The 56894-nt window shown below is 48.9% G+C and carries 57 protein-coding genes, 1 pseudogene and 2 riboswitches (2 of these 60 running past the window's edge); of the genes and pseudogenes, 10 read left to right on the forward strand and 48 right to left on the reverse strand.

The genetic code is table 11. The features are described from left to right. The 7 genes from HDCHBGLK_RS02230 to HDCHBGLK_RS02260 form a co-directional block, all read right to left on the reverse strand. Positions 1–902, reverse strand: partial view of a ribonuclease Z gene (locus HDCHBGLK_RS02230; RefSeq protein WP_004607212.1) — the 5' portion only. It extends 7 nt beyond the left edge of the window; 902 of the gene's 909 nt are visible here — the first part of the coding sequence; the start codon lies at positions 900–902; its stop codon lies off the left edge, out of view. Positions 903–910: 8 nt separating this feature from the next. Continuing rightward, positions 911–1144 (reverse strand): hypothetical protein, encoded by a 234-nt coding sequence (locus tag HDCHBGLK_RS02235; RefSeq protein WP_004607213.1) that lies wholly within the window; start codon positions 1142–1144, stop codon positions 911–913. Positions 1145–1250: 106 nt separating this feature from the next. Next, complete coding sequence (gene rimI, locus HDCHBGLK_RS02240) at positions 1251–1694, reverse strand: ribosomal protein S18-alanine N-acetyltransferase (protein WP_004607214.1); 444 nt, start codon at positions 1692–1694, stop codon at positions 1251–1253. Position 1695: 1 nt separating this feature from the next. Next, positions 1696–2730, reverse strand: a complete 1035-nt coding sequence (locus tag HDCHBGLK_RS02245) for a threonine aldolase family protein (protein WP_004607215.1) — start codon at positions 2728–2730, stop codon at positions 1696–1698. After that, a complete protein-coding gene (tsaB, locus tag HDCHBGLK_RS02250) occupies positions 2723–3448 on the reverse strand; it encodes a tRNA (adenosine(37)-N6)-threonylcarbamoyltransferase complex dimerization subunit type 1 TsaB (protein ID WP_004607216.1) in 726 nt (241 codons plus the stop codon). The genes HDCHBGLK_RS02245 and tsaB overlap by 8 nt, the downstream gene beginning before the upstream one ends. After that, positions 3436–3861, reverse strand: coding sequence for a tRNA (adenosine(37)-N6)-threonylcarbamoyltransferase complex ATPase subunit type 1 TsaE (gene tsaE / locus HDCHBGLK_RS02255; protein WP_004607217.1), 426 nt, complete (start codon positions 3859–3861; stop codon positions 3436–3438). The genes tsaB and tsaE overlap by 13 nt, the downstream gene beginning before the upstream one ends. A gap of 15 nt (positions 3862–3876) precedes the next feature. Further along, positions 3877–4392: a YcxB family protein gene (locus tag HDCHBGLK_RS02260; RefSeq protein WP_004607218.1), complete on the reverse strand. Its 516-nt coding sequence runs from the start codon at positions 4390–4392 to the stop codon at positions 3877–3879. Between the two features lie 146 nt (positions 4393–4538). Here HDCHBGLK_RS02260 and HDCHBGLK_RS02265 point away from each other — a divergent pair, with 146 nt between their 5' ends. Beyond that, on the forward strand, positions 4539–4907 hold the full coding sequence (locus HDCHBGLK_RS02265; protein ID WP_039909740.1) for a VOC family protein: 369 nt from the start codon (positions 4539–4541) through the stop codon (positions 4905–4907). A gap of 73 nt (positions 4908–4980) precedes the next feature. Here HDCHBGLK_RS02265 and HDCHBGLK_RS02270 read toward each other — a convergent pair whose 3' ends face one another. The 6 genes from HDCHBGLK_RS02270 to HDCHBGLK_RS02290 all read right to left on the reverse strand — a co-directional run bounded on the left by HDCHBGLK_RS02270 (position 4981) and on the right by HDCHBGLK_RS02290 (position 11660). Beyond that, the gene (locus HDCHBGLK_RS02270) at positions 4981–5610 is read right to left on the reverse strand and encodes an ECF transporter S component (protein WP_009248153.1); all 630 of its coding nucleotides are present in this window, start codon (positions 5608–5610) and stop codon (positions 4981–4983) included. Positions 5611–5764: 154 nt separating this feature from the next. Beyond that, positions 5765–5892, reverse strand: a riboswitch (FMN riboswitch). A 49-nt stretch (positions 5893–5941) separates the two neighbouring features. Beyond that, positions 5942–6085, reverse strand: coding sequence for a hypothetical protein (locus HDCHBGLK_RS18875; RefSeq protein ID WP_004607221.1), 144 nt, complete (start codon positions 6083–6085; stop codon positions 5942–5944). A gap of 44 nt (positions 6086–6129) precedes the next feature. Continuing rightward, positions 6130–7290: a dicarboxylate/amino acid:cation symporter gene (locus tag HDCHBGLK_RS02275; RefSeq protein WP_004607222.1), complete on the reverse strand. Its 1161-nt coding sequence runs from the start codon at positions 7288–7290 to the stop codon at positions 6130–6132. 23 nt (positions 7291–7313) lie between these two features. Further along, a complete protein-coding gene (locus tag HDCHBGLK_RS02280; protein WP_009248155.1) occupies positions 7314–8591 on the reverse strand; it encodes an L-cysteine desulfidase family protein in 1278 nt (425 codons plus the stop codon). 25 nt (positions 8592–8616) lie between these two features. Then, positions 8617–9474: a YitT family protein gene (locus HDCHBGLK_RS02285; protein WP_004607224.1), complete on the reverse strand. Its 858-nt coding sequence runs from the start codon at positions 9472–9474 to the stop codon at positions 8617–8619. Positions 9475–9506: 32 nt separating this feature from the next. After that, positions 9507–11660 (reverse strand): Tex family protein, encoded by a 2154-nt coding sequence (locus HDCHBGLK_RS02290; protein WP_004607225.1) that lies wholly within the window; start codon positions 11658–11660, stop codon positions 9507–9509. Between the two features lie 223 nt (positions 11661–11883). Between HDCHBGLK_RS02290 and HDCHBGLK_RS02295 the strand changes: the two genes are divergently transcribed. The 5 genes from HDCHBGLK_RS02295 to HDCHBGLK_RS02315 all read left to right on the forward strand — a co-directional run bounded on the left by HDCHBGLK_RS02295 (position 11884) and on the right by HDCHBGLK_RS02315 (position 15496). Continuing rightward, positions 11884–12486 carry a TetR/AcrR family transcriptional regulator gene (locus tag HDCHBGLK_RS02295; protein WP_004607226.1) on the forward strand — a complete coding sequence of 201 codons (603 nt, stop codon included), beginning with the start codon at positions 11884–11886 and terminating at the stop codon, positions 12484–12486. Positions 12487–12519: 33 nt separating this feature from the next. Then, positions 12520–13443: a diacylglycerol/lipid kinase family protein gene (locus HDCHBGLK_RS02300; RefSeq protein WP_004607227.1), complete on the forward strand. Its 924-nt coding sequence runs from the start codon at positions 12520–12522 to the stop codon at positions 13441–13443. A 20-nt stretch (positions 13444–13463) separates the two neighbouring features. After that, positions 13464–14279 carry a glycerophosphodiester phosphodiesterase gene (locus HDCHBGLK_RS02305; RefSeq protein WP_004607228.1) on the forward strand — a complete coding sequence of 272 codons (816 nt, stop codon included), beginning with the start codon at positions 13464–13466 and terminating at the stop codon, positions 14277–14279. A 98-nt stretch (positions 14280–14377) separates the two neighbouring features. Continuing rightward, the gene (locus HDCHBGLK_RS02310) at positions 14378–15046 is read left to right on the forward strand and encodes a phosphatase PAP2 family protein (protein ID WP_004607229.1); all 669 of its coding nucleotides are present in this window, start codon (positions 14378–14380) and stop codon (positions 15044–15046) included. A 27-nt stretch (positions 15047–15073) separates the two neighbouring features. Further along, the gene (locus HDCHBGLK_RS02315; protein ID WP_004607230.1) at positions 15074–15496 is read left to right on the forward strand and encodes a bacteriohemerythrin; all 423 of its coding nucleotides are present in this window, start codon (positions 15074–15076) and stop codon (positions 15494–15496) included. Positions 15497–15558: 62 nt separating this feature from the next. On the opposite strand, the gene mutY is transcribed toward HDCHBGLK_RS02315, so the two are convergent. The 3 genes from mutY to HDCHBGLK_RS02330 all read right to left on the reverse strand — a co-directional run bounded on the left by mutY (position 15559) and on the right by HDCHBGLK_RS02330 (position 19219). Next, on the reverse strand, positions 15559–17316 hold the full coding sequence (mutY, locus tag HDCHBGLK_RS02320; RefSeq protein ID WP_004607231.1) for an A/G-specific adenine glycosylase: 1758 nt from the start codon (positions 17314–17316) through the stop codon (positions 15559–15561). Continuing rightward, positions 17313–18194 carry a DUF3878 family protein gene (locus HDCHBGLK_RS02325; protein ID WP_004607232.1) on the reverse strand — a complete coding sequence of 294 codons (882 nt, stop codon included), beginning with the start codon at positions 18192–18194 and terminating at the stop codon, positions 17313–17315. The genes mutY and HDCHBGLK_RS02325 overlap by 4 nt, the downstream gene beginning before the upstream one ends. Positions 18195–18346: 152 nt before the next feature. Further along, positions 18347–19219 carry an Rpn family recombination-promoting nuclease/putative transposase gene (locus HDCHBGLK_RS02330; RefSeq protein WP_004607233.1) on the reverse strand — a complete coding sequence of 291 codons (873 nt, stop codon included), beginning with the start codon at positions 19217–19219 and terminating at the stop codon, positions 18347–18349. Positions 19220–19416: 197 nt separating this feature from the next. Between HDCHBGLK_RS02330 and HDCHBGLK_RS02335 the strand changes: the two genes are divergently transcribed. After that, entirely contained in the window at positions 19417–19629 is a 213-nt protein-coding gene (locus HDCHBGLK_RS02335) for a hypothetical protein (protein WP_082210541.1), read from the forward strand. A gap of 118 nt (positions 19630–19747) precedes the next feature. Next, the gene (locus HDCHBGLK_RS02340; protein ID WP_004607235.1) at positions 19748–21304 is read left to right on the forward strand and encodes an ABC-F family ATP-binding cassette domain-containing protein; all 1557 of its coding nucleotides are present in this window, start codon (positions 19748–19750) and stop codon (positions 21302–21304) included. A gap of 27 nt (positions 21305–21331) precedes the next feature. On the opposite strand, the gene HDCHBGLK_RS02345 is transcribed toward HDCHBGLK_RS02340, so the two are convergent. The 15 genes from HDCHBGLK_RS02345 to HDCHBGLK_RS02415 all read right to left on the reverse strand — a co-directional run bounded on the left by HDCHBGLK_RS02345 (position 21332) and on the right by HDCHBGLK_RS02415 (position 36399). Beyond that, positions 21332–22450 carry a uroporphyrinogen decarboxylase family protein gene (locus HDCHBGLK_RS02345; RefSeq protein WP_039909742.1) on the reverse strand — a complete coding sequence of 373 codons (1119 nt, stop codon included), beginning with the start codon at positions 22448–22450 and terminating at the stop codon, positions 21332–21334. Between the two features lie 54 nt (positions 22451–22504). Continuing rightward, a complete protein-coding gene (locus tag HDCHBGLK_RS02350; protein WP_004607237.1) occupies positions 22505–24106 on the reverse strand; it encodes an ASKHA domain-containing protein in 1602 nt (533 codons plus the stop codon). A gap of 1 nt (position 24107) precedes the next feature. Continuing rightward, positions 24108–25124, reverse strand: a complete 1017-nt coding sequence (locus tag HDCHBGLK_RS02355; RefSeq protein ID WP_004607238.1) for a methylcobamide:CoM methyltransferase MtbA — start codon at positions 25122–25124, stop codon at positions 24108–24110. A 16-nt stretch (positions 25125–25140) separates the two neighbouring features. After that, positions 25141–25791: a corrinoid protein gene (locus HDCHBGLK_RS02360; RefSeq protein ID WP_004607239.1), complete on the reverse strand. Its 651-nt coding sequence runs from the start codon at positions 25789–25791 to the stop codon at positions 25141–25143. 13 nt (positions 25792–25804) lie between these two features. Continuing rightward, on the reverse strand, positions 25805–26674 hold the full coding sequence (locus HDCHBGLK_RS02365; protein WP_039909744.1) for a methylcobamide--CoM methyltransferase: 870 nt from the start codon (positions 26672–26674) through the stop codon (positions 25805–25807). 13 nt (positions 26675–26687) lie between these two features. Continuing rightward, positions 26688–27713 (reverse strand): uroporphyrinogen decarboxylase family protein, encoded by a 1026-nt coding sequence (locus tag HDCHBGLK_RS02370; RefSeq protein ID WP_004607241.1) that lies wholly within the window; start codon positions 27711–27713, stop codon positions 26688–26690. 13 nt (positions 27714–27726) lie between these two features. After that, positions 27727–28374, reverse strand: a complete 648-nt coding sequence (locus HDCHBGLK_RS02375) for a corrinoid protein (protein WP_004607242.1) — start codon at positions 28372–28374, stop codon at positions 27727–27729. A gap of 18 nt (positions 28375–28392) precedes the next feature. Continuing rightward, entirely contained in the window at positions 28393–29322 is a 930-nt protein-coding gene (locus HDCHBGLK_RS02380) for a CobW family GTP-binding protein (protein WP_004607243.1), read from the reverse strand. A 69-nt stretch (positions 29323–29391) separates the two neighbouring features. Next, positions 29392–29569: riboswitch (cobalamin riboswitch) on the reverse strand. Positions 29570–29626: 57 nt separating this feature from the next. Then, complete coding sequence (locus HDCHBGLK_RS02385; protein ID WP_004607244.1) at positions 29627–30403, reverse strand: pseudouridine-5'-phosphate glycosidase; 777 nt, start codon at positions 30401–30403, stop codon at positions 29627–29629. Continuing rightward, positions 30397–31434, reverse strand: a complete 1038-nt coding sequence (locus tag HDCHBGLK_RS02390; protein ID WP_004607245.1) for an ADP-ribosylglycohydrolase family protein — start codon at positions 31432–31434, stop codon at positions 30397–30399. The genes HDCHBGLK_RS02385 and HDCHBGLK_RS02390 overlap by 7 nt, the downstream gene beginning before the upstream one ends. After that, complete coding sequence (locus tag HDCHBGLK_RS02395) at positions 31427–32476, reverse strand: ADP-ribosylglycohydrolase family protein (protein WP_004607246.1); 1050 nt, start codon at positions 32474–32476, stop codon at positions 31427–31429. Before HDCHBGLK_RS02395 ends, HDCHBGLK_RS02390 begins: the two co-directional genes overlap by 8 nt. 112 nt (positions 32477–32588) lie before the next feature. Then, the gene (locus HDCHBGLK_RS02400; RefSeq protein WP_004607248.1) at positions 32589–33692 is read right to left on the reverse strand and encodes a sugar ABC transporter substrate-binding protein; all 1104 of its coding nucleotides are present in this window, start codon (positions 33690–33692) and stop codon (positions 32589–32591) included. Positions 33693–33731: 39 nt separating this feature from the next. Beyond that, positions 33732–34676, reverse strand: coding sequence for a carbohydrate kinase family protein (locus HDCHBGLK_RS02405; RefSeq protein WP_004607249.1), 945 nt, complete (start codon positions 34674–34676; stop codon positions 33732–33734). A gap of 2 nt (positions 34677–34678) precedes the next feature. After that, positions 34679–35626: an ABC transporter permease gene (locus HDCHBGLK_RS02410; protein WP_004607250.1), complete on the reverse strand. Its 948-nt coding sequence runs from the start codon at positions 35624–35626 to the stop codon at positions 34679–34681. 17 nt (positions 35627–35643) lie between these two features. Then, on the reverse strand, positions 35644–36399 hold the full coding sequence (locus HDCHBGLK_RS02415) for an ATP-binding cassette domain-containing protein (protein WP_004607251.1): 756 nt from the start codon (positions 36397–36399) through the stop codon (positions 35644–35646). Positions 36400–36693: 294 nt separating this feature from the next. On the opposite strand from HDCHBGLK_RS02415, the pseudogene HDCHBGLK_RS02420 reads away from it, so the two are divergent. Next, positions 36694–36976: pseudogene (locus HDCHBGLK_RS02420) on the forward strand (sugar transporter); the annotation flags it as partial. Positions 36977–37306: 330 nt separating this feature from the next. Here HDCHBGLK_RS02420 and HDCHBGLK_RS02425 read toward each other — a convergent pair. The 6 genes from HDCHBGLK_RS02425 to HDCHBGLK_RS02450 form a co-directional block, all read right to left on the reverse strand. Next, positions 37307–38053: an amino acid ABC transporter ATP-binding protein gene (locus HDCHBGLK_RS02425; RefSeq protein ID WP_004607254.1), complete on the reverse strand. Its 747-nt coding sequence runs from the start codon at positions 38051–38053 to the stop codon at positions 37307–37309. Next, the gene (locus HDCHBGLK_RS02430) at positions 38043–38735 is read right to left on the reverse strand and encodes an amino acid ABC transporter permease (protein ID WP_004607255.1); all 693 of its coding nucleotides are present in this window, start codon (positions 38733–38735) and stop codon (positions 38043–38045) included. Before HDCHBGLK_RS02430 ends, HDCHBGLK_RS02425 begins: the two co-directional genes overlap by 11 nt. Positions 38736–38758: 23 nt before the next feature. Next, positions 38759–39541 carry a basic amino acid ABC transporter substrate-binding protein gene (locus HDCHBGLK_RS02435; RefSeq protein WP_004607256.1) on the reverse strand — a complete coding sequence of 261 codons (783 nt, stop codon included), beginning with the start codon at positions 39539–39541 and terminating at the stop codon, positions 38759–38761. Positions 39542–39666: 125 nt separating this feature from the next. Beyond that, on the reverse strand, positions 39667–40494 hold the full coding sequence (locus HDCHBGLK_RS02440; RefSeq protein ID WP_004607257.1) for an undecaprenyl-diphosphate phosphatase: 828 nt from the start codon (positions 40492–40494) through the stop codon (positions 39667–39669). A gap of 15 nt (positions 40495–40509) precedes the next feature. Beyond that, positions 40510–41340 (reverse strand): Cof-type HAD-IIB family hydrolase, encoded by an 831-nt coding sequence (locus HDCHBGLK_RS02445; RefSeq protein WP_004607258.1) that lies wholly within the window; start codon positions 41338–41340, stop codon positions 40510–40512. Next, entirely contained in the window at positions 41330–41911 is a 582-nt protein-coding gene (locus HDCHBGLK_RS02450; protein WP_004607259.1) for a hypothetical protein, read from the reverse strand. The genes HDCHBGLK_RS02445 and HDCHBGLK_RS02450 overlap by 11 nt, the downstream gene beginning before the upstream one ends. Positions 41912–42023: 112 nt before the next feature. On the opposite strand from HDCHBGLK_RS02450, the gene HDCHBGLK_RS02455 reads away from it, so the two are divergent. Continuing rightward, a complete protein-coding gene (locus HDCHBGLK_RS02455) occupies positions 42024–43106 on the forward strand; it encodes a cell wall hydrolase (RefSeq protein WP_004607260.1) in 1083 nt (360 codons plus the stop codon). A 73-nt stretch (positions 43107–43179) separates the two neighbouring features. Here HDCHBGLK_RS02455 and HDCHBGLK_RS02460 read toward each other — a convergent pair whose 3' ends face one another. From HDCHBGLK_RS02460 to rpsD, 11 genes are all read right to left on the reverse strand, one after another. Beyond that, positions 43180–43935, reverse strand: coding sequence for an aminoglycoside phosphotransferase family protein (locus HDCHBGLK_RS02460; RefSeq protein ID WP_039909748.1), 756 nt, complete (start codon positions 43933–43935; stop codon positions 43180–43182). Between the two features lie 312 nt (positions 43936–44247). After that, positions 44248–46863, reverse strand: coding sequence for a bifunctional acetaldehyde-CoA/alcohol dehydrogenase (gene adhE, locus HDCHBGLK_RS02465; RefSeq protein WP_009248174.1), 2616 nt, complete (start codon positions 46861–46863; stop codon positions 44248–44250). Between the two features lie 204 nt (positions 46864–47067). Then, positions 47068–48798: a [FeFe] hydrogenase, group A gene (locus HDCHBGLK_RS02470; RefSeq protein ID WP_004607263.1), complete on the reverse strand. Its 1731-nt coding sequence runs from the start codon at positions 48796–48798 to the stop codon at positions 47068–47070. Beyond that, entirely contained in the window at positions 48792–50624 is a 1833-nt protein-coding gene (locus tag HDCHBGLK_RS02475) for an NAD(P)-binding protein (protein WP_004607264.1), read from the reverse strand. The genes HDCHBGLK_RS02470 and HDCHBGLK_RS02475 overlap by 7 nt, the downstream gene beginning before the upstream one ends. Before the next feature lie 176 nt (positions 50625–50800). Then, positions 50801–51184: a hypothetical protein gene (locus HDCHBGLK_RS02480; protein WP_004607265.1), complete on the reverse strand. Its 384-nt coding sequence runs from the start codon at positions 51182–51184 to the stop codon at positions 50801–50803. 23 nt (positions 51185–51207) lie between these two features. After that, positions 51208–52443 carry an ABC transporter permease gene (locus HDCHBGLK_RS02485; RefSeq protein WP_004607266.1) on the reverse strand — a complete coding sequence of 412 codons (1236 nt, stop codon included), beginning with the start codon at positions 52441–52443 and terminating at the stop codon, positions 51208–51210. A gap of 4 nt (positions 52444–52447) precedes the next feature. Continuing rightward, a complete protein-coding gene (locus HDCHBGLK_RS02490; protein WP_004607267.1) occupies positions 52448–54112 on the reverse strand; it encodes an efflux RND transporter periplasmic adaptor subunit in 1665 nt (554 codons plus the stop codon). Further along, entirely contained in the window at positions 54105–54884 is a 780-nt protein-coding gene (locus HDCHBGLK_RS02495) for an ABC transporter ATP-binding protein (RefSeq protein WP_004607268.1), read from the reverse strand. Before HDCHBGLK_RS02495 ends, HDCHBGLK_RS02490 begins: the two co-directional genes overlap by 8 nt. Before the next feature lie 144 nt (positions 54885–55028). Next, a complete protein-coding gene (locus tag HDCHBGLK_RS02500) occupies positions 55029–55565 on the reverse strand; it encodes a bL17 family ribosomal protein (protein WP_004607269.1) in 537 nt (178 codons plus the stop codon). 111 nt (positions 55566–55676) lie between these two features. After that, on the reverse strand, positions 55677–56636 hold the full coding sequence (locus HDCHBGLK_RS02505; protein ID WP_025642246.1) for a DNA-directed RNA polymerase subunit alpha: 960 nt from the start codon (positions 56634–56636) through the stop codon (positions 55677–55679). A 30-nt stretch (positions 56637–56666) separates the two neighbouring features. Beyond that, a protein-coding gene (gene rpsD, locus HDCHBGLK_RS02510) for a 30S ribosomal protein S4 (RefSeq protein ID WP_009248179.1) crosses the window boundary here: on the reverse strand, positions 56667–56894 show its 3' end. The gene runs 366 nt beyond the window's last position; the window shows 228 of its 594 coding nt (coding positions 367–594); the start codon falls outside the window, past its right edge — the gene reads right to left on this strand; the stop codon is at positions 56667–56669.

A 56894-nucleotide genomic window follows, 5' to 3' on the forward strand; every position in this document is an offset into this window, starting at 1 on the left:
GAAAATACAAGTTCCGCGCTTCTGCGATCCTTTGCCGCAATCGCTTGGGGGAATATGGCCCTTACTTCGTCCATATATTCTTCCGGCCTGGTCAGGGAAGGACTATAATGGGTCAGCCACATCTCCTTAACGCCTGCCTCTTTCGCAACCTGGGCAGCTTCATAGAAGGTCATATGCTTGTATTCTTTTGCTTTTTTCAGTTTGTCTTTCTCGCCGTACATTCCCTCGCATATGAATAGATCCGATCCGGCCGCATTATTCTTCATGGATTCTGTGGGACGGGTATCCGTACAGTATGTCAGCTTGATGCCTTTGCGGGCAGGGCCCAGCACCATATCCGGCGTATAGACGCTGCCGCCTTCTTCCACCGTCTCTCCCTTTTGCAGTATTCCCCAGTATTTCTGAGGAATGCCTGCCGCATTTGCCCGCTCCACGTCAAACTTCCCGGCCCGGTCAATCTCCATGCTATAGCCGTAACAGGTCACATTGTGGTTCACACGAAATACTTTTAGCCGGTAGCCATTCATCTCGAATGTCTGCTCCGGCTCTGTAATCTCTATATATTTGATAGAAAACGGCAGTTCAGGCGCAATGACCCGTAATGAATTCACTACCCGCTCCAGGCCTTTCGGCCCCACTAAGGTCAACGGCTCTGTCCGGTCGGCATTCCCCATCGTAAGGAGAAGCCCCGGAAGCCCGCTGATATGATCCCCATGGTAATGGGTAAAACAGATGACATCGATCGGCTTGAAGCTCCATCCCTTTTCCTTAATCGCTATCTGCGTTCCTTCCCCGCAGTCAATCAGCACACTGCTGCCATTATACCGCACCATAAGCGCTGTAAGCCAGCGGTATGGAAGCGGCATCATGCCGCCCGTTCCTAACAAACATACATCTAACATATTTTACCTCAATTTCCTACTTTGATTTGAAAACTTTTTACCAATTCATCATAGCAGTCTTCGCAGAGGTCGAATTGATCTATCTGGTTATCTTTCCTTGAGAAATATCCCCAGCGCTTGTTTACTTCCAGCACATCCTCCTGGGGAACCCCTCCCTTGACTTCAATCTCCCTGCCGCATTTATTGCATATGATCTTCTCTATCTTCTTTGTCTCTTCTATCTCGTTTCTATACTGGCGCATACAATTCCTCCTGTGAGTATCCTATCACTTCTTCTTTCTTGCTACGCCTTCATTATATCTGAGCCCATCGGTTTTTCCTAGTGGGAACTGCTGTCAGTGCTGCCAGTTATCTTCCAAGTCTACGACTCATAAGTATAGCATCTTCTATAGGATTCGTATAGAAATTTTTGCGAACTCCATCTTCTTTAAAGCCACGGCTAAGATAGAATCTAAGTGCCGCCGCATTGCTTTTTCTTACATCCAGCATCAGTCTTGCAATGCCCTTGCCGGCTAAGACTCTTTCCATCTCATCAAGCAGAGCACCGGCAACCCCTTGCCTCCGGAACTTTTCATCCACGGCTATCCGGGCAATCTCGCTTTCATCTGCCGCAAAATAAACGATCACATATCCTGCCATCTGCCCGTCCAGCCACGCGCCTAATATCTGTGCCTGTTTCTGGTTCCAGGTATCCCTAAGAGCCGTCAGGCTCCAGGGGTCTGGAAATATCTCCTGTTCAAGCCTGGCAATCTCCTCGATCTCCTGTTCCTTCGCTATCCGAATCTCCAGCATCCTATAAAGCCTCGATATCCGCAATCAGCGCATCTACTGCTTCTTTCTTTGTCGCCCAGCTGGTACAGAAGCGAACCGCGCTGTGGGAATCATCCACAACCTCCCAGAATCCGTAAGAATATTTTTCCTTCAGTTTCCCAAGATGCTCATTCGGAAGGATCGGAAACTGCTGGTTGGTATAGGAATCATAGCGCAGGCCATACCCCTTCTCCAAAAATGCCGCCTTAAGTCGCATCGCCAATTCATCCGCGCCTTTTGCAATATCAAAATAAAGATTATCTGTGAACAGCACGTCGAACTGGATACCCAGAAGCCTGCCCTTGGCAAGCATCCCTCCATGCTGCTTGATCAGATAGCGGAAATCCTTCTTAAGCGCCGGATTCGTGATCACGACTGCCTCGCCGAACAGGGCGCCCACTTTCGTTCCTCCGATATAGAATACATCCGTAAGTTCCGCGATATCCGTAAGTCCCAGGGAACTCTTTTCTGCCATCAGCCCATAGCCCAGCCTGGCCCCATCCAGGAATAATGGAAGTCCTAATTCCCTACAGGTTCTTGACAGTGCCTGCAATTCTTCCTTCGCATACAGCGTTCCATTCTCCGTAGGATGGGATATGTACACCATTCCCGGCTGTACGATATGTTCATGGTCCGCATCATTCCAATGCGCCTCGTATGCTTCCCTGACCTGAGCCGCCGTAATCTTTCCATCCTCGCTTGGCAATGCAAGCACCTTGTGTCCCGTGGCCTCGATCGCCCCGGTCTCATGGACGTTGATATGGCCGGATACTGCCGCAAGCGCTCCCTGATATGGACGCAGGATTGCGCTGATCACGGTAAAGTTCGTCTGCGTTCCGCCTACCAGGAAGTGTACGTCAGCCTCCGGCGCATTGCACAGTCGCCGAATCTTCTTCCTGGCGCTCTCGCAGTATGGATCGTTGCCATACCCTGCCGTCTGTTCATAATTTGTCTCTTTCATCTTCTTTAATATAGAAGGATGTGCCCCTTCCTGATAATCACATTGAAATCTAAGCATGACATAACCTCTCTTTCCGCTCTCGTTCTGCCTGGGATACCCGCAGATAATCCGGCTGATGCTCTGCGGCTGTCTCCATCTTCCCTTCTCTATAATATCTTATGGCAAGCGCCCCTACCGCTGCTGCCCGCTGGCGGTTCAGATGGGCAGGCGCAAAAGCGATCTCCCGGCCTGCCATGATCCGCTCCATCAGCGCCTCCTTGAAGACCGGTACTCCGTCTCCCAGGAATACGACCTTCCTGTCATAGGAATGAAGCCGTTGCCCCAATTCCTCTATGCCAACTGCCATCTGATCCTCCAGCACGATCAGCCTGTCATTATCAAATTCGTAGATTCCCGTGTAGACTTGTCCTCGTCTGGCATCCATGATCGGGCAGACGATATGATCGGTGCCGCACAAATTATAAGCCAGCCCCTCCAGGGTAGGAATATGAATCAGCGGCTTATCAAGCGCAAGCCCAAGCCCTTTGGCAGTGGCCGAGCCTATTCGAAGCCCGGTAAAAGATCCGGGGCCTGCCGCCACGGCAATGGCATCTATGCTATCCAGATCCAGTTCCGTCATCCTTGCCACTTCATCCAGCATGGGAAGAAGCGTCTGCGAATGCGTCTTTTTATAATTTACCGTATATTCGGCGATCGTCTGTGCCTCCAGCCCACTGCCGTCTACCACTGCCACGCTTGCTACCAGGCCGGAACTGTCTAACGCTAATATTCGCATATGCTTATCCTCCGATAATCAAATCCTTTTTCCAAATCCTTCTCTATCTTTACCTCCGTATAATGCTGCGGAAGTATCTCTTCAATCAGGTTGGCCCATTCGATAAGGCTTACGCCCTCGCCATAGACATAGTCTTCGAAGCCAACTTCATCCATCTCTTCTACATCGCCGATCCGGTAGACATCAAAATGATAGAAGGGCAGACGCCCTTCCTCATATACCTGCACAATGGTAAATGTGGGGCTGCTTACCGGTTCCTCGATGCCAAGTCCCGCTGCCAGCCCTTTCGTAAATACGGTTTTGCCCACTCCCAGATCGCCCACCAGCGTGTAGACTTGGCCAGCCCGGGCCTCTTGCCCCAGCCGGCAGCCTAGTTCATACGTCTCTTTCTCGCAATTGGATTCTATCACCATTCTTTAAAACCCTTCCTATTTCTTTCCATCCAGCCGGCGGATTCTCACCGCAGGCGCTGGCATGTTTGCATAGATCAGATCCACCACTGCTGTGTACTGATCCCCCATCTGGTCAATGGGAAGCACAATGGCCTGCTTTTCCGCCGTATACAATATGATAATCCTTTTCCTGGCAACCGCCCTCTTGAACTTACTCCAGGAAGCCTTGCCACTGTCATCGGCAGTTGTTGTCGTAATGCCTCCGTCGTCAAATTCATAGGTCACAAGCGCACCCAGCTTCTTGGAATTCTGCATCTGCTTTGCCACTTTTCTTCTGATAAAATACGGGAAGATGCCCAGTATCAGGAATGCAAATGCAAGGAACATAAGCACTAGCAAAAAATCCCCTTTCATGATAAAACTTACCGCAAGCCCCATATTCAGGACTCCCAGTATCAGAGCTACCATTCCCGGCCCGCTTGTGTAAATATTATATACCATAAAATCCGCCATTGAATCTACGTCCAGCTTTACTTCTACTTTAACCGGCATATTCCTTCCTCCTGTCTCTTTTGCTCATTTACGCTCCCTCTTGATAGATAAACTATTTTTAATTATAGCATATCTTTTTTTCTTCTGCCACTGATGATATACTAATTTTGTATTCAATGACAACATCGTTTGAGGAGGACAGATTCATGAAATTCACATTTTACCACAACAATATTAACGTATTAGATTTGGAAAAGTCGGTAGCGTTTTACCAGAAGGCTCTTGGCCTTGCTATCACCAGAGAAAAGGAGGCCGACGACGAAAGTTTCAAGCTGGTATTCCTGGGGGATGAAGACACTCCCCATCTGCTGGAACTTACCTGGCTCAGAGATATGGACAGGCCTTATAACCTGGGCGACAACGAATTCCATCTTGCCATGCGGACAGATGACATGGAAGCGGCACATGCACTTCATGAAGAGATGGGCTGCATCTGCTTTGAGAATCCTGACATGGGAATCTATTTCATCAACGACCCGGACGGTTACTGGATCGAGATCTGCCCGGCCAGATAATGAAAGCCGCCCGGATCAGCAAAACGCTGTTCCGGGCGGCACTGTTTTTAAAGCTTGTATGATTCCAAGCGGATTAATGTCCCATCTTGAAGATCGGACTGATCTTCTTATAGATCAAAAATACGATCATGGATACCAGCACTCCTTTAAGCAGATTAAATGGCGCCACAGCAAACACCACGAAAGTGGACAGTCCCGTAATCTTGCCATTGATCGCGCTTCCCATTCCTACCAGCGCGTCAATGGGCATGCCAAACGCTTTTGCGTAGGTGGGCAGAAGGACGAACGCATTCAAGAAGCAGCCTACTACCGTCATAAATACGGTTCCTGCCGCCATACCGACAATCGCCCCATTCCTGGTCTTTTTCTTTTTATAGATAAGTCCGGCCGGAATGATAAATGCGCACCCAATCAGGAAGTTGGCCACATCCCCGACGCCTGCGGTTGTCGTTCCGCTGATCGCCACGTGCAGTATGATCTTGATCAATTCTATGACTGCGCCGGCGAATGGTCCCATTGCAAAGCATCCTACCAGAACCGGTACCTCGCTGAAGTCAATCTTGTAAAATGCCGGCGCGAAGGGAAGGGGCACCTCGAACTGCATCAGCACGACGGAAATCGCCGCCAGCATTCCAATCTGAACCATCATCCTGACCTTTGTTCTTGATTTTGCATTTGCGTTTGTAATTACATCTGTACTCATTTTCTTTCTCTCCTTTTTAATGAAAATTGAAACTGTCAAAGAAAGAATATCTTCTTGGAACCATGTAACTGCCGCCAGTCCATGATGCATCGTATTGCATAAAAACCCCGATGCCTTGGCATCGGGGTCTGATTGCACCATAACTTGTCATTACATAATTCTTCTCTCATCCAGACTTTACTGTCGGTTCCGGAATTGCACCAGATCAGCCAGCGCGGATAAACGCGCCGGGTCGCGGACTATACCGCCGGTTGGGATTTGCACCCGACCCCGAAGAATCTCTTTCAGTTCTCTCCTATTATAACTCCTTCGTCCGCAATATGCAATAACTTTATAGCGGCAGTATCCGTCCAGTTCCCTGTTCCAGCGCTCTCGCGATGACTTCTCCGGTCTCGCAGGTGTTTTTCAGATAATCGTAGTCCTTGCTTACGCCGGTAATACGGCTCACTTCTTCGACGGTATACTTTCGTTCCATATCCCTACCCTTTCCTGCTGAAAAAGGATTATCATTGTATCGCTCTAATGTTTTCTGGCGTAGCCTGTCAGTATCAAAGTAAGCGCTCCGTCTCCGGTAACATTGCATGCCGTTCCAAAACTATCCTGGAGCGCGAATACCGTCAGCATCAGGGCTGTGCCAGACTCATCAAATCCAAGGATGCCGATAATCAGGCCAAGGGATGCCATAACGGTTCCTCCCGGAACTCCCGGCGCGCCAATCGCGAATACTCCAAGCAGCAGGCAGAACAGCACCATAGTCCCCAAGGAAGGAATGGTTCCATACAGAACCTGCGATACCGTCATGACAAAAAATACTTCTGTCAGGACAGAGCCGCACAGGTGGATATTGGCAAACAGCGGAATCCCAAAGTCGACCATATCCTCTTTCAGCGGCGGCTGGGACTTCTTGGCGCATCTTAATGCCACAGCCAGGGTTGCCGCAGAAGACATGGTGCCTACCGCGGTAATATAGGCCGGTCCGTAATTCTTAAGAACTTTCCAGGGATTTTCTTTTGCATATAGGCCCGCTACCCCGTAGAGAATTGCAAGCCAGATATAATGGCCCGCCATCACGATCAGCACCACCTGGATAAAAACAGGAAGCTGCTTTGTTATCGTGCCTTCATAGGCAAGGCCGCAGAAAGTAAATCCGATAAACACTGGAAGAATCGGTATTACGATCTTCGTCACAATGTCCAGCACGATTTTCTGGAATTCATCCAGGACCAGGGTTATCGTCTCCGCCTTGGTCCACGCCGCGCCAAGTCCCAACATGACCGACAGGACCAGCGCGCTCATGACTGGCATGATCTGCGGAATATCCAGCTGGAATATTACCTCCGGAAGTTCCCTCAATCCATCTATTTCAGATACGATTGACAGATGGGGAATTATCCCGTATCCTGCCGCCATGGATCCCAGAGCCGCCAGGACCGAAGAAGCATATGCGATCACGATAGCCACGCCAAGCATGCGGGAAGCATTGTTCCCCAGCTTGGTAATGGACGGCGCGATGAAGCCGATAATAATCAGCGGTACGCAGAAGGTGATCAGTTCTCCAAGGATGTATTTAACAGTTACCACGACATTCATAAATGCTTCGTTCGCCGCAAGCCCTGCCGCGATGCCTATTATAACGCCCAGTATCAGCCTGGCCGGCAGGCTTTTCATGATTCTTTTCATTGATGTCTCTCCTATCAGTCTGTTTATTCTTCAATCATCATCTTAATGATCTCTTCATTCGTCTCTTTCATTCCTTCTTTCCCAAGACGGCCGATATTGTGTATGGTCGCCTCCACTCCCTTTGTCACGATTCCATCGCCTGCGTAGAACTGCTGTCCCCGCAGGTACATATTATAGCCCAGAATGCCTGCGTCAACAGATGCCGCTATCTTGGCCGCGCAGGAGGCTTTGGCTCCATCGCAGACCATGCCGGATACAATTGCCAGCGCATTGACCACCGTGTGGATGACTTCCTCATAGCCGCCACCGCACAAGTAAGCGATTCCCGCTCCTGCTGCCGCCCCGGCGCTGACCGCTCCGCAATAGGCCGACAGCCTGCCGATTCCTGTCTTCTGGTGGATGGCGATCAGGTTGGACAGCGCCAGTGCCCGGTACACCTTCTCCTCTCCCGAGTTCAGTTCTTTTCCGTATTCCAGCACAGGCAGGGAGCAGGTCATCCCCTGATTGCCGCTTCCCGCGTTGATGATGACCGGCAGCTCGCATCCGTTCATACGGGCATCAGAGCCTGCCGCTGCCATCGCCTTCGCCCTCGTGCGCACGTCATCACCATATGTATCCAGAAGAACGCTTCCGATGTTGGCTCCATAGTCGCCCCTGAGCCCCTCGTTTGCAATAGCGGTGTTGTAATTGATCTGTCTTGTGATGATTTCCCGGATGTCGTCCACGTCAACGATATTAATGAATTCCCAGATATCCTCTACATTTAGAATGCCTCTGTCCGTCAATCCTTCTTCCTTCTCGCCCTCCACCGGTACAAAGTAGCGCACTTCCCCGTCCTTTTCAATCAGCACGATATTGGTATGGTAGTTGGCGATCCGCACCTTCGCGTAGGAATCCCCTTTTCCTACGGTGACCTGGATATCAAAGGTAATCCCATTGTCCACATGCCGGACGCTGATGGATGCCGTATTTAGGAATTCCACCATCCGCTCCATCTGCTCCTTGCTAACTTGCGCGATCACCTCTAATTCCTTCTCGGCTCTGCCCGCTATAATCCCCGCTGTCGCTGCCGCCGGAATTCCTTTGAGGTGATTGGTATTGGGTACGATGACGCTCTTTACGTTCTTGATTATGCTGCCGCTGGCTTCGATCACTACCTTATCCGGCAGGCATCCCAGTACCTCCCTCGCTTTCGCCGCCGCATACGCAAGGGCGATGGGCTCCGTACATCCCATCGCAGGAACCAGCTCTTCTTTCAGTATCTGGACATATGCCTGATACTTTTCATCCGCTCTTTTCATACTAACCTCTCCTTTGCAAATGAATTTAATTCCTTTCCATTGTAAATCCCCGTCCGCGTACTTCATTGATCTGGGAAATCGTTATGAAGGCCTTGGGGTCTATATTTTGAATCATTTCATTTACTAAATACAGTTTTCGCCCGGGAATCACGCACAGCACGCCCTTCTGCTGACGGTGCCCATATCCCGTCTCGATGTGCACCATAGTGGCTCCTACGTCTACCTCCAAAAGCATCCGGCGTTTGACTTCTTCGTACTTATCCGATATGACAAACAGCTGGATCTGGGATTTTCCCATCAGCATGACACGGTTCAGGATCAGCGTATTGAGCACAAGCGCAAGTATGCCGTACAATATCTGTTCGGAGTCCGCGAAGAATGCCTGGAAACTAAGGACCAGGAAATCCACGATGTATAGCAGCACGGCCACGGATACATGAAGCCATCGGTTCAGCACCAGCGCCAGTATATCCGTTCCTCCTGTGGATGCCCCCACCCGCACGATCAGGCCCACGCCTATTCCCAGCAGGACTCCTCCATATATGGTAGCAAGCATGACATTGTCCGTCAATCTGGTGATTCCTGGAATTGCCTGCATTGCCGACAGAAGCGCAGGATAGACGAATGTGCTGATAATCGTGGTGACAATAAAGGTCTTCCCCAAAATCAAGGCTCCCAGGATAAAGAGGACTGCATTTACGCAGAAAATGATCAAAGACAGATCCACATGCAGATAATGGCTTATGGCAAGGCCGATGCCGGTAGCGCCTCCCATAATGATCCCGTTGGGCACTATGAAGGCGGCCACTGCTGCCGCCAGTATTGCGTTTCCTGCCAGTACGCCTGCCAATGTCTTCAGGCTCTTCTTCCACCTTTTCTTCATCTCTTACCAGTACCCCCTCTTCTATATTATTATTAGATGCCCTTCATCGTAAGCTGGATCCGCTTCTTCTTAAGATCGACGCTTAAGACTTTTACATCTACGATATCTCCTACGCTCACAACCTCCAGCGGATGCTTGATGAATTTCTTGTCCGTTATCTCGGAGATATGTACCAGGCCGTCCTGGTGGACGCCGATGTCTACGAATACGCCAAAGTCGATGACGTTTCTGACGGTTCCCTTTAATATCATTCCCTCCGTCAGATCCTTCATTTCCAGAACGTCCGTCCTTAGGATGGGCTTTGGCATCTCATCACGGGGATCCCGGGCCGGTTTCTCCAATTCCTTTACGATATCCATCAAGGTAATCTCGCCGATTTCCAGTTCTTCGGCAAGGGATTTGTAATTCTTGATGGTAAGAGATAAGCCTGTGAGTTTTCCCCCATCTATATCTTCCGGCTTATATCCCTGCTTCTTAAGCAGCCTTTCGGCTGCCTCATAGGACTCCGGATGCACGCTGGTTCCATCCAGAGGATTGTCCCCTCCCTGGATCCGCATGAATCCGGCACATTGCTCGTAGGCCTTGGGGCCTAATTTGGCCACTTTCAGGAGCTGCCTGCGGCTGGTGAACTTGCCGTTTTCCTCCCGGTACGCAACGATGTTCTTTGCGATCGCCGCGGATATGCCGGAGATGTAGGCCAAAAGAGGCGCGGATGCCGTATTCAGATCAACGCCCACCTTATTTACGCAGTCCTCCACAACGCCGGAGAGGGCCTCGCTCAATTTCTTCTGGTTCATATCATGCTGGTACTGTCCCACGCCTATGGACTTGGGATCAATCTTCACCAGTTCTGCCAGGGGATCCTGAAGGCGGCGGGCAATAGAGGTTGCGCTTCTTTGTCCCACGTCAAACTTGGGGAATTCCTCGGAGGCCAGCTTGCTTGCGGAATATACGGAGGCGCCCGCTTCATTTACGATAACGTACTGTACCTTCTGAGGAATCTCTTTGAGCAATTCCACGAGGAACATCTCTGATTCCCTGGACGCCGTTCCATTTCCTACGGATATCAGCGTAATGTTATACTTCTTTATAATCTTTTTCAACAGATCTTTGGATGCCTGAATCTTCTGCGGCGTGGTTGGCGCCGTAGGATAGATGACCGTCGTTCCGATGACCTTTCCGGTAGGATCCACCACTGCCAGCTTGCAGCCGGTCCGGAATGCCGGATCCCATCCGAGAACGGTCTGTCCTACGATCGGAGGCTGCATCAGAAGCTGTTCCAGATTCTTTTTGAATACTTCGATGGCCCCGTCTTCTGCCCTCTCGGTCAGCTCGCTTCGAATCTCCCGCTCAATGGCTGGCGCGATCAGGCGCTTGTAACTGTCCTCCGTCACATCTTTAAGGATAGGCGTTGTATATGGATTTTCTCCATGGATCGTCTTCTTCTGCAGATAGCGTATGATATCTTCTTCCGGCGCTTCAATCTTCACCGTAAGGAACTTTTCCTTCTCTCCCCGGTTCAGCGCCAGAATCCTGTGTCCTGCCAGTCTGCCTACCGGCTCTTCAAAGTCATAATACATCTCATAGACGGATTCCGCCTTCTCATTCTTCGCTGCAGAGATAACCCGTCCTTTCTGCATGGTGATCTTCCTGATCCAGATACGGTAATCTGCCTCATCCGATATGTTTTCGGCAATGATATCCTTTGCGCCTGCAATAACTTCTTCTACAGTATGCACTTCTTTTTCAGGATTTATGAACTCTTTTGCCAGATCTTCCACCGGCCTTTCGGTCTTTTGAAGGCTGATGACAGCGGCCAGAGGCTCCAGCCCCTTTTCTTTGGCAATCGTGGCCCTCGTCCGCCGCTTCGGCCGGTATGGGCGGTATAAATCTTCCACTACCACCAGGGTTTCTGCTGCCAGTATCTGCTGCCTTAACTCCTCCGTAAGCTTGCCTTGCTCTTCGATGCTGGAAAGTACTTGCTCCTTTTTCTCTTCCAGGTTTCGAAGATACGTCAGTCTCTCATGAAGCCTTCGTAACTGCTCGTCATCCAGGGTGCCTGTGGCTTCTTTTCTATATCGTGCAATAAATGGAATCGTGTTGCCTTCGTTAATCAATTTGACGGCGGCATCCACTTGCCATCTCTTTACTCCAAGTTCTTCTGTGATTTTCTGATTAATATCCATGTCATGTATCCTTTCCTGCTAATGATGTAATGCCTGTTGCTGATAATTATAACCGATCTTTCCCAAAACCGCAATGCATGCCTCTTTCAGGACAGTCATTTATGGCAGGCTATCTTATCTGATTCGGGGAATACCGAGTTCACTCTGTTTTGTTGAAATCCCCTCTCCACTATGATATACTTAAGACAAACTAACAGAGGTACTTCAAAGGGGAATATAAACTATGAATCAGATAACGCAAGAACTGTCAAAGCAGCAATTGAAGTCAAAAGAAACCAAGGCAAAAATCTTCCGCGCCGCCAAGCATATCCTCCAAAAGCAGGGATATGAGCAACTCTCCATCAAGAATATCTGCGAAGAGGCCGGCGTATCTAACGGAAGTTTCTATCACCATTTCAAGACTAAGGATGATCTTCTGTCCTACTATATCGAGGAACAGCCCAGCATCAATCCCGATCTTCTGGACATGCCCCGAAATGCCGCGGAGGCCAAGGCCGCGATCATCCAAGTGTACTTGAATTATGTGCATTACTGTCAGGACTTGGGCGTAGAATTCATGTCCAATTATTATACGCCTAAGAACCAATCCTTAAACCCATTGATCCGTACGGAAAGGCCCTATCCCATCGTCACGGTCCACAACTATCTAAAAAAGGCCATTGATGCGGACATCATAAAGCCTGATCTGGACCTGGAAGATATCACCACGGATATCCGTATGATCGTCATCGGCAACGTATTTGAATGGTGCTTAAAAAGCGGCGAGGCAGACTTTGAGGGAAACATGAGGCGCACGCTTAGAATCTACTTAGACGGCCTGTTCTAAGGGTTTCCATAACCATATGTCAGGAGGAAGATTATGTATATATTCATAACCAATCCCAACGCCCGCTCCGGGCTGGGGCATAAGATATGGGATAATATCGAGACCGTTCTGAAGAAAAGAGGCGTCTCCTACCAGGTATATTTTACAAAATACCAGCAGCACGCCACCAAGATCGTCCGACAGATTACCTCTGACCATGAGCGCCACAATATTATCGTGCTGGGTGGCGATGGAACGGTAAATGAAGTGATCAACGGCATTGACGGCCTGGCAAACGTTACGCTGGGCTATATTCCGATCGGTTCAAGCAACGATTTTGCTCGGGGCTTAGGACTTCCTGCCGACCCTTTGAAGGCGCTTGAAAATATCCTGGCACCCGTCCGCCATCTTGCGATCAATATAGGCGTGCTCGAATACGGGGATAAAAGACGGCGCTTTTCCGTAAGCACCGGACTTGGATTTGACGCGGGGGTTTGCCATGAAGTTATGGTATCCCGTCTGAAGGTCTTTCTAAACAAGATAAAATTGGGGAAACTTTCTTATGCAGGAGTCGCCCTTCACCGCATGGCCTCCCTTGATCCGAAGGATATGACGGTAATCATGGACGGCACCCGGAAACTGGATTGCCATAAAGTATACTTTGCCACTGCCATGAATCTGGGCTATGAAGGCGGCGGATTCAAATTCTGCCCCAAAGCTGACTGCGCGGATGATCTTCTGGATATCATCGTCATCTCAGACATGCCCAAGATCAAGGCGCTTGTGCTTCTCCCCACTGCGTTTAAGGGGTGGCACGTATTTTTTAGAGGCATTCACATCTATAACTGCAAAGAGATTGAAATCATCAGCGAGAAAGCGCTGCCCGTACACGCGGACGGAGAGCCTATCTTCCTGCAGAAACGGATAAAAGCATGCCTTGAGTCAGAAAAATTACGCATTATCGGTGCTCCCGAATAAAAACAACGGAGGTTACTGTCATGATATGGCTTATCATCACGATCGCAGTCATCCTGCTTTATCTATTTGCCCTCGCGCCCAGGCTCTCCCGCCGTGATGCCATGCGCGCCTTTTTCGGCACCATGTTCGCCCACAGGGGCTATCACTGCAAGGAGCGAGGCATACCGGAAAATTCTATGAAGGCGTTTTGCGCCGCCATCGCCAGAGGATATGGCATAGAACTGGATCTTCACCTGACAAAAGACGGCCGTCTTGCCGTCTTCCACGACGATACGCTGGAACGCATGTGTGGAAGAACTGACACGGTGGAAGAACTGACTTCCCTGGAACTGTCTTCCTGCACTCTTCTAGATACGGATGAAACGATCCCCATGTTCGAAGATGTTCTCACTCTTGTAAGAGGCCGGGTTCCCTTGCTGATAGAACTTAAGATTCCAACCGCCTCCCTTCAGATATGCGAAGAAGTCTTAAGACAGATGCGAAACTATCAGGGCCCCTTCCTGATCCAGTCCTTCAACACCATGGGACTTCGCTGGTTCAAGCTTCATGCCACGGATCTGTTAAGAGGCCAGCTTTCATCCAACCTGACCGCTAAAAAGACCCGGGAATCCTGGTTCTTAAAATTCATGGTCAAGTATCTGCTTGCAAACTTCCTTGGCAGGCCTGACTTTATATCTTATAAACTGGCAGACCTCCCTGTGATGAATGTCTGGATATTGAAGCATATCTTCCATACGCCGGTTGCTGTATGGACGCTTAAGACTCCCGAGGCGCTTTTTGACGGGAAAAAGTGTTATGATATCCAGATTTTTGAAAAATCCTATGAAAATTATTAACAAATAATGAACATTATTGTTGATTACCCTTTTTCATGTTATAATCCGGGGTGAACCATAAATATATTTTAACAAGGGGCTTAAAAGGGGAAATCACTATGAAAGCCATAGAAACAACGAAAAAGATAGTAAAACGCTATAGTCATGCATGGGTGTTCTTATACGCATTCATCTATATGCCATGGTTTCTGTACCTGGAGAGGCGTACCGGAGTCGATTATTATATCATCCACTCACCGATTGATAATTATATTCCTTTCGTAGAATATTTTATAGTTCCCTATCTATTATGGTTTCTGTTTATTGCCGTAACGGTAGGCTACTTTTTCTTTACGGACAAATGGGGTTTCTATCGGCTGTGCGCATTCTTATTCACGGGAATGACGCTTTTCCTGCTGATATGCACGTTCTTCCCGAACGGGCTGAATCTTCGTCCTGTTGTATTTGAAAGAAATAATATTTTTGTTGATCTCGTCAAAACCCTATACAGTACGGATACGCCGACCAACGTGCTGCCAAGCATACACGTATTCAACTCCATCGGCGTCAGCATCGCGATTGCCCACAGCAATGCCTTGAAGAAGCACCGCATGGTACAATGCAGCGCTTACCTGCTGGCTATGCTGATTATAATGTCCACCGTATTCTTGAAGCAGCATTCCGTAACAGACGTTATCGCTGCCATTGCGATGGCATGCATTATCTATCCGTTCGTATACGTGACACAGGAAAAGAAAGCGCCAAAGTTATCACACCAGCCAATCTAACCATTCTATAAGAGGAGGAAACCAATTATGTATGCAGAATTCAGTGAAAATCTTATCACAGGTAATGAAATGATAGATTCCCAGCACAAGGAACTAATCGAAAAAATGAACCAGCTTCTGGAAAGCTGCGAGAATGGAAATGACAAGTTAACCGCAGTAAAGACGCTGGACTATCTCGAGGACTACACAGATTACCATTTCAAGGCAGAAGAACAGCTGCAAAGAGATATCGACTATCCGGGCTACGAAAAGCATATCGCGCAGCACGAGATATTCAAGAACACCATCAAGGATTTAGAAGAGATGCTGCAGGAAGAAGAAGGCCCATCCAACGCGTTCGTTGAAAAGGTAGAAGAAAACATTGTAAAATGGTTCTATACCCATATCGAGGGCTTCGACCGTTCCGTTGCTGAATATAAATTCATGCGCGAGAACAATGAGCGTCTGTAGATCCCACTGATACAAATAACCGGCCTCTGTGCAGAGGCCGGTTTCTTATATTCCTGCATCCTTTAGTCTTTCTTGATTCCTGCATAACGGGTATATTTCTCAAACGCGGAGGGCATAGAATATTTCTTCTCGATTTCTTCCGGATGTATGAAAAGAAAATCTTTCTGGTTAGTCTTCTCCAACTCATCTACCATTACTTCATAGCCGGTCATATGCCATTCGATATGGCTGAAGATATGCTTTGCCGTATCCAGCTTCTTTACACGGATGGGCATTAGGCCGATGGATTTGCTATATTCAGTTACTTCTTTCATCGTCATGTGGCCAGGCTCGTTCGGGAATTCATACAGTCCTGCAAGAAGTCCCTTAGACGGCCTCTTCTGTATGGCAAGCCTTTGTCCATCCTTGAATAGAAGCACGGTCCGCTTCTCCATCTTCCGAGCTTTCCCCTTGCTCTTTACTGGTATCTCGCAGGCCGTCCCCTGCTTCCTCGCCTCGCATAGATGCGCCACTGGACATTCGCCGCATTTCGGCTCACCGTTGGGCACGCACACGATAGCTCCCAGTTCGATCAGCCCCTGGTTAAAATCGCTGGCTCCATCCGCCGGAATTACCTTCTCCAATGCCTCCTCCATCTTCTTGCGCACGCTCTGCTTCATGATATCCTCCCGGCTTCCCGTAAGTCTGGATACCACTCGGAGCACATTGCCGTCCACCGCTGGCTTGGGGATGCCAAAGGCAAATGCGCTGATAGCCCCAGCCGTATAATTGCCGATTCCTTTTAAAGAACGGATCTCTTCATAAGTATCCGGAAAACGGCCATGATAGTCTATCATGATCTGCTGGGCGGCTTTCTGCATGTTTCTTACCCGGTTATAGTAGCCGAGGCCTTCCCATAGTTTCAGGAGCGTATCTTCTTCTGCCCTTGCAAGTGCCTCTACCGTCGGGAGTTCCCGCAAGAATCTCTCATAATAAGACTTTACCGCCTCCACCCTGGTCTGCTGAAGCATGATCTCAGACACCCACACCCGGTAGGCGTCCGGATTCCTCCTCCACGGAAGATCCCGCTTATGATTGCGGTACCACGCCATAAGAGGCTCTGCCATCTCGTTCAGGATTGGGTTCTCAAGCACGACCGGCACCTCTTGGGCGATCTGGATCGCGTCAGGGCTTACCTCGCAGTCATAGGCAACCACGCGGACGCCTCCTTCTGCCGCTTCCCTTAAGGCTTTCGCGAACGCCGGATGGGTATCCGTATTGGGTGTAAAGTAGCGGACATCTCTCATCTGGATGACAAAAAACACATAGGCTTCATAACCTTGCCTTACCGCGGCTTTCAACTCTTCTACATGCTTCACGGCACGTTCGCTTGGGGCATCGGGAAAACGCACTCTTCCCTCTTCTTCCAGCGTCACCCCCTTGACCTCGATCAATATCTTCCGTTCATTCGTCTCTACATACAGGTCTATCCTGGAAATGCCATAAGTATACTCTGGCTTTACCAAAGTTGCTCCTTTGATCAGGCCGCCTTTTTCAATCCATTCCTTAACCACTTGGTTTGGCGCCTGGGAATCCATATTTACCAGCCTGACGCTTCCCTGATCCGTCTCTTTTTCCACCGCGATCAGATCCCATCTGGTCTTCCGGTCCGGATTGTCGGACTCCTGCAGGTAGACCCTTGCCCCGGGCCTTAAAAGTTCGGCGCACCGTCCCGTATTCTTTACATGGACGGTTTCTTTTTTTCCGTTGATATCGATATATGCGATAAACCGGTTTGGACGTTCCAGGAATATCCCCGGTATGATGCTATTGTATCTCATCTGTCTTCTCCTTTCACTGCTTCTTGATGCGCCCGCGGCTTCGTTTGTCCCATTCTATCTGCTTCTCTTAATGATGCCTCCAGCGTATCTTCTACTTTGCCCTGCCTTCCCCAGCCAGTAAAAAAGCCGCTGTTTCTGCCGCCTTTTACAGGTTTTATGCATTTCGATACCATAAACTGAGTGCGGAAAACGAACTCCTCGGACTCCATAATCGTAAATGGATGCTCCTCCGTCACTATGATCTGAACATCTCTCTTCCGATATTCTGGATATTTTCCCGAGTATCCCTCGCTTTGAAGACGAGAATCAATGACTCTGCGTTTCGTCTTAATATCTTCATTCTGGCTGCTTCCATAATCCCTCTTATCATATGCTTCCGACGCAGCCTTTAACTTATGCCAGATCAAAACATAGAGTTTCTCACGCTTGTGCGAAAGGAGCCTCCGGCTCAGGAAATGTTCAATCCTTTTAGAAGGATGCTTGCGGCAAATGCGCAACAGCCTTGCATAGGAATTATCACCCGCTTCCTTTGAAAGAGCCATCATCCGTTCTATCCCCTCATAAGTAGCCGGATACCTGTCCTCAAGAGACTCATTGATCGGAGACCATTCCCGGAAAGGCGCGAATTCCATCAGCCTTAGCAGTTCTTTCTCTTTCCTGCTTAAAACCTTTTCGCCCGGATACTCATATTTATCATAGATCGTTCCTATCATGTACGCCAGCTGGCGCCACTGCTCCTGCCCCTTTACCCAGAAATGTCCAATCTGATGGTACTGATAGCAATGGATGCTTTCCTCCATATCAAGGCGGCCAAATGCTTTCGGCAGCCCCTCTATACCGCCGGAAAAATACTGCCTTTCGCTATCTTCATGTATCATATATTTAATAATAACTCCCTCTTCTTACATATCAGTATGTTAAGAACAGACTCATTATATTACATCCCTGTGTTCTTGCCAACCTGATAACGGCAAAAATAAGCAGCCAAGAATCAAGCGGCATCTCCGCTTTCGCAAAGATGCCGCCATGCCTATATATGAAATTCTTCAAACAGCAGCATTCTATATTCCGTATCCTCCAACGCCCGTTCCAGTTCTTCCAATCGCTTTGACTGGAGTAACTGCTGGGCCAGCCGGGCCATACGCGCTTCCCCAGACTGCTCGCCCTGTTTTATTCCTTGTTTTATTCCTTGCTCATGTCCCGCATTCCAATTACTTTTCATCTGATAATTATAGTCCCTGATCGCTTTCTCCCTGGCTTCATACTCCAGCCGTTTCTGCTCATCCGCACTAAGATTCGTTAAAGCCTCATAAGCCTTTCCCAGGAATTTATCCGTCTTTGCTATCATCTCCAGTTCCTCCTTCCTCTCTGCATTGATAAAGCGTGCCCACTTCAGCAGTTCCGTCTCCGGATATCCATATTTCTCTAATTTGGGCAGTTCCAGTATATGTACTTCTAATTTGTCCGTATACTTCCTGCGCCTTACATCCTCCCAGATATGGAACCTTGAATAAAACTCTACATCTTCCTCAAACATTACGAAGTCCAGTATGCCTATATGTATACACTTCTTTAGTACGTCATAATCTTCTCCTGCTTTTATCTGGTCAACATACATCTTTCCCAAATAAAAAAGCGACCGCTCCGCCCACAATTCAAAAGGCGCCATCTGCATCTCCATGTTGATCTGGACATTGCCATTGAGAAGAACCCGCACATCGAGGATCCCCAATTTTTCTTCTTGGCTTTCCTTCCTCAGATGAGTGGGAAGCAGCGTAGTATTAACAATATCCTCCGGCCTGATTCCAAGCACCGCTGAGATAAACCCCCGCCGCACCTCCGGCTCCTCCATCAATTCCTTAAAGCAAAAGTCTACTTTGGGCTTCATTATAAATTCACTCATCTTACCGCTCCTTTCTCCGTAAGAAAGATGCGGCAAATGATGCTTGTCCTACTTTTATTATATGGACGTTTCCCGGAATATACAACATCTTTCTTACTCTGTATTTGGTTGTCAATTAGGGATTATTAAGGCTGAAAGGCCATGAAACTTGCCAGATATGGCTTGATAGAATCCATTTTAATACATAAGGCTTTTGTTTGCAATCACCTTTATCTAATCCACCCATCAGGCCCTCCCATCAGGCCGTGGTACGCTGCTTCTCCCAGTGTTGGGACAACCCCTGCGGATTTACCATTGCTCCTGGCTGCGATATTCCTGTTGCAGCGCCGCTTGCCAATATCGACGCCTACATGGAAGCCGCGCGCCAATGCGCCAAATATCCGGTGCAGCCATCCAACTGGGAGGCCTGATTTTCGCCCGGCAGGCGAAAAACATTGAGTGCTTACTTACAATATGTTATATTAATGAGGATGTCTAACTGGCATCCTCATTCATATTAAAAGCAATGATGCAAAGGAGTATCACAGCATGAGCATATTAACCGTAGACCATCTTTCCCACGGATTCGGAGACCGCGCCATCTTCCAGGATGTCTCCTTCCGCATGCTAAAAGGCGAGCACATTGGCCTGGTCGGCGCAAACGGGGAAGGCAAATCAACATTTTTCAATATCGTAACCGGCAAGCTTGCCCCTGATGCCGGTAAGATCGAGTGGGCCAAGAACGTCCGCATCGGCTACCTGGACCAGCATACCGTGCTTGAAAAGGGTATGACCATCCGCGATGTGTTAAAATCCGCTTTTTCCTATCTATTTGAAATGGAGGCGAGGATGAACGATATCTGCGACAAACTTGGGTCGGCAGATGAAGAGGCCATGAATAAACTGATGGAAGAATTGGGCGTCATCCAGGATACCCTGACGATGCATGACTTCTATGTGATCGACGCAAAGGTGGAAGAAGTGGCGCGGGCCTTAGGGCTTCTGGATATCGGCCTTGATAAGGACGTCACCGACTTAAGCGGCGGCCAGAGGACCAGGATCCTGCTTGGGAAGCTGCTGCTCCAGAAGCCTGACATCCTGCTTTTGGACGAGCCTACTAATTATCTGGATGAAGAGCATATCAACTGGCTAAAACGCTATCTTAACGAGTATGAGAACGCCTTTGTCCTGATCTCCCATGATATCCCGTTCCTCAATGATGTCGTCAACATCATCTACCATATGGAGAACCAGGAACTGAACCGGTATGTGGGGGATTATGATGAATTCCAGAAAGTGTATGAAGTGAAAAAAGCACAGCTGGAGGCCGCTTACAAGCGCCAGCAGCAGGAGATCAGCCAGTTAAAAGACTTCGTGGCAAGGAATAAGGCCCGTGTCTCTACCAGGAATATGGCCATGTCCCGCCAGAAAAAACTGGATAAGATGGATGTCATCGAACTGGCAGCCGACAGGCCAAAGCCCGAATTTCACTTCCGCCTGGGACGCACGCCGGGAAAATATATCTTTGAGATCAAGGACTTTGTGATCGGATATGACGAGCCGCTCTCAAAGCCACTCAATCTCTCGCTTGAAAGAGGACAGAAGATTGCCCTTACCGGCGCCAATGGAATTGGCAAGACCACGTTGATCCGAAGCATCCTGGGCCTGGTGCCTCCTCTGTCCGGCACCTGCGAATTAGGAGAGAACGTATTGCCCGGCTACTTCGAGCAGGAAGGGGATTATAACAACAAGACGACCTGCATTGAAGAAATCTGGCAGGAGTTTCCTTCCTTTAACCAGTATGAAGTCCGCTCCTCCCTTGCCAAATGCGGCCTGACTACCAAGCACATCGAGAGCCAGGTGCGGGTACTGAGCGGAGGCGAGCAGGCGAAGGTCCGCCTGTGCAAACTGATCAACCGGGATACCAACGTCCTGCTTCTGGATGAGCCCACCAATCACCTGGATGCAGACGCTAAGGATGCCCTGAAAGAGGCTCTTAGGGAATACCGGGGAACCTTGCTTCTCATCTGCCATGAGCCTGAATTTTATCAGGACATTGTAAATGAAGTCTGGGACTGTAGCAAATGGACGACCAAGATCGTATAGGTCGTCCATTTGGCTATGTTATATTCCCTATCCTTCCGTGATCCCTCTTGGCATCTTTCCAATCCTTGCCCCTCTCCCGTACTTCCTGGCCGCATAGATAAATGCCTCCACATTTGCCTTTGGCGTTCCTATGGGAAGCTGGCAGCCGGTATTGAGAATAAAGCCGGCAGGATTGTCCGCGCATTTTATCAGACATTCCCTGCAGGATTCCATTACCTCGTCTATCGTTCCTTCTTTCATAACATCCACAGGAGGAACATTGCCCGCAATCCGCATCCGGTCTCCTACCGCATCTTTCGCCTCTTTTAGATCTTCGCAGTTGTCAATGCTGAAGGAAAACAATCCCGCATCTGCAAGATCTCCCCATATCGGGCTTGTCTTGCCGCAGATATGCGCGCCTGGCCTGGAGCCCATGATCTTTTCCGTTCCGTCGATCAATTTTTTGATGTATGGCAGGGAATACTCGTCAAACTGCTTCTTACTGATGACGTCCATACAGGTCACAGGGTCTGAAAAATTGGTCCCTACCGGTCCAAATTCCCGGCGAAATGCCTCAAACCATCTAAGGGAGCATTCTACCGTAAGATCCAGCAGCTTATGAAGCATCTCGGGATTCTTGCGGGTATCCTTAAGCACCATCTCCACCGGACGGACTGCGATCGCCGTAGAGATTGGCCCTGCCACGCTGGTGGTCATGCTGACATCCGGGAACCGGTCTTTTAGCCGTTTCGCGCTTTCAAGGATAGGAGCCAGCACTGGATTCTTGTATGGGTCCGTCACTTCCAGCCTCTCAAAGTCCGCATAGTCCTTAAGGATATGCTCCTCCACATAATCGATCCCATGTTCCGGCGCCCGCAGTTTTGACCCTAGGGCTCCTCCGATCGTCTTAAGTCCCAATCCTACGTTGAAGCTGTCCAGGCCGAACTCTTCCTTTCTCCTTCGTATGACTTCGCTCTTTACTTCAAAGTCTTTGGCAAACTGGGTGGTGGTAAACCCGAATATATCTGCCATAGCCGGATCCGGCGCCTGCAAGGTATAAGGAATATAATCCACCTCTTCCCCCGCATTATATGCCTTCATCCGCTCCGCTGCCGTCATCTCATCCTTCTGGCCATCCATTAGCCGCTTTAACTCATCATACTCCATCTTCTGATCTCCTTTATCTGTCCCGGCCATGCACACAGCCGGAAGTGTTCACGCTTACGGATATTCAGGAAAAATCATGCTTTCGGTAAATATCCGCTCGTAATTCTCGGTCTCCGCCAGTTCCATGTATTCCATCCTTCTGGCCAGTTCCTCTACCTCGTGCCTTGCTTTACTTGACATCAGCGTCATGTATGCCCCCGTCTTGGAAGAGTTTCCCACATAGATCAACTTATCTTCCACTTCCTTTGGCAGGATCCCGGTCCCTGTCAATGATTCTGCCGGCAGATGGGCCCCAAACTGCCCGGCTATCAGAACCTTGTCTAAATCTTTCATGGAAATTCCTGCTTTATTAAGCAGCGCCACGAATCCTGACAAAATGGCTCCTTTTGCCAGTTGTACCTGCCGTACATCTCCCTGGGTTACCAGAAGCCGGGGATTCTCATGCAGAACAAATTCCCGCTTTGCCCCATTCATCTGGATCATCAGATACCGGTAATCCGACTCGGGCAGCCGATCCTTCTTGATAAACGCCCCGGTCTTCTTGACGATTCCTGTACGCAGAAGTTCTTTCACCACGGCGAGTATGCCACTCCCGCAGATTCCGGCGGGTTCCTGGTTATCTATTGTCGCAAGTTCGATTCCTTTCTCTGTGATCCGGACATCCTCAACCGCTCCTTCGGCCGCCCGCATACCGGAACTGATATTCATCCCTTCCAGCGCAGGTCCTGCGGCGCAGGAACAGCAGAGCAGCCTTCCATGGCTTGCAAGCACGATCTCTCCATTGGTACCGATATCAATAAAAAGTACATTTCCCGGTTCTTTCTGCAGCTGGCACACATAGGCCCCAGCCACGATGTCCGCGCCAATATATCCCGATACCTGTGGAAGGCAGTAAAGCCTCGTATCTTTCCCTGCCTGGATGCCTATCTCGCTTGCTGCCAGTTCTCTGGCCTCCTTAAATGCCGGTTTGTACGGCGCTCTTCCGATGGATCTGGCATCCACGCCGAGAAGCATATGCGTCATCGTACAGTTTGCCGCCACATGTATTTCCCGGATTTCTTCCTTATCCACGGAAGCCTCCAGGCATACCTCTGTGATCATTGCGTTAATAGACTGTACGATCGCGTCTTTTAACTCTCCGATTCCTGTCTCCGGATTCTCATACTCATACGTGATCCTGGTGAGCACGTCCAGGCCATAGTGCTTCTGGGCATTGATCATGGACGCGTCCGCCAGTTCCTCTCCGGTGCGAAGTTCGATCAAGGCCGTCACGACGGTGGTCGTGCCAATATCGATCGCAATGCCATATCCATCCTCATAGGCATCCATCACGAACTCCGGCACATATCCTTTTGTCAATACCTTATGCTTGCGTTCTTTCTTCAGAAGTTCTACCTCTACATCTCCCAGCACTTCCGCCATGCAGGACAGGCGGATACCCTGTTCCCGTTCTCCTGCGCTTAACTGATCCATCTCCGTCTCGGAGGCTGCAGATACCTGCCCGCTTAGAATCCTTACCTTGCATTTTCCGCAGATTCCCTTGCCATTGCAAGGATTATCCACAAATATGCCTTCAGCAAGCAGCACCTTCAGCAGATTATCTCCCTCCTTGCAGGAAATCTTCTTTCCACTTTGCTTTACCGTCACTGACGCCATCTTACAAGTCCTCCTTCAGGCACTTAAGAATCGCCTGGACATTGGCAAGCGGCGACTTCATTCCAAGGCCGCAGGCCGGAGATATGATATCCGATCCGCTTCTTACACAGCCTTTTGCCAGCGTCCTCACCTTCTCCTGCTCCCCGAATTCCAGAGCGAACGTGCTCACATTTCCCATCAGCACCCGGTCTTTTAAGTTGGCCCTTGCTTCTTTCATGGGAACCACAGAGTCAAAACTGAGCACGCTGCTTCGCACCATATTTACTTCTTTATATACGGGACTCATCTGTCCGCAGATATGTACGATCGTTCCCATCTTCTCTTCCTGGAGTCCGTCAAGCAGCTGGTTCAGATAGGTAACCGCAAATTCTTCAAAATACTTAGGGCCCAGGATCTCGCCTGTGCCGCTTGGGTCGGAGATGGCTATCACATCTGCCCCGGCCTCGATCTGCGCCCTTCCAAACGAGATCAGCTGACGGGTAATAAAGTCCATATATGCATGGGCCTGCTTATTCTTCTTGCGCAGTTCCTTGTAGAACACCACCGGCTCCATCACGGAACTGGCTGTGCTGATTGGCCCGGTCAGGTTTCCGATGATCGGAACCCCATCCGTCTCTTCCCTCAATATCCGGATTGCGTCCAGAACCACCTTGGCCCGTCCTTTGCCTGTATCTATCCGGGGCAGTTTCCCATAGTCCTCCACAGATTCTATGGCATAGGCGCTCACATGAGGCTCATAGACGCGGGACCCCATCTCCACCTTGGCTCCCATCTCCTCTGCCTCAACGGTCATGCAGAACGGGACGCCATAATTCTCAAAACAGCCAGAATCATATACGGCCTTGGCCAGTCCTGCCATCATCCTGGCATCTGTATGAGTTTCCGGCATATAGATGTCCACCGCATCCATCAGATCCGTGGTAACCATATTCATCATTCCGCCGGGACAGATGCAGGGCGGCCGGTCTACTGCATTTCCTTTCATTACATTGTACAATCTTTCCTTTGGAGTCAGCATTTTTCTTCTCCTTTTTCTATGCAATATTAAGCAGGCGTTTGGCCAGTTTCACGGCCTCCACCGCATTCTGCGAATAGCCGTCCGCGCCGATCTTGTCCGCATATTTCTGGGAAATAGGGCCGCCGCCTATCATGACCTTTACCTTGTCGCGCATTCCTGCGTCTTCCAGCATATGAATCACCGTCTCCATACCGCCCATCGTCGTCGTCATTAAAGTAGACATGCAGATCAGATCCGCCTCTTCTTCTTTTGCCGTCTCTATAAACTGCTCAAGCGGGACATCCCTACCAAGATCGATCATCTCAAATCCAGCAGTCTCCATCATAATCTTCACCAGATTCTTGCCAATATCATGGGTATCTCCTTCCACGACTCCGATGATTCCTTTGATCTTCCCTTCCCCGCTTTCTTCCGGAAGATAAGGACGCAGGATATCCAGTCCCACATACATGGCGTCCGAGCACAGCAACACATCCGTGACAAAGTATTCTTCTTCCTCATACAGCTGGCTTGCCCGGTTCATGCCATCCACCAGGCCTTCCATGATTCCGTCAAACGCAGGATACCCTGCTTCCAGATACTCTTTGGCTGCCTCTTCTACGTCATCTTCTTCCATCTCGACCACGCCGTCGGATAATCTTTTCAATAATTCTTCCTTTAAACTCATACTCACTTCTCCTCTAAATCAATCTCACCGTCTTGATCCTGCCGCTCTCCAATTTGTAATGTACATTTTTAATACACATCTGCCCCATGAACCTGGCTTTTCCAATCATCTCGATGCAGCCTTCCCCATATTCCATGGGTCCGGATAATTCTGCATCTACGAATTCTGCCTTTCCGGTTCCAAGCAGGGCAAATGTAGTCTTAGGGCATAAGAGTATCAGCGGGGAATCCCCCAGCTTCTCTGCCGCCTTCTTCAGAAATTCATAAGTAAAATCTTCCACCACCTGCTCGGCCATCTTCGGGCCCAGGATATTCAGTCCTCCAGAGGAATCTGCATAACTGATCATATCCACGCCATACTTCTTAGCTTCCTCCATGAACCGGAGAATCTCTCCGCCTAGTTTCCAGAATACTTCCTTCATAAGTTCCGGCTTCTTGCGCATTGCCTTGAACACGTACTTTGCATCGATCAATACGTTCAGGATCGTAAACGGGCCGGACACCTGGAGCACCACATGCTCTCCCTCTTCGCGCAGCGCCTGGCAGGCAAGAAGCACTTCATGGATTCTCCCTTCCTGTAGATTCATGGCTGGAAGTTCCAGAAGTTCTTCAGGCGAGGTGCAGATATACTCTTTCGCTCTGGGTCCGGTCTTCTCGTTCCCGTAATTGATGATTCCGCCCATGGCTTCCGCCTCCACCGTATGGCAGAATGGAAGTTCGCAGAATGAGGCACCGTCATGCCTTTTCAGCGCTTTTGACAGCGCTGCCATGGTCTCATGGTGCATATATGCGTCCGGAAACTGTAACTCTAATTCCCGGGTCACCTCTTCATTGATGCCTGCTGAATTGTCATATGTACATTGAAAGTCTTTGATATCTCCCATAATTGCCTCCTCGTTATCCAAACAGAACCTTTTCCGCGTCTTTCGCCGCTCTTACCACTGCCTTCACATTTTCGTCCGGCGTCAGGGGCGATACATCGCAGTCGCCGCTTAAGATAAACCGGCCGTCCCTTGCGCCATCCATACATTCCTGATAAGCAAAATCATAGACTTCCTGCTCGCTGCCCTCCATAAGCACGGAGCAGCAGGGGATGTTGCCCATCAGGGCCACCTTGTCGCCGTATTCCTCTTTCACCTTCTTGGTCTGCGTATCGGAGATATGCCATGCATCGCCGGATTCCTTAAGTACCAGGTCGAACCGGTCATCATACAGTCCGCAAGTATGGATCACGATGGATGCGCCATAGTCCTTAATCCTCTTGTTGGCACGGATGTTGCTTTGCGAGATGCATTTCTCATAAGACTTTCTGGAAATGCAGTATCCGCCAAAATTAGGCATTGGGAACCACAGGAAATCCAATCCCGCATCTACCAGCATCTTGCAGGATTCCACCACGGCATCTTCCACATAATCGCACAGGGTACGGAAAAGTTCCTGGTTCTTAATCATCGCCTTAAACGCAGGCTTCGCCCCCATCAATGTAAATGCCACCGCCGCCGGAACATGGAGTATGGCATAGATCGGCTCCTCCGGCTCCGCCGCCCGCATTAGTTCAATGGTGCGCAGTACATTTTTCATCATCATGCACTTGCTCGGATCATACGGCTTTAACTTTTCTATATCTTCAAAAGAATGTATTACGTCATCCCCGTCCCCCACAATCTTTCCTTCACTATTCGGAAGATGGCCTCCCATCATGGCGGCGATACCGCCATATGCGCCTGCGCACAGGCCGTCATAGCCCAGTGCCTGCCTGGTCCCGACCATGCATTCCGTCAGTTTTTCGGGACTCATCATAGCCTCCGGCATTGTATATCCATACCGCATCACCGGCAAGGAAAATGCATTCATGATGATGGGGATTCTATCCGCCCCTGTTCCATCCAGTATTGCCTTTACCGCTTCTCTTTTTCCCATCATGGCTTTTTTCCTCCTATGCCTCAACCAGGTTCTTTGCAAATTCTACCGCCTCTATGGCACTGCTGGTATAGCCGTCTGCTCCGATTTTTTTGGCAAATGCAGGAGATACCGGCGCTCCTCCTACCATAATCTTTACCTTGTCGCGAAGTCCGAATTCTTTCAGCTTGTCAATCACGATCCCCATTCCCGGCATTGTTGTCGTCATGAGGGAGGACATGCACAGGATGTCCACCTCATTGTCCCTTACATAATCCACAAACGCGTCAAGAGGCACATCGCGGCCCAGATCATGGACTTCGAAGCCGCCCGTCTCCATCATAATCTTTACCAGGTTCTTCCCAATATCATGCGTATCGCCTTCCACGACTCCGATTGCGATCTTGCCGATGCTGGTATTCGCGGCTTCCGGAAGATATTTTTGAAATTCTTCGATTCCCGCATACATTGCATCAGAACAAACGATGAGTTCCGGGACAAAATATTCTCCTTCTTCATACAGCTCGCTGGCCCTCTTCATCCCGTCTACCAGGCCACCAAGCATCCCTTCCTGGGGATCATAGCCGCATGCGATATACTCCTTTACGACATCCACTACCTCTTCATCTTCCATCTCAAACACACAGTCTGACATTTTTTTCATCAATATCTCTTTCGTCTCCATTTTCTCGTTCCTCCTTAATTATATATTTTTTCTTCGAAACAGCATTTCTAACGCCGCCTGATTCAAGCCGCATCCGATCACCACCGCTTCGCCGCCAGTTCCCGCCGGATTCTTTTCTTCCCTGTATTTGGATACCGTCGGTGTAAAATCAAAATGAACCAGGCCTTTTTCCATAGTCTCTATCCAGCCTTTGGCTCTCAGGATATATCCATACTCTTCTTTTTCCAAGGCCTTCATTATGGCCTCCAAATCCTCTATACGCATTTGCGGCAGATCCATAAAGGAGACGCTGGAAAATACCTTGTCTGCCGGAAGTGCCGCAAATGCTGCATCCCTCCTGGCATCCTCATCATAATCAGGCGCCTCTTCCAGAAGTTTTAAGAGTTCTTCGTTCTCCAGCTGCCTCCAGTCCCCATCATATAAGATAGCGTCCGGATTCAGTTCCTTTAAGCGTCCGATAATGATTTCCTTCTGTGCCTTATTTTCTGCTTCCACATGGCTTAATAGCAGAAGGCCTGCTCTCTCTATCTGATCTTGGTAGAATGCTCCAAATCCTTCGATATATTCCTCAAAGGAAGCCATGTCTACGATTGCAATCAGTTTTGTAATCTGCAGGCTGACTTTCTCTCTTTCCCTTGCCATCTGGCAGGCCTTGACAATATCCGTTAGCCGCCCTACTCCGGAAGGCTCTATGAGAATTCTGTCCGGATGGAAATTCTCGGCAATCTCCTTGATCCCCTTCCTGAAATCCATGGCCAGGCTGCAGCAGATACATCCTGCAAAGATTTCACGCACTGGAATGTCTTCCTGTATTCGATCCCCGTCAATCCCGATATCCCCAAATTCATTCTCTATCACTACCGTCTTTCCGGAAAGCAGTGGAAGATATCTATTTAGAAACGTCGTTTTCCCGGCTCCCAGAAAGCCTGTGACAATCTGTATCTCCATATCGTCCCTCCTATGTAATAAAAAACGGCAGGGAAAAGGCAGCGTAAATACTGCCCTTTCCCCACCGAAAAGAATCTTCTATATATAGCAGGTCTCCTGACTCGATCTCATCCTCAAGTCCCGCCTTCCCCGGCTGACCGGGTGGCTTATGGGACGATCGTCCATCACACAGTAGAGCGGGCTGTCCTGGATTCGCACCAGATTCCCTTTTCAATGCCTTCGCATCACTATATACGTTACTGTTATTATGATATCATAGAAAAAATCGTCATCCTAATTGATAATCCTGATGAGTCTATAGAGATCATCTATAATTTGCAAGTTCTTCTGCCCATGCTATGTTTTCAATAAGTGCCCGAAGCTGGATTCGGGAAGAATACCCCTCTGTCAGTTCGTCAATCTTGGCATTGACCGCCGGATGAAAGGATCTCCCTTGTATCTTCTGCTCTTGTCCATACTGGAATGCCTGACTTAAGATTTCCTTGTCTGTAATCCGTTCTTCCGTTTTGATGCTTCTCAGGAAAAGAATGTTCTTAGACGGAGCCTCTTCCCTCCAGCGGCCGCTAATCTTGACCCTTTCTCCCTCAAACATATATCCGTCGCAAACGTCCGAATGATATCCAAGGATTGTGATCCCTGCTTCTTCCATGGCCTTTATGGTCCCTCCCAGGTCAAACATATCCTTCGGCGATACTGCAAGCAAGGATACGGGGCTATTGGCCAGCGCCTTAAGATCATGGCATTCCTCTGGCCTCTGCCCCTCCATAAGGCCGCCCATGCCGCAGGTGACGGCCAGCGGGATTCCCAATCCTTCGCACGCCTTCATCGTTCCCGATGCGGTAAGCGCGCCTGACTTTCCATTGGATGCATAGTACTCATAATTCTGGTAATTTACCCGGTCAAAGTCCTGCGCCTTTTTCCTGAATCGGCAGAAATCTTCGATTCCTCCAACTCTTAATCCGCCATCTTCCATCCACGCAATACTTGTGCTGTCCTGCGGCCACATCCGTATCAGTTCATCCTCCGTGATACTTCTAAGGCCATGCGTAAGAAGCGCGGACTCCGCGAGATAGCCTACCATAAAGCCTCAATCCCTTCTGCCTGAGCCGTAAGATCCATATGGTTTTCTTTCTCGATAATCCCAAGGTATCCTTCCGGTATGCTGTCTGCGCCGTTGCATGCTCCGGCAATTGCACCGACGATGCAGGCGATCGCGCTGGTCTCATCGCCAATATTTACAGCGTCATAGATGCTCTCCATCGTATCTCCCTGATTGGCTATCAGGATTCCCAATGCCGCAGGCACCGTCTCAGAGATGGCCGGGCCGCTCCCAATCCGCTCTGCCAATTCTTTTACTACATCTTTCGTACTGCCGCAGTGAAGGGCGATTTCAACCGCCATCTCAATTCTCTTCGTAACGGACGGACCGGGATATACCCAGATATCCTCCCTTGACCTTGCCAGTTCTTCTCCTTTTACACTGCCATAATGTGCTGCTTTTATAATCTGATATACGGACGTGTCATCGCGCATTGCCTCGCTGACCGCCGCGGCAACCGCGCACGCCCCGGATATGCTGTAAGGGTCGTCGTGGGATGACATCGTGATCTCCACCGTATCTGCGATTGCCTGATCCATATTTCCATTGCTGATGAGTCCTTCGGGATAAGCCTTGCTTGCCGCGCCATTGGAGGAAAGCGCGTAATAATGTCCTTTGTACAGTTTATTTCCCAGATGTCCCGCATAGGCCCACGCGCTCATGCTTGCATCCTTTTTCAGGCGGTTTACTGCATTCCTGGTAGTCATGCCTGCAAATGGCCCAAAATATTCGGTCTCGCCCCACTCTAGCAAAGCACGCTCTCCCAGCTCCCTGGTGGCTTTTCCTCCTTCTTTTATCAAATGTTTCGTAAGTATATAGGGAATGCTGAATGCATCCGTGACTTGTCCTGCTCTTCTTCCTCTGGCCAGCGTATCCTGTGGAGGCGTTTTGAATTCCCGCACGGCCCCGCCAAATGTCTTCTCTATCTGCCTGGTGGATTTTGTCTCCGTAGCGGCTCCCATAGCATCGCCTACCGCTGCCCCCAGCAGACAGCCCAGCACCTTCTTATTCATGCCTTGCACCTCCTTTCTCCTGCGCCCGCAGCCTGTCCTGCGCGATCGCAGTCAGATCTTTTGCCAGCCTTTCTATTTCCAAATGATTTGCTTCCTGAAGCGTTGGGAGGAAGTGCGGCGGAAATGCGCCAGCGCCATTTAAAGCACCGGAGAGCGCTCCGGACATGGTCGCGATGGTATCCGTATCATATCCGACATTGACTGCGCCTACGATAGAGCCCAGCGCATCTCCTTCATTTGCTGCAAACAGCCCGAACGCGCTGGGAATCGCCTCAGAGACATGAAGTCCCGCGCCGATTCGATGACCGATCTCCACCATCTTCTCCCAAGGCGTTCCTCTTCCCAGGCCGATATCAATGGCCATCTCCATCCGCTTGACCACGGAAGGCCCCGCCACATCCCTGGCCACTTCCCGGCCAATGCGTTCGCCTTCCCTGGCTCCATAAAGTCCGGCCTGAAGCACGCTGTATACATCCACATCCGGCATAACTGCCCGGCTTACCGCTGCTGTAACCGCACATGCTCCGGATATCGCAAGATAGTTGTCATGGGTCACCATCGTCACAGTCACCGCGTCTGCTATGGCCTGCTCGATGTTTCCCGCATTCAGAAGGCCGATCGGCGATATCTTCATAGCCGCGCCATTGGTAGCCTGCCTCGTAACCAGTTCCACGCCTCCTGACTTCTCGACCTTCTCTCCTTTGTATCTGCGTATGGCAAGCCTGGTGGTGGGCCCGGCGAATCGGTCAAAAAATACCGCATGCTCGGACCAGTCGATCAGCGCTTCCTGTACGACTTCCTTTGTCACCTCTCCGTGATTATCCGCAATATGCCTTGCTACGAAATACGCCGAACTAAAATCATCTGTAAGCTGTCCCGGCACGTTCCCCGCGCCGAAGGTATCCATAGGCGGAGTCTCAAAGTCCGTGACTTCATGCCCGAAATACGCAAGTATCTGTTCCGTCGTCCTGGCCTCTGTCGCGGCCCCCATGGCGTCGCCTGCGCCTGCGCCGATCAGCCCGCCAAGTATTCTGTCATACATCTGTCTGCTTCCTCCTTCTCATCATTGTCTGTTATCTGCCCATATGAAAGGGGAAATGTCCCTTGAGACATCTCCCCATCCTGCCCTAACTCTTTTGGCATGCAATTCTGAACTAATGCCAGTCTGACATCTGATCCACATTGGTAGAATCTACGACTGCCATCGGCGTGCTGTCTCCTACCTTGGACACATCCTGTCCCTCTAAAGCCTTCAGCATGATGATGACTGCCTCTTTCCCCATCAGATATGGTGACATTGCAACGGTAGCGTCATAGGTTCCCTCTTCGATTGCTGCTTTTGCCTCCTCTGTAAAATCAACTCCGACTACCGCCACCTGGTCTTTTACATCTTTTTCTTCTAATGCCCTTACAACTCCAAGCGCCATATCGTCATTGCCGCATGCAATTCCTACGATGTCTGGATTCGACTCGATGATTGCGGCTGCCGCGTCATATGCCTTCTGGGCATCAAAGTCACACTGCTCGACCGCTACAACTTCCATGCCGGCGTCTTCAAAAGTTTCTTTTGCACCATCCCTGCGGGCATCAGACTGTGTTGCGCCTTCGTTTCCCGCGATTACTGCAACCTTGCCTTTGCCATCCGTCTTATCAATGATATACTGAGCGCCCAGAACTCCCTGATTGTAGAAGTCTACGGTGATTTTCGCATCAATCTTGCCGCCTGCTTCTTTTAAGGAATCTTCATTCACTTCATTTCCTGTCGTAATAATCTTTACATCATTCTGGTTTGCCGCAACAATGCCTGAAATCAGGCAATCTTCTGTAAGCGGGGATACCGCGATCGCTTCATAGTCTTTCACAAGCATGTTATTGAGAATGTCGAGCTGGCCTGTGGTATCCGTATCTGAATCTGTAGCCTGCACATCAATTGACACTCCATACTCTTCTGCCGTATCCTCATACCCTTCCTGCATCGTTACCCAGAAAGAATTGGTAAGCGTGCTCTCGATTGCGGCAAGCTTCTTCCCTGTGTCTTTCTCAGGAAGCGGCGCAAGATCTTCATTTACCTGCGCAAGCGCCTTGCCAAATACTGTGTCTGTTGAGACTTCTTTTGTTCCTTCATCCTTTTTCTCTTCCGTCTTCTTTGAGTCTTCCTTGCTGCTGTCTTTTGAATCGCCGGAACCAGAACCGCATCCTGCCGCCAATGTTGCCACCATAGCCACGCAAAGAAGCAGGCTGACTAATTTCCTTTTCATGATCTTTTCCTCCTCGTCATGTTGTTTATAAGTATATCGTTAAAGAGTACTGCTGCCAGACTCCTTAAACTCCAGCACAGCTGCCACATCCGCACGGCTTCTGGACCCCTCCTGCATGCATTTGATCGCTGCGGATGCATTTGCAAATTCAAGCGCTTCCTTCTTCTCCATGCCCTCCTGAAAATATGCATACAGCAGGCCGCCAAGGAAGCAGTCTCCGGCTCCTGTCGTATCCACCGGATCAATCTTATGCGCCGGGACCCTGTATTCCTTTCCGTCATACCACGCGGCTCCTTCATCGCCAGCCGTGCAGATCACGCCTTCTTTTACCTGATACTTTTCCCATACCTTCTTCATGGCCTTAAGGTAGTCCTGCTCGCCGGTAATTTCATAATACCCGTCCCTGCCGCTTACAAATACCGTGCACAGCCGCATCATTTCTTCGATATCTTCCCTGGATGTGCCGCACATTTCCATAAACGAGGGAACGCACTGCATGTTGTAGAGAACCGGCTTCCCCTGTTCCACAGCCTTCTTTGCCAGCCAGAGCGCTGCCTTTGGCGAAAACATGTCATTATAGAAAATATCCATGGAGTCCATAATCTCTTCCGGCAGTTCTTCCGGTATCAGCGTGCAGACCGTATCCCCGGTATTCGCAAAAATACAGTGCTTGCCCCCCGGCGCAGTCAATATATAGGTGTGAAGGGTTGTCCCACCCTTTTTCACTGCTACAAGTTCAGCGTCCACTCCGTCTTCTTTCAGCGTCCTGATAAATTCATCGCCGATATTATCATCGCCAATCTTGCCTGTCTGATAAGACTCCATGCCAAAGTGCGCCGCTGACACGGATACATTGGAAGCGCTCCCGCCCGGGAGCATCTGCTCCTGATTGATCAGGGCAAATCCATCGTCCTTTGGAAGATCATGGCTGTTGATTACGATATCCATGGCAATTGCCCCCAGAGACAACAATTTCTTTCCCATAACTATACCTCGCTTTTCCTTCTTTGATTACTTTCCGATATGAGAACCGATATCAGCAGAATCAGGCCCGTCAGGATTTCCTGGTAATGCGTGGATATGGACAGCAAGGTCAGGCCGTTCTTCATAATATTCAGTATAAAGCAGGCGATGACCGTGCCTATAATGCTGCCTTTTCCTCCCTGCATGCTGGTTCCGCCAAGAATCGTAGCGGCGATGGCATCCATCTCATACCCCTGTCCTGCCAGCGGCTCCGCCGAATTCAGCCTCGCTGTCACGATCATGCCCGCAATCCCGGCACACAGGCCGCAGAAGGTAAATACCATGACCTTGTACTTCCTTACATTGACGCCGGAACGGTTCAGCGCAATCTCATTGGAACCGATAAACAGGCAGTAGTTGCCGAATCTGGTCTTATGTAATAGGATTGCTCCTATGACCGCTATCATGATGGATATGAGGATCGGCATGTTCACAGGGCCGACCTTTCCGCTTCCGATAAATCCGAATTCAGGCCCGAATCCAAAGACTGACTTTGAATTCGTCAATACCAATATAATGCCTCTTATTATGGTCATCGTACTTAAGGTCACTATAAAGGAATTAATCCTCCCATAGGCCACAATCCATCCATTCACCAATCCGATAAAAGCGGCAATCGCAAGCCCCAGCAGTATCGCCGCCGAGGCCGGGAGGCCGGCCTTGATCAGCATTCCCATGCTCATCCCGGAAAATCCGATGACCGCGCCCACGGACAGGTCGATCTGCCCCGCGCAGATAACCAGTGTCATTCCGACAGACAGCACCAGATATATGGCCGACTGGTTCAATATATTCCGACAGTTTTTCCATGAAAAGAAGTAGGGCGACGCTGCCGCCAGCACGCCGACCAGCACGGCCAGCACGATCACTAGTATGACTGTATATGAATAGTTTTTCAGATTCTTCTTCACGATGCTTGCTCCCCCCGCTACGATGCCGTGGATGCTCCTGTGATCATAGCCACCACTTCATCCATCGTCGTATCTTCTGTCCTTAATTCCCCAATGACTTTCCCCTGGCGCATCACGCATATCCGGTCTGATATGTGGAATACCTGGGGAAGATTATGGCTGATGATAATCACCGCATACCCCTGGGCAGCAAGCTTCTTAATCAGCCTTAGCACTGCGTTCGATTCATTCAGTCCCATTGCCGCCGTAGGCTCGTCGAAGATCAGGATCTTCCCGCCCCGGTGGACCAGTCTCGCAACTGCCACGCCCTGGCGCTGCCCGCCGCTTAGATTGCCTACCGGAACCGTCACGTCCGGGATATGGATATCCAGATCCTCAAGCAGTCTCCTCGCCTCTTCATTCATAACCTTCTTCTGTAGGAAACCGCCTCTGGTCCTCTCATTTCCAAGAAACAGGTTTGCGGCCACATCCATCGTATTGCCAAGAGCCAGATCCTGATAAACGGTAGAGATCCCGGACGCGGACGCCTTCCTTGGAGTGAGCCTTTCGTATTCCTTCCCTTCCAGCCTGATGATGCCGCAGTCCGGCTTCAGCACTCCGGAGAGGATCTTTATCAGCGTAGATTTTCCCGCTCCATTATCCCCTACGATCGCCAGAACCTCTCCTCCATAGGCCTTCATTGATACTCCCTTTAACGCCTGGACATGATTAAAACTCTTATGGATATCTTCCGTTTCAAGAAAGGGGGCTTCGCTAACCAATTCCATATTCATTGTAATTTCTCTCCATTAATATATGAAATAAACTTTAATAATAGATATTTTTAATACATAATCATGTTAGCACCGGCATATCTATAAGTAAAATTGATTGTTTCAATAACTTTATAAATGTTATCTATAATTAACTTCCTGAGCAACTACCAAAAACAGACGATTCTTACCCTATTTTTTATATCGCATAAAAACGCTCTATAAATCCATGCCAGATATCACAAAAAGCAATTGGAAATTTTCATCGAACTTGACTATACTTAAGTCATACAAATAATCAGGAGGTAAGAAATAATGTCTATTACAGCAGAAACTGCAAAAGAACATGCAAATGACCCGGCTGTATTATGCTGCCGGGCAGAAGAGGGCATTACAATACAGGCTTCCAACTTGGAAGATCCTGCTATTTTTGACGAGTTAGTGGATTCAGGGCTGCTATCTTTGGATGGCTGTCTGACAATCGGACAAGTCTTAGGGGCAACCCTGACAAAGACAAGCGATTCTTTATGTCCATTGACTGCAGATAACGTAGGGGGCTTCAAAGAGGTAGTTGAGGAAGAAGAGCCTGCATCAGAGCCAGTCGAAGAAGCGGTAGCCGCAGATATTAATATTGGGGGCGCGGTCACCACGATCAAAAATGGAAAAGTTGTTATTTCAATCAAAGAAGGAAAAGATATCTATTTAGAACTTCCTGTTTAATTGACTCTTTCTCCTTTCATTACAGAAAGAGGGTATATTATAAATAACCGGCAATATCCGGCAGCTGCTACATCCAAATGATTCATTTGGATTGCCGGATAGACGCCTTCTATGCCGGTTAAAAAGTTCCTTTCTTGAATCCTTAAGGTTTTGCAAAAAAAGCACCGGACGCGCGTCCGGTGCTTTTTCGTTACTTTATAATACTCTTCTACAATATCTTGGACAGGAACTCCTGAAGCCTCGGATCCTTCGGATTTCCAAAGAATTCTTCCGGGGTTCCCTGCTCTTTGATCTGGCCTTCATCCATGAAGATCACTCTGGTAGCGACTTCCTTGGCAAATCCCATCTCATGCGTGACGACCACCATGGTCATCCCGTCTCTGGCAAGCTTCTTCATCAATTCCAATACTTCACCGACCATCTCCGGATCCAGCGCTGAGGTAGGCTCGTCAAAAAGCATTACATCCGGATCCATAGCCAATGAGCGAATAATGGCAATACGCTGCTTCTGGCCGCCTGAGAGCTGGGATGGATAAGCGTTCGCCTTCTCCTCAAGCCCTACCAGCTCCAGTAGTTCCATTCCCCGCTTCTCAGCCTCTTCCTTGCTCTTTCCTAAGAGTTTAATCGGAGCCAGGGTAATATTCTGAAGAATCGTCTTATGGGGAAACAGATTGAAATGCTGGAATACCATGCCCATCTTCTGACGGTGCTTGTTGATATCCACATTCTTATCCGTAATATCGGTTCCTTCAAAGTATACATGTCCTCTGGAAGGCGTTTCCAGCAGATTCAGGGAACGCAGGAAGGTGGATTTGCCAGAGCCTGAAGGCCCGACGATTACCACTACCTCGCCTTTCCTGATCTCCTCGGAGACTCCGTTAAGCGCATGCAGTTCCCCGAATATCTTATGAAGTTCTTCTACTTTGATCAATACATCTCCGTTATTAGTGGTCACTGCTCCTCAACCTCCTTTCCAGCATATTTACAAGTTTTGTAAATATAAGCACCATGGCAAGGTAGATCAGCGCAACCGCAATCAGAGGCATAAAAGCATCATATGTACGGCTTCTGATAATGTCGCCGCCCTTGGTAAGATCCTGCAAGGCAATGTATCCGGACACGGAAGTCTCCTTTAAGAGAACGATGAACTCATTTCCGAGAGCCGGCAGCACATTTTTAAATGCCTGAGGCATAATGATGTATATCATCGTCTGCACATAGTTGAATCCAAGGCTTCGTCCTGCCTCGAACTGTCCGTTGTCAACGGACATGATCCCGGAGCGGAATATCTCCGCTACATACGCGCCGGAATTAAGGCCAAATGCCATCACTGCCACCAGGACTTTGCTGACATCAGAACTGCCGAATATAACGAAGTAGATGATCAGCAGCTGTACGACTACAGGAGTTCCGCGGATAACCGTCAGGTACAGTTTGCAGATGGCATTCAGAATGCGAAGTTTTCCCGTCTTATCATAGGTAGAGCGCACGATGGCTACCAGGAATCCCAGCACGATACCGATGATAACCGCAAAGAATGTTACCCGAAGAGTGACTCCCAGGCCTTCTGCGATGTATTTCCAGCGTTCATCCGCTATAAAATTGTTATAAAACTTATCCTGTAATGTTGTAAACATACTCTACATCCTTATCCTATGAATTATTCTGCCTTGTCAGCAGAAATGTATTTTGCAACAATCTCGTCGATCTTGCCGGATTCTTTCAGGCTGGCAAGCGCTTCGTTCATCTTCTTAAGCAGGTCGTCGTTGTCTTTTGCAACTGCGATCGCATACTCTTCTTCTGTAAATGCCTCATCCAGAATCTTAAGGCCATCTGCCTCTGCAACGAACTCTTTCGCAGGCTCCCCGTCGATCACGACTGCGTCGATCTTATCCTGCGTCAATGCCTGTACTGCCTCGAATCCTTTATTGTAACGCTCAACTTCTGCATCCTCGATGTCATCTGCATAGATGTCGCCTGTCGTGCCAAGCTGAACACCGATCTTCTTGCCGGTCAGATCATCTGGCCCTGCGATATCGCTGCCTTCTTTAACGATGATTACCTGTGTCGCGGTTGCGTATGTATCTGTAAAATCAACATTCTTCTTGCGGTCTTCTGTCACAGTCATTCCTGCTGCGCCAAAGTCTGCCTTTCCGCTTGTAACAGCCGGGATAATAGAATCAAACGCCATATCCTCGATCTTTACTTCCATTCCCATCTCTTCCCCGATTGCTCTTGCAATATCCGCATCGATGCCGACTACATCGTCGCCTTCGTGGAACTCATATGGCGGGAACTCTGCATTTGTCGCCATAACAAGCGTGTCCTTGGAATCTTTCTTAGAGTCTCCGGAATCCTTAGAATCATCCTTTGATCCGCATGCTGCCAAAGAGAACACGCATGCTGCAACTAATAATACGCTGACTAACTTTTTCAGTTTCATAACTTCTTTCCTCCAGTATATTTAATTTACTATTTGGCGCACTGTGCCTATGAATGCATAAAAATTCAAGCCTAGTACATATTCTATCATGTTTTTCACAAAAAACAAGTATTTTTCTTTATATTTTATGCAAGAAACGTCTGTACCAATGTGACCACTATGATTATTCCTCCCAGAATAATCCTGTAGTAGCCGAATATTTTAAAGTCATGCTTCTTGATATAGCCCATCAGGAATTTGATCGCTACGACAGACAAGCCAAAAGATACCAGGCATCCCAGTATCAGCAGGCCAAATTCCGCCCCTGTAAAATGGAATCCAAACTTCACCAGTTTCAGAAGACTTGCGCCGAACATGGCCGGAATTGCCAGGAAGAAGGTAAACTCTGCCGCCACTTCCCTTGACACGCCGATAATCAGAGCGCCTACGATCGTCGCCCCTGATCTGGACGTACCCGGAATCAGCGCCAGCATCTGGAATATGCCGATCCAGATCAGCATGGAAACGGACAGTTCGGATATCCTCCTTACAGACGGCTTTCTTCCCACGTTACGGTTTTCTACTATTATAAACAACACGCCATAGACGATCAGCATAACTGCCACTGGAAACGGCTTATAAAACAACTTATCCAGGATGTCGTTAAACAGAAGGCCTACGATTCCGGCCGGAACGGACGCGATCAGCACCTTGATCCACATCTGCCAGGTCAGCATCTTCTGCTTGCTGGTCTTTCTCGGCGAGAATGGATTCAGCTTGTGGAAATACAGAACCACAACCGCCATTATGGCTCCCAGCTGGATCACCACGTTGAACATCTCCATGAACGCATCGCTCATGCTTGGCTTAAGCACGTCTCCCACCAGGATCAGATGCCCGGTGCTGCTGACTGGCAGCCATTCCGTAATTCCCTCAACGATTCCAAGAATGATTACTTTTAATACATCTAACATATCTCTCTCCTTTTCTTATTCCAGCACATATTCCTCTATGAATCTGGCAACCCCTTCCTCGTCATTGGATCGCGCCACATAGTCTGCTGCTTCTTTTACCTCTTCTGTTCCGTTTTCCATAGCTACTCCGGTTCCTGCCTTCTGCATCATGTAATAATCATTGGATCCGTCCCCGAAAGCCAGAATATCTTCCCTTCTGATGCCAAGTCTTTTCCCCAGATCAATCAATGCATCCCCTTTATTCACGCCCTGCGCATTAACCTCGATATTCTTATCCAGGGCGCCTGTAACCACAATGCCTGGAATACTTTTTAGTTCTTCTGCCGCCGCATCCCGGTCTTCCAAGGTTGCGAACAGTCCCTGCATCTTATCCACCGCCCGGTCCTCTGCCTCGAACTTGGCACGTACATCCGGCACCGGCCTTCGGGTCGTCACAATATAGTTAGCCATAGGCGAAGACTCTATATAGCGCTCGACATTCTTAAGCGCCTCTTCCTGGGCGTAGCCGATTCCATCATAGTATATCTCCCGAAGCGTATCATAATGTTCGAAGATTTCCAGGACCTTTCTGGCGATTGGCGCGGAAACCAGTTTTTCATATATGGTTCTGCCGGTCCGGGATTCTACCACTCTTCCTCCGTTGGCTGTAATGGCATAGCGTATGCCCGGAAAATGGAGCAGTTCGCCTGGTATGCCGCTCAGAGGCCTCCCGGTAGCCGGAAGAACTACGATTCCCTGGGCAATTGCTTTTCTTAGGATTTCCTTTGTATAAGGGGTAAATTCTTTTTCGGTGGTTAGCAGCGTTCCATCCAGATCCAGCCCGATCATTCTGGCCTTAATCTTCATATGCCGTTAATTCCTTTCTGTCTTTTGAAAACCGTATTAATGTCTTGCTGACCTTATCCTTACTCTGCTCATAAGCATTTTCCCCATGCTCCACCATCTTCTCTACCACCGTCTTCTGGCTTGCCGGGGCAAATAATATGGTATCCTTAGCTGGCACCATGATAACCAGGTCATCTTTTAACTTATCTACGCACACCTGCCAGATATGCTTAAAGCACAGCGCGCTGGCTTCATGATGGCCATCCGCTATAATGCCGAATCCCCCATACCAGGTATTTGCGATCACGAATTCCACATCCCGGATCAGATTCTCGCAGGAAGCGTGATAGAGTTCCTCGATATCGCAATCCGGAGGCAGCATATTATCCTTGAGGACTTCAAATACATCTTCCCCCCTCTTGATTACAAATATAACCGACAGGTCTTCCATAAATGATACCACCAGCGTATCTTTTTCCGAGATATGCTTCCCATTCAGCGCCTGGCTGTCGGTCAGCTCGCTTTTGACCCAAGGATAGATCTTTTCCTTGATGTTTTCATATTTATAATGCTCTTCTTCGTATTTTCTCATCGTCTTTTCCTCTCAATCATACATTCTATGTTCTATTCTAACAAAATTTGCTTTATAAAGCAATTTGTTGTATAATAGATAAGCACTCGCTAGAAAAGGAAAGGATGTGTATATGATAAGTACAAAAAAGAAACGTATATTACGGTCAGCCCTGGCGCTGGTTCTAACCACCGTAACAATAGCTTCTGTGAATACTTCGGTATATTCGGCACCTTCCGCAGAAGAACTGGAAGATACTACCTCCGGCCTGCAGGGTGAATTGGATGATTTGAACAGTCAATTATCGTCCTTAAGCGCTGAACTGGACTCAGCCTCTTCAAAAATTGAAGATTTATCCGCTGATGTAGAAAAAGCCAAGCTTGACCTGGCGGCAGCTCAGCTTAATGAGGATGCACAGTATGATGCCATGAAGGACAGGATTAAGTTCATGTATGAGGGCGGCAGCGCCTCCTTGATTCAGATCTTATTCTCTTCTCAAAATATGGCCGATTTTCTTAACAAAGCAGAATATGTAACAACGATAAGCGAATATGACAGATCCATGCTGGACGAGTTGCGCGATGTGCGTATCAGCGTCGAAGAAAAGCAGTCGGATCTGGAGAGCAAGCAGCAAGAACTTGCTTCATTGCAGGAAAACCTGGAGGCAAAGAAGAATGAACTGAATTCCAAGATCTCATCTACCTCCGGACAGCTGGATGATTATAAATCACAGCTGGAACGCGCAAAGGCCGCCGAGGAAGCCAGCAAAGTGGCACAGAACAATGATATTTCCGGCTCCATTACGCCTCCTGCCAATAATGGTAACAGTAACAACAGCAGCAATTCGAATTCCAACTCTGGTCAGATAGACGCTAACACCAGTGATGTTGCTTTATTTGCTGCTCTTCTTGAGTGCGAATCCGGCAGTTACGACGGCATGCTTGCCGTTGCAACGGTTATTATGAACAGGGTTGCAAGCCCCAGTTATCCCAATTCGATACGCGGCGTAATCTATCAGCCGGGCCAGTTCGGCCCAACCTGGAATGGCAGTCTGAACAGGGTTCTGGCAAGAGGGCCTTCCTCAACAGCCTATTCTGTCGCCCAGGCGGCTTTAGGCGGCGCACGACACTCTGCCGTCATCAATTGCTATTCTTTTAATGGCGCGGCATGGACTGATGTACCGGGAGTCGTGATCGGTGGAAATGTTTTTTATTAGAATTTTCATGGACATATTATGAAGGATTAAATCAAAGGGCATTACTATAGTGAAATAGTAATGCCCTTTTTGTCTATTGATAATCCATCACATCAATCCATTTCATCAGGAAATCTTTCTCCAGCTCATTGTCTTTCTCCAATTGCGAAGCTGCTACGATCGGAAGCCACTGCTGCACGTACTGTCTGGCGGTGTCGCTCTTCTTGCAGAATAGGTTCAGGTACAGATCTGCCGCTTCCTGATCCTTAAGCGCGAACAGAAGATATGTCATTGCCGCATCGGCGCTTGCATTTCCCTGGGTGGCATGTGCCCAGTCAACAACCGTCATCTTCCCGTTCTTTCCTACGAGCACATTGCTGGGATTGAAATCTCCGTGACATAGCTTCGTATGCTTTGGCATGCTTTCCAACCGGGTCAGAAGTTCATATCTCTGAGTAGCATCCAGTTCTTTCAAGCCGTTGATCTGCCTTGCAAGCTTATCCTTCAACTTGTTCAGCAGTGGCGCTTTCTTCTCATGTACCTTCAACTGCAGATCCACGAAATCAGACATGTATTTCTCCAGATTGTCATGGTCGACTTTCATCATCTCTTCCAGCGTCTTGCCATCCTTGTATTCGATGACCAGCGACCACTTCCTGTCGATCTGGGTCACTTCTTTTAACTTTGGTATATCTAAGCCAGTCTCTTCTACCCTTACCGTATTCAAAGCCTCGTTAAAGACTGCTGACTTCGGATGGAAGGTCTCAAATACTTTGACAATGCTATTATCGCATTTATAAACCTCTTTGTAAGGACGTTTTAATATCAGATTACCTTGCTCCAGTTTCATAAGCCATACCTCCTTGTAGTATTTGCCGTTCATTTTTTTGATGGCTTAATTATACACCAGCAGGAAGCATTTGAAAAGAGTTATTTGATATTTTTTTAACTTATTTTTTTATTATATTTTTATTGTTATATATTTAACATATCCGGCAAATTACGTACAAAAAGGGGCGGGTTCTGCACGGGATATGAGCCTTCCGATCGGGCAGAACGCCGGATATATTAATGGATTGGAAAACAGTAAGGGAATTCTTTAATGTAGTTATCAAGACGCAGCAAGAGCACAGCGAACTGCTGCGCTCTTGCTCTTTGATTCTTATTTTCCGTAGTAGCATTTCAGGTAGATTTCCTTGATCTCTTTCATCAGAGGATATCTTGGGTTGGCGCCTGTACACTGATCGTTGAAGGCCTGCTCAACCATGTCATCCAATGTATCAAGGAAGTACTTCTCGTCTACGCCGTAGTCTTTGATCGTCTTCTTGATTCCAATCGTATCTTTTAATTCTTCCAGTTTCTTACAGAAGTTATCGAATACTTCCTGGTCATCCTTTCCCTGGCATCCTGCGAATCGTCCTAGTTCTGCATATCTGGCCTGCGCATGCGGATACTGGTACTGAGAGAATGTTCCCATCTTGGTTGGAACTTCCGCTGCGTTGTATTTCATTACCTCTGTTAGAATTACTGCGTTTGCAACGCCGTGTGGCAGATGATGGAATGCGCCAAGCTTATGGGCCATAGAGTGGTTCAGTCCCAGGAATGCGTTGGCAAATGCCATACCAGCCATGCAGGAAGCATTGGCCATCTTCTCTCTTGCCTCAGGGTCATTGGCTCCATTTTCATATGCAGATGGCAAGTAGTCGAATACTGCCTTTACCGCCTTCATTGCAAGTCCGTCTGTATAGTCGGTTGCCATGATAGATACATATGCCTCGATGGCATGTGTCATGACATCGATACCGGATGCGCTGGTCAGTCCTTTTGGCTGGGTCATCATGTTATCTACGTCTACAATTGCCATGTTTGGAAGCAGCTCGTAGTCAGCGATCGGCCATTTTACCCCTGTCTCTGCGTCTGTAATAATTGCAAATGGCGTAACTTCGGAACCTGTTCCTGAAGATGTAGGGATTGCCACGAAGTATGCCTTCTCGCCCATCTTCGGGAAGGTATATACTCTCTTTCGGATATCCATGAAGTCCATAGCCATATCTTCGAAGTTTGCTTCCGGATGCTCATACATCAGCCACATAATCTTGGCAGCATCCATTGCTGAGCCTCCGCCAAGTGCTATGATGGTGTCTGGCTCGAAAGCCCTCATCTGGTCAGTACCCTTCTGGGCGCACTGTAATGTCGGGTCTGGAGCAACCTCATAGAAGCATGTATGCTGGATTCCCATTTCATCCAGTTTTTCTTCAATTGGAGCAACATAGCCATTCTTATATAAGAAGGAATCCGTTACGATGAATGCTTTCTTCTTATTCATAACTGTTCCAAGTTCATCAAGCGCAACAGGCATACAGCCTTTCTTAAAGTATACCTTCTCAGGTGTTCTAAACCACAGCATGTTTTCTCTCCTCTCAGCAACCGTCTTAATATTGATTAAGTGTTTTACTCCTACGTTCTCTGATACGGAGTTTCCTCCCCAGGAACCGCAGCCAAGGGTAAGAGATGGAGCCAACTTGAAGTTATACAGGTCGCCGATACCGCCCTGGGAAGATGGCGTATTGATTAAGATACGGCAGGTCTTCATTGCTTCGGCATGTTTTGCGATCTTCTCCTTCTGCGCCGGATGTACATACAGAGAAGCCGTATGTCCGTATCCGCCGTCCGCAACCAGCTGCTCTGCTTTTGCAAGCGCCTCATCGAAAGTCTTTGCCCTGTACATTCCAAGTACCGGAGACAGTTTCTCATGTGCAAACTCTTCGGATATGTCAACAGATTCTACCTCTCCGATCAGGATCTTCGTATCTTCCGGAACGTTAACGCCTGCCATCTTCGCAATCTCATATGCGGATTTACCAGGAATCTTGCTGTTCAGAGCGCCATTGATGATGATGGTCTTGCGTACCTTATCTAATTCTTCGCCTTTCTTAAGGAAATAGCATCCGCGGTATGCAAATTCTTTCTTTACTTCATCGTATATGCTGTCGAGGACGGTTACTGACTGCTCGGAGGCGCAGATCATACCGTTGTCAAATGTCTTGGAGTGGATGATGGAACTTACTGCCATCTTAATATCTGCCGTGTCATCAATAATAACAGGAGTATTTCCAGGTCCTACGCCGAGTGCCGGCTTTCCTGCGGAATATGCTGACTTAACCATTCCAGGACCGCCTGTGGCAAGCGTGATATCTGCATCTTTCATTACTGTATTTGTAAGTTCCAGGGATGGAACATCAATCCAGCCAATGATTCCTTCCGGAGCGCCTGCCTTTACAGCAGCGTCCAGCACGATCTTGGCTGCGGCAATCGTACATGCCTTTGCAGCTGGGTGCGGGCTTATGATGATTGCATTTCTTGTCTTCAGACAAATCAAAGTCTTAAATATTGCTGTTGATGTAGGGTTGGTCGTAGGGATGACCGCTGCCACCAGTCCGATTGGCTCTGCAATCTTCTTAATTCCATATGCAGCATCTTCTTCCAGCACGCCGCATGTCTTTGTGTTCTTGTATGCATTGTAGATATACTCAGCCGCATAGTGGTTCTTGATCACCTTATCTTCCACAATTCCGCGTCCGGTCTCTTCCACTGCCTGCTTTGCAAGCGGAATACGCATCTTGTTTGCTGCCATCGCTGCCTCGTAGAAGATCTTGTCTACCTGCTCCTGATTGTATGTAGCAAATACTTTCTGAGCCTCCCTCATCGCCTTCATTTTGGCTTCGAGGGCCTCTACGTTGTCAATGATTTCTGGTACTACTTCCTTCTTCTTAGCCATCTTGATTATCCTCCCTGTGAATGTGTATTCTTCATTACAGCTCATAGTATACGAAATTGTTAATTATTTGTCAATAGGTAATTGATATTTTTTTAACAATTATTTCAAGTTCACATATTCTCCACCAAAAAAGCGGCTCACATGCGGCCAATGTCCTTTCTATCTGACATCAGCCACATGGGCCGCGCTTTCTATCGCTGGATTCTATTCTTTTCTATGCTCAGTATGCAGCAGCATGTGCGCCTTATGGGAATTTGGCTTCTCAAGATATTCATCATATATTCGGATGATGTCCCGATTCTCATGGGAGAACCGAACATTCGCGCCTGCATCCAGCATATACAGATTCTTTCCTCTGTCGTATGCCCTCTCTTCTCCATCGTGGATCGGCTGCCCGCCGCCGCCAACACAGCCTCCCGGACATGCCATGACTTCCACGAAGTCATAATGGACTTCTTCCCGCTCGATCCGCTTCAGCAAAACTCTGGTATTTGCCAGGCCGCTTACCACGGCGGTCTTCACTGTAATATCATCTATCGTGAAATCAGCCTCTACCACGCCGTTATTCTCCTGGAATCCAGGACTTCTGACAACCCGGAACGCATCTACATCCGGATTCTCGCTCTTAAGCAGGTAGTATGCGGAGCGAAGAGCCGCTTCCATTACGCCGCCCGTAGCGCCGAAGATCACGCCTGCGCCTGAGCCTTCCCGCATAGGCGTGTCGCTTTTAATATCTTCCAGCGTATCCGGACTTATATGGGCAGAACGGATCATTTTGATCAATTCCCTGGTAGTGATCACCGCGTCAACGTCATGGCCCGCGTATTCGCCGTAGAACAATTCCATCTCCCGCTCATCCTTCTTGGCTACGCAAGGCATGACAGAGACTGTATAGATCTGTTCCGGGGATACGCCTATTTTTTCTGCAAAATAGGTCTTCATAATGGCGCCAAACATCTGCTGAGGGGATTTTGCCGTTGACAGATACTTCACCATATGCGGGAACTGGGACTTTACGAAGCGTACCCAGCCCGGACAGCAGGAGGTGAACATGGGACGATCCTTCAGTTCGCCTGATGTAAACCGCTTCAAGAACTCTGTTGCCTCTTCCATAATCGTCAGATCCGCGGAAAATGCCGTATCAAATGCATAGTCTACTCCCATTCTCTTGAGCGCGTCCAGAATCTTTCCTACCGTTGCTTCTTCCGGATCAAGGTTCAATCCTTCGCTCCAGGCAGTCCGCACCGCAGGGGCTACCTGTGCGATCACGATCTTATCCGGATTGGCGATGGCATTCCATACCTTCTCCGTATCGTCCCTTGCACGAAGCGCGCCTACCGGGCAATGGGTAATGCACTGGCCGCACAGAGAGCAGTCCGCCTCCTCGATGCATCTGTGGCCGCCTACGTTGATGGTCGTCCTTGACCCTGTGCCTTCCACATCCCATACGCTAAGTCCCTGTATCTTATCACATACCTGTACGCAGCGCATGCATTTGATACATTTGGAAGAATCGCGAATCAGAGGAAAGTTCTTATTCCATGGCTGTCTCTCGATCTCGGATTTATACGGATTATCAAATATGTTCAAGTCGTTGGCAACCTTCTGCAGGCTGCAGTTGCCGCTTCTTGGGCAGGTCACGCATTCACAGTCATGCTGTGAAAGTATCATTTCTACCGTTGTTCTTCTGTGGCGGCGCACCTTCGGGCTGTTAGTATGGATCACCATTCCATCTTTTGCCACATTGTTGCAGGAAGTAATCAGACGATCCTTTCCTTCCAGCTCCACCACGCATACCCGGCAGGCCGCAATCTCGTTGATGCCCTTCAGGTAGCACAGTTTTGGGATCGGTATTCCATTTGCCGCGGCAGCCTCCATAATGGTGGTATTCTCTTCTACAGATATCGCTTTTCCATCAATTGTAAGATTTACCATAATGTCTCTCTGCCTCCCTTAAATATGCCATAGCCAAAATGGTCGCACCGCAGGCAGCGGGATGCTTCCTGCTTTGCTTCCTTCTCGGTCATGCAGTTCTCTACGCCCTCAAAGTCGCATACCCGCTCGCAGGCCTCACGTTCTGTAAGGTTAACCCTGCCACAAGGAGTACGGTCCTCCAGATGGGCTTCAGGGATCTCTACATCACAGGAAATCTCATGATGGTAACCCAGATACTCATCGATGTTGGCTGCTACCACCTTCGCAGCCGCGATCGCCTTGATTACGGATGCCGGCCCGCTTGCGCAGTCTCCTCCGGCAAATACCCCTGGCATATTCTCGAACGCTCCCGAACTCTTCGTGACAATCTTGCCCCGTTCTACCGGAATTCCCGATTCCTCAAAATGGCGGGTCTCGATATTCTGTCCAATCGCAACGATCAGCACGTCGCACGGGATATAGACATCCTCCTCGCCAGTAGGCTTAATGCTTGCCCTTCCGTCGCGGATCGCGCTGACCATCTGCGGCGTTACATAGATGCCTTTTACATGGCCTTCTTCATTCACATCAATGGCTGCCGGTGCCTTTAGCGTCTGTAATTCAATGCCTTCTGCCACGGCACCGTCTATTTCCCCAGGAAGAGCCGTCATATCGGCAACCCTTCTACGATAGACGATGCTTACCTTCTTGGCTCCCAGCCGCTTTGCAGTACGGACTGCATCCATGGATACGTTGCCGCCCCCGATGACCGCAACCTCCTTGCCGGATAAGTCCATAATCTCATTCTTTCCTACATTCCTGAGGAACTGGACCGCTGACAGCACTCCATCGGCATCTTCCCCTTCCAGCCCCAATTTCTTGTCCGTGCTGGCGCCGATGGTGATCAGTACTGCGTCATACTGCTTGCGCAGTTCCTGGATGGTGATATCCTGGCCAATCTTAAGACCGTATTTTACCTGGACGCCCGTCTTCAGAATGCTGTTTACATCTTCCTCCAGCCGGTCTTTTGGAAGGCGGTAGTTCGGTATACCGTAGCGAAGCATTCCCCCTAGTTTTGGAAGCATCTCGTATACGGTTACCTGATGCCCCATCAGCTGAAGATAATAGGCCGCGCTCAGTCCTCCCGGACCACCCCCGAGTACGGCTACCTTCTTGCCAGTGCTTTTCGCGCATGCCGGCGGATCCACTTCCCCTGCGAAATCCGCCGCCACTCTCTTCAGTCCCCGGATATTGATGGAATCGTCCACCATGTTCCGTCTGCATCTTGCCTCGCATGGATGCTCGCATATAAATCCGCATGTGGTAGGAAATGGATTGTCCTTGCGGATCAGCCGGATGGCATCCGCATACCGCCCTTCCCCGACCAGGGCCACATACCCCGGTATATCTACGTGCGCCGGACATAAGGATACGCATGGAACCGGCTGGTTATATGTACATGTGCAGCGTCCGTTCTTAATGTGCTCCACATAATCGTCCCGGTATCCGATCAGCCCCTTATACACCATGTTAGCCGCCTCGTATCCTATGGCGCAGTCTGCCGACTCCATGATAGACAGGGCAGTCTGCTCCATGATATCCAGCGTCTCCATGGTTGCCTTTCCATCAAGAACGTCCTTGATGAAATGATTCAACTGCCCCAGGCCGATTCGGCATGGCACGCATTTGCCGCATGTCTGCGCATGGCATAACTCCAAAAATGCCCGCGACAGGTCCACCGGACAGAGTCCCGGAGGACTCGACTCAATTCTTCGCTCTAAATCCTTATATAGTCCTTCCATGACTATCTTGGCTCTTTTCGGCGAAGCAATCTCTAACCTACTCATTGTAACATTCCCTTCTTCATTAGTTATTCTGCTATTGCAGTTAATTCTATATTATAGCACTCTGTTTTTTTTCTTGTAAGTAGTTTTCCATAAGTAGATTATTTAACTTTCTGGTCATAATTTTAACGAAAATGAGGGCAAAGGTTTCCCTCTGTCCTCATGCATTTTTCCGTGCTTTACTCTTTTGACTGATACAGCCCCCACCAGTACAGAAGCGGTATGATATATCCAAAGACTGTGACAAATGTAAACGTGCCGTCAACGATAGTCATTATGGTGGATATAACCATCAGGCCTGTATAGATACCTGCCGTAATAACGGCGCCTTTATAGTTCTTTCCGCCTCTTCCAAAGAATCCCGCCAGGATGCAGCAGATCGTGCTGATAAGCGATGTCGCGATATTCACAGGATTCATAGCAGCATCGATCAGGCTCTGGTCAATCAGTCCACTGACTTTTGACATGGTGGCATATCCGATGATGCTGAACACCAGCCCCAGTATTCCGAAGATAATCATCAATATGGATACCACTTTCAATAATTTGTTAGGTTTAAACATACTCTCTTCCTCCTTGATACTCTTTAGATTTGTCTTAGTGCTTCTATCGGGCTCATCCTTGCCGCCTTTCGCGCCGGATAGATACCGAATAGGATCCCTACGCCGCAGGAGAATCCTGTGGTGAGAAGGATTGCTGACAGTGACAGCCTTGCTGACAGGCCTCCTATCTTAAGCGCGGCCACTCCATAGGAGATTCCCGCTCCTATAAGAATGCCGATAATTCCTCCGATGCCGGACAGTATCGCCGACTCGCATAAGAACTGTACTACGATAGAAGAGGTCTTTGCGCCCAGGGACTTGCGGATCCCTATCTCCCTGGTTCTTTCGGTTACCGACACCAGCATGATGTTCATAACGCCGATTCCGCCTACCAGCAGGGATATGCCGGCTACAAAGGCAATAAAGGCCGTCACGCCGTCCAGGACAGCGCCCAGCGTGCTCGACATGTCCAGTTCCGCCTGCTTGCTAAACAGGTTGTCGCCATCATTCATATGTCTGGAATCCAGTACCTGGCAGGCCGACTTTGCCACAGAATTAGCGCTCTGGCCGGATTTCAGGTACAGGGTTGCCGCGGAGAAATTCCCCGGGGCCTCCCCCCATGCTTCCGAGACGGTATATGGCGTCTCTATATAGATGGGCATCTTCATGCCAAACATCTCCATTGCCTCATTATTTGCTGCAATCAATTCATCGTCCATATCCCTGACACCCATAACCTGGAACGTGACAATGGTGCTATCCACCGTCACATCCAGTTCCATGCCTACAACATCCATATTTCCGAACAGGGCAATGGCGCTGCCTTTATCGATGACGCATACCGGGCTTGCATTCTGCATATCATCTTCGTCAAAATACGCTCCTCTTACAACCGGATCCTGAATTGGGTCCTTGCCTGCATCCGGCGTCGTGAGTGTCAGATAAGCGTCAAAACTGCCCTTTCTGGTAGCAACGCTTCCCTGGCTGCTGGCGCTGCCTACCACGCCGTCTACGCGGTCTGACAGCCGGTCTTTCATCGCCTGCATATCCTCCCAGGTGATCAGCTGGAGATTATCCGCCTCCTCTTCATCTACCTTGACTGTAACGCTTTTCGGCTCATCCGTCTCCATAACATCCGCTTTTAATCCATTTCCAATAGAGATAATGGTAATGACGGATGAGATGCCGATTATGATTCCCAGCATGGTCAGGAACGAGCGGCCCTTATTCTCCTTAAGATTATACAGAGCCATCTTGATATATTCGCCAAACTGTCCCATCCTATCACTCCTTATCAGCCGTGTCGGCTTTCATGCCTGCGTCAGAGGCCTTCATTCCCTCTTTAATGCTGCCGGAAGTATCTGATACGACTTCGGTGCCTTCCTTTAAGCCTTTGACGATCTCCACCTTGCTGTTGGACGCTATGCCAAGTTCTACAAACTGTTTCTTAACTGTCCCATTCTGTATAATATATACGAAATTCCCATCTGTAGAAGTGTTCACCACTTCGTTTGGCAGGCATACCACATTCTTTTTCTCGTCCACGGTTATGGCAACCTTGCCGCTGACGCCGATTACGATATCATCATCTGCATTATCGATGCGTATCTTCGCCCCGATCGTGGGATTTCCCTTTTCATTGGGCAGCGCGATCTTATCTACCGATACCAGAGTTCCCTTATAGGAGGACTTTCCAATCTTGATTGTCGCCTTGCTGCCGCTCACCAGATTATCAAAGTCATTGGCCGGCACTTCCAGAATTACATTCACGCTCTTGTTATCCACAAGTGTAAATAACTCCATTCCCTGAGCCGCCTCATTTCCTTCCAGCGCCTTCACATCGGATATGATACCGTCAAACTCTGCCTTCAATCCCTCGCGTCCCTTTGCAAGCAGCTCCTCTGTCGTCAACTGGGCAAGTTCCGCCAGATTCTCCGTCGTCCTTAAGTTATTCAGCTGCGCGCCTGTAAGGCTGGTATCCGCAGGCACGCTGCGACTGTTTTCCATCTCTGCCAGGCTGGCTTTCAAGGAGTCCAGTTCCGCCTGTGCCTGGATCAGCGCCTCGCTCACGCCCCCGTCATCGGTAGAGCCGATGCTGTTATATTGCTGATCTAAGGCCCGGTACTTGGTTGACAGGTCTGCAATCTCATTGGTAAGTATATTGGCCTTATTCAGCGTATCTAAGTATCCAGGACTAGTACTGTCCATTCCATCCAGTTCCCGCTGAAGATTCTCCAATTTCGCCTTTTTCGCGTCCTGGGCGTCCAGGTTCTTCTGCATCTCCCCCTTCAATTCCGCCGCTTTCTGGGCATTGGCTGCCGCAGCGCTTCCTGCGCTTTGCGCCGCCTGGGTAAGACTGTCTATATCCGCCTGCTTCTGTTGTATCTGAGCCTTAAGGCTCTGTATGCCCGCTTCCACCTGTGCCTGGGTCTGTGCCTGAGTCTGCGCTGCCCTGCCGCTCTGCTCGATCGCATCCTGGCTGCTGTACTTCGCGGATAGCGTATTCAGTTCCGACTGCTGGTTATCCCGTTCCAGATTCGTCGTATCAAAGCTTACCAGAAGATCCCCTGCCTTCACCACCTGGCCTACCTTCACATTGCACTGGGCAATCGGGGCATTGACCGGGCAATAGAATACCTTCTCCTTATCGCTGCCTACCGTTCCTGTGGTGTTATATACCTGTCTGACGTCTTCTCTTTCCGCCTTTACCGTCTCCATCTGGCCGCCTTTGTCGGCCTTCTGTCCGGATGCCATCGCTCCGGCGACTCCGATGACTGCCACAACGCCGATCACCGGTATGATGGCCCATGGCGGGAGTTTCTTCTTCTTTCCTGCCGGCGCTGCAATTGCCTCCAGCTCATCCAGAGAATCGAAGTCTTCCATATCTTCCAGGCCTGCTTTTGCCTGCATCTGTAATTCTTTATCTTCCTTCTTGCTCTTCTTAAACATCCGCTTCTTCCCCCTTGCTTGTCATAGCCTCTCCTGTCAGATCCTTGCCCGCCAGATTCCTGCCGGTATCGTCATCGCTGGTATAATCCTCGTTGATATAGTCTTCCACAATCTGTCCATCCTCCAGCCTTACGACCCTTCTGGACTGGGCGGCTATGTCCGGGTCATGGGTGATGACGATCACCGTCTTGCCTGCTTTATGCAGCCCTTTCAATATCTGGATAATCTCGGCAGTAGAATGAGAGTCCAGATTGCCGGTAGGCTCATCTGCCAGAATCACCGGTGGCCTGGCCGCTATTGCCCTGGCCACCGCAACTCTTTGCTGCTGGCCCCCGGACATCTGGGACGGCCTGTGCTTCATTCTCTTTTCAAGCCCTACCATACAGAGCGCCTTCTTGGATACCAGCCTTCTTGTCTTCCTGTCTATTCCTCTGTATATCAGCGGGAGTTCCACATTCCCGATCGCATCCAGATTCTGTATCAGGTTAAATCCCTGGAAGATAAATCCAATCGTCCGGTTCCGGATCTCCGAGAGTTCATTGTCCGTCATTGACAGGACATCCTTTCCATCCAGATAGTATTTCCCTGCCGTAGGAATATCAAGACACCCCAGCATATTCATCAGGGTAGACTTGCCAGAGCCCGAGTGTCCGATAATTGCCACAAATTCGCCCTCGCAGATGGTAAGGCTCACGCCGTCAAGTGCGCGGACTTCATCCTCTCCCGGATTATAAATCTTATACATATCCCTAATCCGAATCAATTCTTTCATAATTTTTCCTCATCTACGCTTCCGCTGTTCTAATGTATTAATACAATTAATTATACACAATATAGAAAATATTTCAAGAATAAAACAAAAAAATTAAAAAACGCACCCTGATTTCTCAGGATGCGCAATATTTTATACCTGCGATTATACAAGTTCCAAAAGAACTTCCATTGCTGCATCGCCTTTACGCTGGCCAATCTTAACGATTCTTGTGTAACCACCTTTACGGCTCTCATACTTTGGAGCGATCTCATCAAAGAGTTTTGCAACAAGGTCAACTTCCTTGGTGTTCTTCTTCCTTCCAGCTGGCGTTGCCGGAACGTCTTTTACCGGGTAAAGAACCTTCAGCATCTGACGACGTGCATGAAGCCTGCTTGGAAGATCCTTCTTGATCTTCTTGTCAACTTCATCGTATACGGTAACTTTCTTGCCGTCTACAACTTCTTTGACTCTCTTGCCGTCTTTGTCCTTACGGGCAACTTTTGCCTTTACGGTAACTTCTTCGAAGTTATCCTTTTCTTTTACAGCTAATGCAATAAGGCCTTCTGCAATCTTGCGTACTTCTTTTGCCTTTGCCTCTGTGGTAACGATTCTGCCATTGTTGATCAGCGCTGTTACCTGGTTTCTAAGTAATGCTTTTCTCTGGCTTGAAGTTCTGCCGAGTTTTCTATATCCTGCCATTTTCTAATCCTCCATTAATTAACACTTGGTTATGCTTCATCGGGCTTACTAGCCAAATGCTCCGCCGCGCTCTTTGGGCTTACCGGCGGAAATTGTCTGTTTAGTTGTATCCTATTCTTCGCCATGACTCAGGCTTAAGCCTAACTCATCTAATTTTGCAAGTACTTCTTCCAGAGACTTGCGTCCCAGGTTACGTACCTTCATCATATCTTCCGGAGTCCTGTTTGTCAGTTCCTCTACGGTATTGATTCCTGCTCTCTTCAGGCAGTTGTAAGAACGAACAGATAACTCTAATTCGTCGATGCTCATCTCAAGCACTTTTTCTTTCTCGTCATCTTCCTTCTCAATCATGACTTCGGCGGCCTGAGCCACTTCAGACAGATCGATGAAAAGTTTCAGATGCTCGCTCAATACCTTTGCCGCAAGACTGACTGCCTCGTCCGGAAGCAGTGTGCCGTTGGTATATACGTCTAATGTCAATTTGTCAAAGTCTGTAATCTGTCCAACACGTGTGTTCTCAACCGTCAGGTTAACACGTTCCACTGGGGTGTAGATAGAATCAATCGGAATTACGGCGATTGGTAATTCGTCGTTTTTATTCTTGTCAGCGCTAACATATCCCCTGCCTCTTGTAATGGTAAGTTCCATGTAGAGCTTGCTGTCTGCCCCGCCATTCAATGTTGCGATAACTGTCTCAGGATTCATGATTTCGATATCCTGGTCAACCTGGATATCGGCTGCGGTAACCACGCCTTCTCCTTCGAACTCGATATAGGCTGTCTTCGGCTCATCTGTCTCAGATGTGTTCTTGATAGCCAGTGACTTCAAGTTCATGATAATCTCAGTAACATCTTCCTTAACACCCGGAATCGAACTGAACTCGTGAAGAACGCCGTCAATCTTCACCTGGCTGATAGCTGCGCCCGGCAGTGAAGATAGCATGATTCTTCTAAGAGAGTTTCCTAACGTTGTACCGTAACCCCTCTCAAGAGGTTCTACAACAAATCTTCCATACTTTTTATCTTCTGAAATCTCAGTTATTTCAATATTGGGTTTATTAAAATCAAACACTAAGTCCACCTCCTGTGGTGTTACGGGTTATTATTTAGAATATAATTCGACGATTAACATCTCATCTACAGGAACATCGATCGCTTCACGCTTTGGAAGTTCTTTTACTGTTCCCTTAAGGTTCTCGAGATCCGCCTCAAGCCAATCCGGAACCAGACGTCCGCCTGTAACCTCTACGATTTCTTTATATCTTGGAGAACTTTTGTGTTTTTCTTTGATTTCGATAACATCGCCTGCCTTAATCAGGTATGAAGGGAT

This window comes from [Clostridium] scindens ATCC 35704, from assembly GCF_004295125.1.
In the GTDB taxonomy this organism is placed as follows: Bacteria; Bacillota; Clostridia; order Lachnospirales; family Lachnospiraceae; genus Clostridium_AP; species Clostridium_AP scindens.

Excerpts from the sequence above, each read along its gene's own strand:
- HDCHBGLK_RS02480 (WP_004607265.1), bottom strand. The coding sequence starts at position 51,184 with ATGTTTAAACCTAACAAATTATTGAAAGTGGTATCCATATTGATGATT.
- HDCHBGLK_RS02315 (WP_004607230.1), top strand. The coding sequence starts at position 15,074 with ATGTATGCAGAATTCAGTGAAAATCTTATCACAGGTAATGAAATGATA.
- HDCHBGLK_RS02495 (WP_004607268.1), bottom strand. The coding sequence starts at position 54,884 with ATGAAAGAATTGATTCGGATTAGGGATATGTATAAGATTTATAATCCG.
- HDCHBGLK_RS02350 (WP_004607237.1), bottom strand. The coding sequence starts at position 24,106 with ATGGCGTCAGTGACGGTAAAGCAAAGTGGAAAGAAGATTTCCTGCAAG.
- HDCHBGLK_RS02445 (WP_004607258.1), bottom strand. The coding sequence starts at position 41,340 with ATGAAGATTAAGGCCAGAATGATCGGGCTGGATCTGGATGGAACGCTG.
- HDCHBGLK_RS02455 (WP_004607260.1), top strand. The coding sequence starts at position 42,024 with ATGATAAGTACAAAAAAGAAACGTATATTACGGTCAGCCCTGGCGCTG.
- tsaB (WP_004607216.1), bottom strand. The coding sequence starts at position 3,448 with ATGCGAATATTAGCGTTAGACAGTTCCGGCCTGGTAGCAAGCGTGGCA.
- HDCHBGLK_RS02275 (WP_004607222.1), bottom strand. The coding sequence starts at position 7,290 with ATGAAAAGAATCATGAAAAGCCTGCCGGCCAGGCTGATACTGGGCGTT.
- HDCHBGLK_RS02370 (WP_004607241.1), bottom strand. The coding sequence starts at position 27,713 with ATGATGGGAAAAAGAGAAGCGGTAAAGGCAATACTGGATGGAACAGGG.
- HDCHBGLK_RS02290 (WP_004607225.1), bottom strand. The coding sequence starts at position 11,660 with ATGGATATTAATCAGAAAATCACAGAAGAACTTGGAGTAAAGAGATGG.
- HDCHBGLK_RS02490 (WP_004607267.1), bottom strand. The coding sequence starts at position 54,112 with ATGTTTAAGAAGAGCAAGAAGGAAGATAAAGAATTACAGATGCAGGCA.
- HDCHBGLK_RS02300 (WP_004607227.1), top strand. The coding sequence starts at position 12,520 with ATGTATATATTCATAACCAATCCCAACGCCCGCTCCGGGCTGGGGCAT.
- HDCHBGLK_RS02395 (WP_004607246.1), bottom strand. The coding sequence starts at position 32,476 with ATGTATGACAGAATACTTGGCGGGCTGATCGGCGCAGGCGCAGGCGAC.
- adhE (WP_009248174.1), bottom strand. The coding sequence starts at position 46,863 with ATGGCTAAGAAGAAGGAAGTAGTACCAGAAATCATTGACAACGTAGAG.
- HDCHBGLK_RS02475 (WP_004607264.1), bottom strand. The coding sequence starts at position 50,624 with ATGAGTAGGTTAGAGATTGCTTCGCCGAAAAGAGCCAAGATAGTCATG.
- rimI (WP_004607214.1), bottom strand. The coding sequence starts at position 1,694 with ATGCTGGAGATTCGGATAGCGAAGGAACAGGAGATCGAGGAGATTGCC.
- HDCHBGLK_RS02470 (WP_004607263.1), bottom strand. The coding sequence starts at position 48,798 with ATGGTAAATCTTACAATTGATGGAAAAGCGATATCTGTAGAAGAGAAT.
- HDCHBGLK_RS02235 (WP_004607213.1), bottom strand. The coding sequence starts at position 1,144 with ATGCGCCAGTATAGAAACGAGATAGAAGAGACAAAGAAGATAGAGAAG.
- HDCHBGLK_RS02375 (WP_004607242.1), bottom strand. The coding sequence starts at position 28,374 with ATGGAGACGAAAGAGATATTGATGAAAAAAATGTCAGACTGTGTGTTT.
- HDCHBGLK_RS02485 (WP_004607266.1), bottom strand. The coding sequence starts at position 52,443 with ATGGGACAGTTTGGCGAATATATCAAGATGGCTCTGTATAATCTTAAG.
- HDCHBGLK_RS02365 (WP_039909744.1), bottom strand. The coding sequence starts at position 26,674 with ATGGGAGATATCAAAGACTTTCAATGTACATATGACAATTCAGCAGGC.
- HDCHBGLK_RS02325 (WP_004607232.1), bottom strand. The coding sequence starts at position 18,194 with ATGATACATGAAGATAGCGAAAGGCAGTATTTTTCCGGCGGTATAGAG.
- HDCHBGLK_RS02400 (WP_004607248.1), bottom strand. The coding sequence starts at position 33,692 with ATGAAAAGGAAATTAGTCAGCCTGCTTCTTTGCGTGGCTATGGTGGCA.
- HDCHBGLK_RS02295 (WP_004607226.1), top strand. The coding sequence starts at position 11,884 with ATGAATCAGATAACGCAAGAACTGTCAAAGCAGCAATTGAAGTCAAAA.
- HDCHBGLK_RS02500 (WP_004607269.1), bottom strand. The coding sequence starts at position 55,565 with ATGGCAGGATATAGAAAACTCGGCAGAACTTCAAGCCAGAGAAAAGCA.
- HDCHBGLK_RS02280 (WP_009248155.1), bottom strand. The coding sequence starts at position 8,591 with ATGAAAAGAGCGGATGAAAAGTATCAGGCATATGTCCAGATACTGAAA.
- HDCHBGLK_RS02430 (WP_004607255.1), bottom strand. The coding sequence starts at position 38,735 with ATGTTTACAACATTACAGGATAAGTTTTATAACAATTTTATAGCGGAT.
- HDCHBGLK_RS02305 (WP_004607228.1), top strand. The coding sequence starts at position 13,464 with ATGATATGGCTTATCATCACGATCGCAGTCATCCTGCTTTATCTATTT.
- HDCHBGLK_RS02345 (WP_039909742.1), bottom strand. The coding sequence starts at position 22,450 with ATGGAGTATGATGAGTTAAAGCGGCTAATGGATGGCCAGAAGGATGAG.
- HDCHBGLK_RS02265 (WP_039909740.1), top strand. The coding sequence starts at position 4,539 with ATGAAATTCACATTTTACCACAACAATATTAACGTATTAGATTTGGAA.
- HDCHBGLK_RS02460 (WP_039909748.1), bottom strand. The coding sequence starts at position 43,935 with ATGAAACTGGAGCAAGGTAATCTGATATTAAAACGTCCTTACAAAGAG.
- HDCHBGLK_RS02415 (WP_004607251.1), bottom strand. The coding sequence starts at position 36,399 with ATGAATATGGAATTGGTTAGCGAAGCCCCCTTTCTTGAAACGGAAGAT.
- HDCHBGLK_RS02360 (WP_004607239.1), bottom strand. The coding sequence starts at position 25,791 with ATGAGTTTAAAGGAAGAATTATTGAAAAGATTATCCGACGGCGTGGTC.
- HDCHBGLK_RS02340 (WP_004607235.1), top strand. The coding sequence starts at position 19,748 with ATGAGCATATTAACCGTAGACCATCTTTCCCACGGATTCGGAGACCGC.
- HDCHBGLK_RS02245 (WP_004607215.1), bottom strand. The coding sequence starts at position 2,730 with ATGCTTAGATTTCAATGTGATTATCAGGAAGGGGCACATCCTTCTATA.
- HDCHBGLK_RS02390 (WP_004607245.1), bottom strand. The coding sequence starts at position 31,434 with ATGAATAAGAAGGTGCTGGGCTGTCTGCTGGGGGCAGCGGTAGGCGAT.
- HDCHBGLK_RS02450 (WP_004607259.1), bottom strand. The coding sequence starts at position 41,911 with ATGAGAAAATACGAAGAAGAGCATTATAAATATGAAAACATCAAGGAA.
- mutY (WP_004607231.1), bottom strand. The coding sequence starts at position 17,316 with ATGAGATACAATAGCATCATACCGGGGATATTCCTGGAACGTCCAAAC.
- HDCHBGLK_RS02285 (WP_004607224.1), bottom strand. The coding sequence starts at position 9,474 with ATGAAGAAAAGGTGGAAGAAGAGCCTGAAGACATTGGCAGGCGTACTG.
- HDCHBGLK_RS02380 (WP_004607243.1), bottom strand. The coding sequence starts at position 29,322 with ATGGAGATACAGATTGTCACAGGCTTTCTGGGAGCCGGGAAAACGACG.
- HDCHBGLK_RS02330 (WP_004607233.1), bottom strand. The coding sequence starts at position 19,219 with ATGAGTGAATTTATAATGAAGCCCAAAGTAGACTTTTGCTTTAAGGAA.
- HDCHBGLK_RS18875 (WP_004607221.1), bottom strand. The coding sequence starts at position 6,085 with ATGGAACGAAAGTATACCGTCGAAGAAGTGAGCCGTATTACCGGCGTA.
- HDCHBGLK_RS02385 (WP_004607244.1), bottom strand. The coding sequence starts at position 30,403 with ATGGTAGGCTATCTCGCGGAGTCCGCGCTTCTTACGCATGGCCTTAGA.
- HDCHBGLK_RS02355 (WP_004607238.1), bottom strand. The coding sequence starts at position 25,124 with ATGCTGACTCCAAAGGAAAGATTGTACAATGTAATGAAAGGAAATGCA.
- HDCHBGLK_RS02310 (WP_004607229.1), top strand. The coding sequence starts at position 14,378 with ATGAAAGCCATAGAAACAACGAAAAAGATAGTAAAACGCTATAGTCAT.
- HDCHBGLK_RS02405 (WP_004607249.1), bottom strand. The coding sequence starts at position 34,676 with ATGGGAAAGAAATTGTTGTCTCTGGGGGCAATTGCCATGGATATCGTA.
- HDCHBGLK_RS02260 (WP_004607218.1), bottom strand. The coding sequence starts at position 4,392 with ATGCCGGTTAAAGTAGAAGTAAAGCTGGACGTAGATTCAATGGCGGAT.
- HDCHBGLK_RS02440 (WP_004607257.1), bottom strand. The coding sequence starts at position 40,494 with ATGTTAGATGTATTAAAAGTAATCATTCTTGGAATCGTTGAGGGAATT.
- tsaE (WP_004607217.1), bottom strand. The coding sequence starts at position 3,861 with ATGGTGATAGAATCCAATTGCGAGAAAGAGACGTATGAACTAGGCTGC.
- HDCHBGLK_RS02270 (WP_009248153.1), bottom strand. The coding sequence starts at position 5,610 with ATGAGTACAGATGTAATTACAAACGCAAATGCAAAATCAAGAACAAAG.
- HDCHBGLK_RS02435 (WP_004607256.1), bottom strand. The coding sequence starts at position 39,541 with ATGAAACTGAAAAAGTTAGTCAGCGTATTATTAGTTGCAGCATGCGTG.